Here is a 47326-nt window from a genome sequence, read left to right on the forward strand (position 1 = left end):
GCGACTGCAGCGCGGCCGCCCGCCGCGCGGGGTCGGGGTCGCTCAGCGCGCCCGCGGCCAGCGCCGCCTCGATCACGCCGCGCACGCCGGAATTGGGGCGCAGCATGCGCGGATCGGCCCCCGCGACCGCATCGCCGGTCACAGCGTCCGTGGCCGTGTCGTCGTCCATGATCAGAACCTGGCCGGTTTCCGTCAGGCCCAGGCTGCGGTCGGCCCAGGCCTGCAGCATCGCCAGCCCCTCGGGGCCGGTCGCCGCGATCTGGTCGACCAGCGGCCCGACCGTCTGGCGCGAGGGGCGTTCGATCTGGTCCAGGTTCGCGTCGATGACGGCCTGCAGGGCCGGGTTGGCCTGGGCCGACCCCGGCAGGATCAGCGCAAGCGCGCAGGCAAGAAGACGATGGCGGATCACGGGGGCTTCCTTCGCACGAAGGGCCGGGCGGCGCGGGGCCGCCCGACCGTCACGTCAGTAGTTCGACTGGACCTGGACGCAGCTGTCCGTTTCCGTGTTGAACATGCCGCAGTCCTTGCCCGGCCAGTCGGCGTCCAGCACCGCCGATTCCGGCAGGAAGTCGGTCCAGGCATCGCCCGGCACGGGGTCGGTCTGGCTGACGATGTCGAACTGGCCGTCCTCGCGGATCTCTCCGATCAGGACGGGCTTGGTGATGTGGTGGTTGGGCAGGACGGTGGCCGTGCCGCCGGTCAGGTTCGGCACTTCGACGCCGACGATCGCGTCAAGAACCGGGTCCACGTCGGTGGTGCCCGCAGCCTCGACCGCAGCGACCCAGGCGTTGAAGCCGATGACGGTGGCCTCCATCGGGTCGTTGGTCACGCGGTCCGCATCGCCGGTGAAGGCCTTCCACTCCTCGATGAAGGCGGTGTTCGCGTCCGATTCGGCGGTCTGGAAATAATTCCAGGCCGCCAGGTGGCCGACCAGGTTGGCGGTATCCAGGCCCGACAGCTCCTCCTCGCCCACGGAAAACGCCATGACCGGGATGTCGTCCGCCGACACGCCCGCCGCCGCCAACTCCTTGTAGAAGCCCACGTTCGCGTCGCCGTTGATGGTGGACACGACGCCGACCTTCTTGCCGCCCGCGCCAAGCGCCACGACATCGGCCACGATCTTGGACCAGTCGGAATGCCCGAAGGGGGTGTAGTTGACGAAGATGTCCTCGGGTGCGGTGCCGTTGTCCTTCAGATAGGCATCCAGGATGTTGTTCGTGGTGCGCGGATAGACATAGTCGGTGCCGAGCAGAGCCCAGCTTTCCACGCCCAGCTCGTCGCGCATGTAGTCGACGGCGGGGATCGCCTGCTGGTTCGGGGCGGCGCCGGTATAGATCACGTTCTTGGACGATTCCTCGCCCTCGTACTGGACGGGATAGAACAGAAGGCCGTTCAGCTCCTCGATCACCGGCAGGACCGACTTGCGGCTGACCGAGGTCCAGCAGCCGAAGATCGCGTCCACGTCGCTGACGGTCAGCAACTCGCGCGCCTTTTCCGCGAACAGCGGCCAGTCGGATGCCGGATCGACGACCACCGCCTCCAGCGGGCGGCCCAGCACGCCGCCCTTGGCGTTCTGCTGTTCGACCAGCATCAGGACCGTGTCCTTCAGCGTGGTCTCCGAGATCGCCATGGTGCCCGACAGCGAATGCAGCACGCCGATCTTGATCGGCTCGCCCTCCTGCGCATGGGCGGCGTGGGCCAGCGTCAGGGCGCTGGTCAGCATCAGGATCTTGGTCAGCTTGGTCATCGTTACCCTTTTCCCCCCGGCGCGTCGGCCGGTGTCCCTGTTGTCCTTGGGAAGGCGCGCGGCCTTCGCATGTGCAGAAAGAGGGGAAAATCGGGCAGTTGGACAGGATTTCAGCAGTCCCTGCGCGCCCCGCGCAGGCAGTGGCGCGGACTTCGGCAGTGGGTGGGGCAAATGCCCGCCCGCCGGGCAAAGTTACGCCGCGCGCGGCGTCAGGCCGCCCTGTTCGACCAGGAAATCGACGATCTGCTGCACGCCGCGGCCGTGACGCAGCTGGGCCATGACCACGGGACGGGGTCCCCGTGCCTCATGTGCATCCTTTTCCAGCAGTGCGGCATCGACGCCGACATGCGGGGCCAGGTCTGTCTTGTTCACCACCAAGAGGTCGGACCGCGCAAGGCCCGGGCCGCGCTTGCGGGGAATGTCCTGCCCCGCGGCCGTGTCGATCACATAGATCGTCAGGTCGGCCAGTTCCGGGCTGAAGGTCGCGGCCAGGTTGTCGCCACCCGATTCGATCAGGATCAGCTCCAGATCCGGGAAGGCCGCGTTCAGATCGGCGATGGCGGCCAGGTTGATGCTGGCATCCTCGCGGATGGCGGTGTGGGGGCAGCCGCCGGTTTCCACGCCGCGGATGCGTTCGACAGGCAGGACCTGGGCGCGCATCAGCGCCTCGGCATCCTCGCGGGTATAGATGTCGTTGGTGATCACCGCCATCGACAGGCGCGGCGCCAGCGCGCGGGCCAGCTGTTCGGTCAGCGTCGTCTTGCCGGCGCCGACGGGACCGCCGATGCCGACGCGGAGAGGGCCATTCAAGCTCATGAGCGGAAGATCCTTGTGGTCATGGTTTCGTGGGCCATCGCGGCGATGTCGGCGCCCCAGGTGGCGCTGGTCAGATCGTCGGGCGTGGCCGTGACGGCGCAGGCGGCGCGTTCCAGGATGCGCGGCTGCACCGCGGCCAGCATCCGCTGTCCCTCGACCGGGCCCAGGGGCAGGAACCGCACCGCCGCGCTGATCAGCGCCGCCGCCTGCGCCTGCAGGAAGGCCGCGATGATCTCTGCCGGAGGCAGGGGCAGGGCGGCGCAGGTGCGGCCCATGGCGACGGGCAGGGCCACGGGCGGCTGCGGCGACCCGGTCAGCGCGGCCATGTTGGCGGCGAAGGCCGCGCCCTGCTCAGTGGTCTCGGCCAGGCGTTGGCTGCTCATGCAGGCCGCGCGGGCCAGGTCGTCCAGGTCGGCGTGGTCGGCATCGTGACGCAGGGCCAGCGACAGCAGCACCGCATCGGACCAGCCCGCGCCGTGATCCAGCCAATCGGCCAGCCATTGCGGCAGCGTCGCGCGCGTTACCCAGCCCGCGTCCATTGCGTATTCCAATCCCTGCGACCAGGCAAAGCCGCCCACCGGAAAGGCGGGCGACAGCAGTTGCGACAGCTGCAGGCGGGCGGCCTCAGGCGTGGTCATGCGCGTGGCTGTGGCTTTCGGCATGCGCATGGCTGTGGCTTTCGGCGTGGGAATGCGTGTGTTCGCCCGCGCCATGGGGGTGGTTCGTTGCGGGGCCGTGGTCATGGCCGAAGGTGCGGCCGTGGCCATAGGCGCCGCCTTCGGGACGGAAGGGCATGTCCTTGCGGCACATGTCCGCGCCCAGCTGCTTCAGCATCGCCTCCAGCACGTGATCCTGGCGGATGACCAGGCGGTCGGCCTCGATCCGGCAGGGGGTGTGGCGGTTGCCGATGTGCCAGGCCAGCCGGGGCAGGTTGCCGCGGATGACCAGCACCGGTTCCGGCGCCGCGCGCACGACGACCTGGCGGCCGTCGGACAGCTCGAACGCGTCGCCGTCGTCCAGGCTGGTGACCTCGGGCAGGTCGACCATGAAGTCGCCCCCCTCGCAGGACAGGCGCTTGCGGCGCAGCAGGCGGCCTTCATAGTCCAGGCTGACCTCTGCGTCGAAGGGCGCGGGGGCGTTGCGGATGATGGAATGTGCGGTTGCGATCATTGTAGGGTCCTCCCTCTCAGAAGAGGAAATAGCGCTGTGCCAGCGGCAGTTCCGTCGCGGGCTCGCAGGTTAACAATTGTCCATCGGCCCGGACCTCGTAGGTCTCGGGATCGACCTCGATTGCGGGCATGGCGTCGTTCATCGCCATGTCGCGCTTGCCGATGTCGCGGGTGTTCTCGACCGCGATCAGGGTCTTGGACAGCGCCTCTCCGGCCCCGGCCTCCAGACCGGCACGCGACAGGAACAGCGCCGAAGCGCGGCGGTTGTGCCCCCACATGGGTCGCGAAAAGATCGGCTGCACCGGGATCGAGCCGTTCGGATCGCCCATCTGCGCCACGCTGATCTGCCCGCCGACCAGCACCATCTCGGGTTTGGCCGCAAAGAAGGCGGGCGACCACAGGACCAGATCGGCGCGCTTGCCCGGGGTGATCGACCCGATATGGGCGCTGACCCCATGCGCGATGGCCGGATTGATCGTGTATTTGGCGATGTATCGCCGGGCGCGGATGTTGTCGTTCTGGCCCTGTTCGTCAGGAAGGCGTCCGCGCTGCTGGCGCATCTTGGACGCGGTCTGCCAGGTGCGGATGATCACCTCTCCGATCCGGCCCATCGCCTGGCTGTCGGATGAGATTACCGAAAACGCGCCCAGATCGTGCAGGATATCCTCGGCCGCGATGGTCTCCTTGCGGATGCGGGATTCGGCAAAGGCCACGTCCTCAGGGACGCGGCGGTCCAGGTGGTGACACACCATCAGCATGTCCAGATGCTCCTCGACCGTGTTGGCGGTATAGGGGCGCGTGGGGTTGGTCGATGACGGCAGCACGTTCGCCATGCCGACCATGCGGATGATGTCGGGGGCATGCCCGCCGCCCGCGCCTTCGGTGTGATAGGCGTGGATGGTGCGCCCACCGATGGCGGCCATCGTGTCCTCGACAAAGCCCGATTCGTTCAGCGTGTCGGTGTGGATCATCACCTGCACGTCCATCGCGTCGGCGACGCTCAGGCAGGTGTCGATGGCCTTGGGCGTGGTGCCCCAATCCTCGTGCAGCTTCAGCGCGCAGGCCCCCGCGCGGATTTGCTCCTCCAGCGGCGCCGCGATCGACGCATTCCCCTTGCCCGCGATGCCGATGTTGACCGGCAGGTCGGCGCAGGCCTCCAGCATGCGGGCGATGTGCCACGGGCCCGGCGTGCAGGTCGTAGCCAGCGTGCCATGCGCGGGCCCGGTGCCGCCACCCAGAAGCGTCGTGACGCCCGAATGCAGCGCGTGGTCCACCTGCTGCGGGCAGATGTAGTGGATGTGGCAGTCGAAGCCGCCGGGGGTCAGGATGCGTCCCTCTCCGGCGATGATCTCGGTCCCGGGGCCGATGATCAGGGTCACGCCGGGTTGCGTGTCGGGGTTGCCGGCCTTGCCGATGCCCGCGATCATGCCGTCGCGGATGCCCACGTCCGCCTTGACGATGCCCTGGTGATCAAAGACCACGACGCCGGTGATGACCGTGTCCATCGCGCCGCCCGCGCGGGTGATCTGGCTTTGGCCCATGCCGTCGCGGACGACCTTGCCGCCGCCGAACTTGACCTCCTCTCCGGGGATGGTCAGGTCGCGCTCGACCTCGATGATGATTTCGGTATCGGCCAGGCGGATGCGGTCGCCGGTGGTGGGACCGTAAAGCGCCGCGTAATCGGCGCGGGACAGCGTCGTCACAGCGCACCCCCGATCTGGCCGCGAAAGCCGTGCACGATGCGGTCGCCCGCATAGCCCACCAACGTGACCTGACGCGACTGGCCCGGCTCGAACCGAACGGCGGTGCCTGCGGGGATGGCCAGGCGCATGCCGCGCGCCGCCGCGCGGTCAAAGTCCAGCGCAGCGTTGGTTTCCGCGAAATGGTAATGGCTGCCGACCTGGATGGGCCGGTCGCCGGTATTGGCGATCATCAGCGTGATCGTCGCGCGTCCGTCGTTCAGCGCGATAGTGCCCTCGGCGGGTAGGATCTCACCCGGAATCATGTCATGCCACCGTCAGCGCCAGGCCCGCCAGCGCGGTGCCGCCACCCAGCACGCGCAGCTCCAGCCCCCGCGACAACAGGCGGCCAAAGGCGATGCCGCCCAGATGCAGCGCCATGGTGGCCAGCGCAAAGCCCGCCGCATAGAGGGGCAGGCCGGTCGCCGGACCCTCAGCCCCATGCGCCCAGCCATGGGCCGCGCCAAACAGCGCGACCATCGGGACCAGCGCCGCCATCGGCAGGCGCGCGGCCATCGCAACCAGCACGCCCAGGATCACGACAGAGGCCAGGATCATCGGCTCGACCACTGGCAAGCCCATGCCGCCCGCGCCCATCGCGCCCCCGGCCAGCATCGCGCCCACGAAGGTCACGGGCAGCGCCCAGACCGCGCGCCCGCCCAGCTGCGCCGCCAGAAGGCCAAGCGCCACCATCGCCAGCAGATGATCGGCCCCGCCGACGGGGTGGACCAGCCCGTGCATGAACTGCGCCTCATCGTGGACATGGCCGGGATGGGCCAGCGCGGACGAGGGCAGCAGGGTGGCGGCAAGCGTCAGGCGTTTCATCAGGGCGTTCATTCTGCGGCCTCGCGGATGGGGTGGTGGACGGTGACCAGCTTGGTCCCGTCGGGAAAGGTCGCCTCGACCTGGACGGATTCGATCATGGCGGGGATGCCGGGCATGCACTGATCGGCGGTGATCACATGCGCGCCCGCCTGCATCAGGTCGGCTACCGTGCGGCCGTCACGCGCGCCCTCGACCACGTAATCGGTGATCAGGGCGATCGCCTCCGGGTGGTTCAGCTTGACGCCACGCGACAGGCGGCCGCGCGCCACCATGGCGGCCACCGAGACCAGCAGTTTCTCGCGTTCGCGGGGGGAAAGGTTCATCGTCAGACCTGCCAGATGCGGGGAAGGGGATCGGGGCGCAAGGCGCGCAGCACTCGGTTGATCTGCCGCCGCAGGGGCCAGCCATCGGTGGCCAGCAGGCGGATGACCAGACGGCCGGGGGGCGCGCTGGCGGCGGCCGTCACGCCGGGCTCGTCCAGAACGGCGCGGGCGGCGGCCAGCCGGTCGGGCGCGTCATCCGCGATCATCGCCAGCGTGGCCAGCGCCGGGGCACCCGCGGTCATGGCCGGGTTCGCCAGCCGCGCAAGCGCGTCGTCGTCCAGCGACAGCGCATCGTGGTGGATCACGCGACCCGCGCGGCGCACCACGCGGCGGTCGCGCAGATGCAGCCGCGTTGGGCGTTCGCCCATGGCCAGGCGGCCCAGGACCAGCATCTCCAGCAGCAGGCAGCCCGCGCCGGGGGCCAGATCGACGGTCGTGTCCCGCTCCAGCCGCGCATCGTCATAAAGGATCGTCTCCTGCGGCAGCCAGTCCAGCCAGCCGCCGGCGCCGACCGTTATTGCGACCGAGGCCCGCGCAGGCGCGCCCGTCGCGCGATAGGCGCGTTCGGCGGTCTGGGTCGTGGCCAGGGCGCGCGTACCCGCCCGCAGGTCCACGCCAAAGGACAGCCCGTCGCCCGATGCCAACCCGCCCGCGGTGTTCAGGAACACGATCTCGGGCAGGCCCGCGGTCATGCGGGGCAGCATCGCCTTGGCCGACCCGCGCTGGGCCAGGTCGATCAGGCCGCGCGGCTCCATGACCACATGCGCCGCCCCGTGGCTGCGCTGCATGCGGATGGATGGGGCACCGGTGTCGAACATGGGGGCAAGGGGCGCCGGACATCGGGCAAGGTCAATCACCGCCCCCGGCCATCCTGCACCCGCCAAGGGCAGATCGCCCGCATGTGCCCACGGTTTGGGCAGCGTGCCCGTTTTCGGGGCGGATGTCAGGCGGGCTGCTGGGCCAGCGCGTGCAGCAGGCGGCGGCGGGCGGGAGGGATGGTGCGGATCTCGACCCCGGTGAAGACATGCATGGTCATCAGCGCCGGATCGACGACGGCATGGTCGCTGACCCAGCCCCCCATTGCCAGATAGCTGCGCAGCAAGGGCGGCATCGTCTCTGCCGCGCGGCGGGGGTCGGGCTGGCGCAGGCGCAGGGCGCGGGCAAAGCGGAACACGGTCGGCGCCTTGACGCGCGGCCACCAGCGGCGTGGCGCCAGGTGGCGGTCCTTGAGCATGGCAAAGGCCTCGGCATGGGTCTCGGGGTCAAGGCCGCTGAAGCTGGAACAGCCGAACAGCATCTCGATCCCGGTCTCCTCGATGAAACGGGTCAGCGCGCCCCAGGCCAGGCGGATCACGTCCGGGTCGTGGCAGTCGGGATGCAGGCAGAACCGCCCCATCTCGACCATCGGACCGTCGAATCGGCCAAGCGCCGCCAGATCATAGAACTGCGCCGAATAGCTGCGCGCGATCTGGGAACCGTCGGCCAGTGGCAGAAATCGGAAGCTGCAGACCAGCCGGTCGTCCCGCAGGTCGTGGATCAGCATGTGGCGGCAGTCGTCGTCCAGGTGGTCCGCGTCCAGTGACTGTCCGTCGTCGGACCGGCCCGTGCGCGCGACGAAGGCCAGCCAGCGCAGCCGCTGTGATTCGCGCAGATCGCCCGGCGTTTCGGCCAGGCGGGCACGATAGCGGCCCTTGCAGAACGGTTGCATCGCGTGACCCCCGGTCAATGTCACCCGCAGCATAGGCCGATCATGTGTCGAAATCACGACCGGGCGTGCATCCGCGCACGTAAAAGTTGCATGCCCTGCCGCGCGATGCGGCAGGGGTTCAGTCCATGCGGTCGCCCAGCACGTCCTCGACATAGATGCGGCGGACAAGATGCATGACCACGATCAGCAGCGGCGTGGCCAGGATCACCGCGACCAGCCCGAACAGCGCACCGACCGCGACGATGGCCAGCACGGTCAGGGCCGGGGGCAGCTGGACCGCGTATTTCTGGATCATCGGCATCAGCACCTCGCCCTCGAAGACCTGGATGACGGTGAACAGCAGCGCGACGTAGATGGCCGTATCCAGCCCCTGCGGCGCCGCCACGACCACCGCGATCGCGCCCGAAAAGAACGGCCCGATGATCGGCACGATGTTGGTCAGGCCCGCGATCACCGCCAGAATGAAGGCCAGCGGCACGTCCAGCAGGTAAAGGCCGATCCCGGCCAGCACCGCGACGATGCCCATGTCCAGCGCCTGGCCCGCCATCCAGCGGCCCAGCTGTTCGCCCAGCTCGTCCATGATCTGCGCCGCCCGCGCGCGGCGGGGCAGGGGCACCAGGCGCAGGGCGCCGCCGCGATACAGGTCCGCCTCCATCGCGATGTAGAGCGACAGGATCAGCAGCAGGAAGGCCGAGGACAGGCTGCCCAGGACCGAATTCAGGCCGCCCAGGACCATGCCGAACACGTCGGGCAGGCGCTGCGCCAGCTGCATGGCGTTGTCCTCTCCGGCGGCGGCCTCTCCGCGCTGGATCACGGTGTCGGCGACGGGCCACGATGACGCCCAGTCCTGGATGGCCTGCCACGAGCCGGGCAGGGCGTCGGCCAGTTGACCGAACTGGTCCCCGACGGACGGTCCGGCCAGCCGCACCAGCAGGGCCAGCACCGCCACCACTCCCAGCAGCACCACCAGCACGCCCAGCTTGACGTTCAGGCCCAGAAGCCGGTTCAGCCCCCGTGCGCCGGCGCGCAGCGCGATGGCGATCAGGATCGCCGCAAAGGACATCAGCAGCAGGTTCGACCAGAACCAGGCCGCCGCCAGCAGCACGGCCAGCGCCAGCGTGGCCACGATGGTGCCGGTGGTCAGGGATCGCCGGGCCGTCGGCGGGGTGGGCGCGGGGGCCGGGGAAAGCTGCGTCATTGGGTCTCCTGCAGGGTGCACCGGGACAAGGCGCCGATGCGGCCGGGGGTTCCGCCCTGCGCGCGCGCCTTGCCGGGGGCGGACAAGCCTGCTAACCGGGCGCGGATTTCCTTTCATGCGGGCCCGGCCCGCGCATCAGACAAGGTGAAGACCATGGCCATCGAACGCACCCTCTCGATCATCAAGCCCGACGCGACCCGCCGCAACCTGACCGGCAAGATCGCCGCCAAGTTCGAGGAGGCCGGCCTGCGCATCGTCGCGTCCAAGCGCATCCACCTGTCGCCCGCCCAGGCCGGCAAGTTCTACGAGGTCCACAAGGACCGTCCCTTCTATGGCGAGCTGGTCGAGTTCATGGCCTCCGAGCCGGTCGTCGTGCAGGTCCTGGAAGGCGAGAACGCCATTGCCAAGAACCGCGAAGTGATGGGCGCCACCAACCCGGCCAACGCCGACGAGGGCACCATCCGCAAGGAATTCGCGCTGTCCATGGGCGAGAACTCGGTCCACGGTTCGGACGCCGCCGACACCGCCAAGGAAGAGATCGCGTTCTTCTTCTCGGGCCTGGAACTGGTCGGCTGATCGGGTCCACCGACCCTGACGTTTGAAAAGGGGCCCCCGGTGGCCCCTTTTTCTTTGCGCCGCCAACGGCTATGCCCGTCTGCAACGCAATGATCACAGGGGGGACCGCCATGCGGGCATTCGTGTTTCCGGGGCAAGGCGCCCAGACCATCGGCATGGGCCGCGAACTGGCCGAGGCCTATCCGGCGGCGCGCGCCGTCTTCGACGAGGTGGACGAGGCCCTGGGCGAGAGCCTGTCCGCGCTGATCTGGGAGGGGGACGCCGACACGCTGACCCTGACGCAGAACGCCCAGCCCGCGCTGATGGCCACGTCGATCGCGGCGTTCCGCGCGATGGAGGCCGAGGGCCTGACCATCGCGAATGCCGATTTCGTCGCGGGCCATTCACTGGGCGAGTATTCGGCGCTGTGCGCGGCCGGGTCGCTGACGCTGGCCGACACCGCGCATCTGCTGCGCCTGCGCGGTCAGGCCATGCAGGAGGCCGTGCCGGTGGGCGTCGGCGCGATGGCCGCGATCCTGGGCCTGGACTTCGAGACCGTCGACCGCATCTGCCGCGAGATCGGGGGCGACGGGGTCGTGCAGGCCGCCAATGACAACGATCCTGCGCAGGTCGTGATCTCGGGGCACAAGGGGGCGGTCGAAGCCGCGGCCGAGGCGATGAAGGCCGCGGGCGCCAAGCGGGCGCTGATGCTGCCGGTGTCCGCGCCGTTCCATTCGGTGCTGATGCAGCCCGCCGCGGCGGTCATGGCCGATGCGCTGGCGGGCGTGGACATCCAGCCCCCCGCTGTGCCCTTGATCGCCAACGTGCGCGCCGAGGCCGTGACCGAGCCCGGCGCCATCCGCCGCCTGCTGGTCGAGCAGGTGACCGGGACCGTGCGCTGGCGCGAGTCGATCGCCACGATGGCCGAGGGCGGCGTCACCGAGTTCTGGGAGATCGGCGCGGGCAAGGCCCTGTCGGGAATGATCAAGCGGATCGCCAAGGACGTGACGGTGCGCAACGTGGGCACTCCTGCCGATGTGGCGGCGCTGAAGGGCTGACCGGCGGACCGGGGCGCCGCCCCGGACCCCGGGGGTATTTGGACAAAGAAGAAGAGGCTTGGGATGTTCGATCTGACGGGAAAGACCGCGCTGGTGACGGGCGCGTCGGGCGGGATCGGCGGCGCGATCGCCGAGGCGCTGCATGGGGCGGGGGCCACGGTGGCGCTGTCCGGGACGCGCGAGGCGCCGCTGCGCGCGCTGGCCGACCGACTGGGCGAGCGGGCGCATGTCGTGACCGCGAACCTGGGCGATGCGGAATCGGTCCTGGCGCTGCCGAAGGCCGCGGCCGAGGCGATGGGGTCGATCGACATCCTAGTCAACAATGCCGGAATCACGCGCGACAACCTGTTCATGCGCATGTCGGACGACGAATGGGCGCAGGTGCTGGACGTGAACCTGACCAGCACCTTCAAGCTGTCGCGCGCGGTGCTGCGCGGCATGATGAAGGCGCGGTGGGGGCGGATCGTCAACATCACCTCGGTCGTGGGGGCCACGGGCAATCCGGGGCAGGGCAACTATGCCGCCGCCAAGGCGGGCGTGGTCGGCATGTCGAAATCGCTGGCCTACGAGGTCGCCAGCCGCGGGATCACGGTGAACTGCGTGGCGCCCGGTTTCATCGAGACGCCGATGACCGAAAAGCTGACCGACGACCAGAAGGGCAAGATCCTGACCCAGATCCCCGCCGGCCGCATGGGCAGCGCCGAGGAGATCGCCGCCGCGGTCCTGTACCTGTCCAGCCCCGAGGCCAGCTATGTCACCGGGGCCACGCTGCACGTCAATGGCGGCATGGCGATGGTCTGACCCGGCGTCCGCGGCCGGGATTGCGCGCACGAAACCGTGCGAAATCGGTTGCATGAGGGTTCATGGGTGCTATATCCCCGCCTTTAGCAGCAGGGGAACCGCCCTGTGCTGAACCGGACCGCGTGTCCGTGCAAAACTTGGGCGGATGCCCGCGAGAATGAGGATATGACATGAGCGATATCGCTGATCGCGTGAAGAAGATCGTGGTCGAGCATCTGGGTGTCGACGAGGACAAGGTGGTCGAATCCGCTTCGTTCATCGACGACCTGGGTGCCGACAGCCTCGACACCGTCGAGCTGGTCATGGCGTTCGAGGAAGAGTTCGGGATCGAGATCCCCGACGATGCCGCCGAAACCATCCAGACCGTCGGCGACGCGGTGACCTTCATCAAGGGCGCGGTCTGATCCACGCTTTTGGCCGCGCCCCGGTGCGGCAGGATTTGCGGCGCCCCCGAAAGGGAGGCGCCGCTTTTCATGGCCGGGTGGGGGATCAGCGGCCGAGCTTGGCGTGCACCTCGTCCAGGTCGACCTCGCCCAGGGGCATCTTGTTGTCCGGATCGTCGAAGTCGTAGCGGAACAGCCGGAAGTCGTCCTTGTAGATCTCCCAGATCAGGTGCCGCGACAGGTCGTCGAAATAATCGCTGACCTTGTGCGCGCGCTTGGGGCCGTGGCCTTCGGATTCGTTGAACCGGGGCACCTGGTCCAGGTCGATCGCGACCTTGGTGTCGGCGGCGGCCAGCACCTTGGCCATGCCCTCGTTGAATGCCTCGGTGAAGAAGATCTGGTCGTAGCGCCCGCCGTTCACGATGAAGGTCGAGATGTGGCCCGACATGGCCGACCAGTGGATGTCTGGCTCCATCGGCTTGCGGAACCGGACGGTGTCGCGCGCGAACAGCAGAAAGCGGCGAAAGCTGGCGATCTGGTCGAATTCGAAGCCGTTGTCGGGGCTGCCCACGTCGATGCCGTAACGTTGCACCAGCTGCGGGACCAGGTTGCCGCGATAGCGGCGGCCGTTGCGCTGGATGCCCGCGATCTTGTCGAAGAACGACGACAGCAGCCGGGCATAGGGGTTGCGCACGCAGGTGAAGGTCACGCCCGAACGCGCCCGGACCGCGCGTTCGATCGGATCGTGGCTGTGGTCCTGGGCCCATTTGTGCAGCCCGTCGGTCGAATCGTGGATGTCCCCGTCGAAGAAGCGGCCGTGGTCGGAATGGAACATGATCTGGCCGATCGTCGAGCAGGCGCATTTCGGCACCACCCGATAGATCAGGCTTTCGCTTTCCGTCATCCAGACACCGGGGAAACCCATCGTGACATCCACTTCGCTTGCGATCAACGGGTCAGAGGCCCTGGCGTCGGGCCGTCCTGCTTGTCCCACCGACAAAAAAGGTTACACATTCAAACCAAAACCCGCAGACATATTCAACGCCTTACGTCAAACTGCACCTATTTGGCCCCGGGGGACCGTCCAGCGCATGGCACGCATCGCCTTCATCCTGCTGATGCACAAGGACCCGCAGGGTGTGATCGATCAGGCGCGGCGTCTGACGGCGACGGGGGATTACGTGTCGATCCATTTCGACAAGCGTGCCCCGCGGGCGATGTTCCAGCAGATCCGCGATGCGCTGGACGACCATCCCCGCGTGACCTTTGCGGCGCGTCGGCGCAGATGCGGATGGGGGGAATGGTCGCTGGTCGCCGCCACCCTGGAGGCTCTGCGCGCGGCCGAGACGGCGTTTCCGCAGGCCACGCATTTCTACATGCTGTCGGGCGACTGCATGCCGATCAAGTCGGCGGAATTCGCGTACAATTATCTGGATGCCGAAGATTGCGACTACATCGAAAGCTTTGACTTCTTCAACAGCGACTGGATCAAGACCGGCCTGCGCAAGGAGCGGCTGATCTATCGCCACTGGTTCAACGAACGCAGCCACAAGGCGCTGTTCTATGCCAGCCTGCAGCTGCAGCAACGGCTTGGGCTGACGCGGCGGGTGCCCGACGACCTGCAGGTGATGATCGGGTCGCAATGGTGGTGCCTGCGCCGCCAGACGGTCGAGGCGATCCTGGATCTGATCCGCGCGCGCCCCGAGATCGTGCGCTTCTTCAGCACCACCTGGATCCCGGACGAGACGTTCTTTCAGACCCTGGTGGCCCATGTCGTGCCGCGCCAGCAGATCCGCACCCGCACGCTGACCTTCCTGATCTTCAGCGATTACGGGATGCCGATCAATTTCCACAACGACCATTACGACCTGCTGCTGCGCCAGGACTACCTGTTCGCCCGCAAGATAAGCCCCGAGGCGCAGGAACTGCGCGCCCGGCTTGGCGCGCTGTGGCAGGCCACGGGGCAGGATTTCACCATCTCGGCCGAGGGGCGGCGGCTGTTCAGCTTTCTGACCGGCCGCGGGCGCATCGGGCGCCGCTTTGCCCCGCGGTTCTGGGAGACGGACGGCAGTCTGGGCGCCGAACGCGTGGTCCAGATCGTGGTGGCCAAGAAATGGCACGTCGCCAAGCGGCTGACGGCGGCCATCCGCGCCGCTACGGACATTCCTGCGGTCGATTACGTGTTCAACGAACAGGACGCGCACCTGCCGGACATGGGCGGCGTGGCATCGACCGTGGACAAGCGCGAGCGTCACCGCCGCGCGCTGGTCAAGCTGATGTTCGAGCAGTTCGGCAGCGACCGGCTGGTGTTCTGCGTCGATCCGTCGGCGGTCAGCCTGATCGCCGATTTCGACGCCGACCGGGCGCAGACGCGGGTGCTGTTCGTGGACAGCCGGTTCGACGACGATTACGTCCGCGGTCATATGGGCAGGGTCGGCCTGGTCAGCCCGGACGCCCCGTCCGACATCGTCCACCGCCTGCTGCCCATCGTGCGCAACGACCTGCAGCACGAGGCGGACCGCCTTAGGGAGGCGGGGTTCCGCCATCTGGCGACCATTTCGGAATCCGCGGGGCCCGATCGCAACGCCGCGGCGCTGGCCGCGTTCCTTGGGGTGCCCGAGCCGCAGGCCCGCGCCCTGGCGGAGACGCCGCATCTTTTTGCCGACTGAAGGAAGACATTCATGGCCTATGACGACAGCAACATCTTTGCCCGCATCCTGCGCGGAGAGATCCCCAACGACACCGTGGCCGAGAATGATCACGCCCTGGCGTTCCGTGACATCGCGCCCAAGGCGCCCAGCCATGTCCTGGTGATCCCCAAGGGCCGCTATGTCGCCTTCGACGATTTCGCGGCCAACGCGTCCGAGGCCGAGATCGCGGGCTTCATGCGGCTGTGCGCCCAGGTCTGCGCGCTGGAGGGGGTGGGCCTGGATCGGGGCAACGGGTTCCGCGCCATCACCAATGCAGGCCATGACGGCGTGCAGGAGGTGCCCCATTTCCACCTGCACATCATGGGCGGGTCGATCATGGGGCCGATGATCGGGGCGCGCGGCTGATCTAGTCGCGGGTCAGTTCGACGAAGACGTCCTCCAGGTCGGGCTGTTCGGCAGCGACGTCCAGGATGGGCACGCCCGCGGCGCGCACCGCGTCCAGGATCTGGTCGGCGCGCAGCCGCGACGGAGGATAGGTGATCGCCAGCCGCCCGTCGGGCCGCGTCTCTGGGCGCGCGCCCGCGGGCAGGGGCGGGTGCGGGACCGCGCCGCCCGTGTCCAGCACCAGCGTCTTGCCGTCAGTGCGCGACAGCAGGTCCTGGGTCGATTGACGCACCACCACCTGGCCGTGGTTGATGATGGCGATCTCGTCGCACATCTGTTCGGCCTCCTCCAGGTAATGGGTGGTCAGGATGATGGTCATGCCCTGTTCGTTCAGGCGGCGGACATTCTTCCACAGCATCTCGCGCAGGGTGATGTCGACGCCCGCGGTGGGTTCGTCCAGGACCAGGATGTGCGGGCGATGGACCAGCGCCTTGGCCAGCAGCAGCCGCCGCTTCATGCCGCCCGACAGGTTCCTGGCATAGGCGTTGGCCTGGTCGGTCAGCCCGACCAGGGCAAGCAGCTCATCGGTCCAGCGTTCGGATTTCGGCACGCCGTAAAGGCCCGCCTGGACCTCCAGGCTGGCGCGGGGGGAAAAGAACGGGTCCATGTTCAGTTCCTGGGGCATGACCCCGATGGCGGCGCGCGACTGGCGCGGGTTCACGTCCTGGTCGAACCCCCAGATGGAAACCTTTCCGGCGGTCTTGTTCACCAGCCCCGCCAGGATGTTGATCATCGTCGACTTGCCCGCGCCGTTGGGGCCCAGAAGGCCGAAGATGCTGCCGGCGCGGATGGTCAGGTCGACACCCTTGAGCGCGTCCTTGGCCGGGGCGTTGCCTTGGGCGGCATAGGTCTTGCGAAGACCGGTGATCTGGATGGCGTCGGGCATGGGATGATCCTTGCAGAGCTTGCGAAGGCAGGCGGCGCTGCGCTAATGGGGTTAGACCAGATGATGCACGCCGCCACAAGAAGGCCAGCCATGACGCAGCACGTGACGCCCGAGACCCCCCTGTCGACCGAAACCGGGCCAGAGGCCACGACCCGCCCCGCCCCCGTGACCGAGGTGGTGACCCGCTGGCGCGTCAGCTGCGACGGCGATGATGCGGCAGGCCTTGGCCATCCGCGCGTCTGGCTGGCGATCAGCCCGGACATGGGGTTTGTCGATTGCGGTTATTGCGACAAGCGCTTCGTGATCGACCGCGATCACGCCCACGACGACCACTGACCCGCCTGGGATCGTCCCGACCCGCGTCGGTTTGCCGCCCCCCATCGAGGGGGCCGTCAAACCGGGGCGGCCTTGCCGCCCGGCGCGTCCCCGCGGGTCTTGCCCTTGCCCCGGCAGCGGTCCGAGCAGTAGCGGACATTGTCCCAATCGCGTTCCCATTTCTTGCGCCACGCGAAGGGCAGGCCGCAGGCCGCGCAGATCTTGGTCGGCAGGTCGGATTTGCGGCGCATCTTGGGCATGACGGTTTCCTGGGGGCATCGCGCTGGAAGATCGGTCCCGGTCGTGGCACAAGGCGGCCCTGACCAGCAAGGATAGGTGATCATGGGCGAGCGTTTCGGCAAGGGCTGTCATCTGCATCTGATCGACGGATCGGCCTTCATCTTCCGCGCCTATCACGCGCTGCCGCCCCTGACGCGCAAGTCGGACGGGCTGCCGGTGGGCGCGGTCGCGGGGTTCTGCAACATGCTGTGGCGCTATGTGCAGACCGATGACGGGCATACCGCGCCGACCCATGCGGCGGTGATCTTCGATCATTCCTCCAAGACCTTCCGCAACGAGATCTATCCCGCCTACAAGGCGCAGCGCCCCGAACCGCCCGAGGACCTGCGCCCGCAATTCCCGCTGACCCGCGACGCGACCCGCGCCTTCAACATCGCCTGCATCGAGACCGAGGGCTATGAGGCCGACGACATCATCGCGGCCATGGCCTGCGCGGCGCGCAATGCCGGCGGCACGGCCACGATCATCAGCAGCGACAAGGACCTGATGCAGCTGATCGGCGATGGCGTCGACATGCTGGACCCGATCAAGAACAAGCTGATCGGCCCCGACGAGGTCTTCGAGAAGTTCGGCGTCGGTCCCGACCGCGTCGTGGACGTGCAGGCGCTGGCGGGCGACGCCGTCGACAACGTGCCGGGCGCGCCGGGCATCGGCATCAAGACCGCGGCCCTCTTGATCCAGGAATACGGCGATCTGGAGACGCTGCTGTCGCGCGCCGAGGAGATCAAGCAGCCCAAGCGCCGCCAAACCCTGATCGAGCATGCAGACCAGATCCGCGTCAGCAAGCGTCTGGTGCAGCTGGATTGCGACACGCCGCTGGACGTGACGCTGGAGTCCCTTGAGGTGAAGGCCCCCGATGCCGACCGCCTGCTGGCCTTCCTGTCCGAGATGGAGTTCCGCACGCTGACGAACCGCGTGGCGGAATCCCTGGGCGCCGAGGCCCCGGCCGTGCAGGCGGCCCCCGCCAGCGAGGCGCCCGCGGCCCCCGATCAACCCGCCATCGACATGGGCCTCTATGAGACCGTGACCACGCCCGAGGCGCTGGACGCCTGGATCGCCGCGATCCGCGAGGCGGGGCAGGTCGCAATCGACACGGAAACCACGAGCCTGGACGAGATGCAGGCCGATCTGGTCGGCATCAGCCTGGCGGTCGCGCCGGGGCGGGCGTGTTACATCCCCCTGGGCCATGTCGCGGGGGGCGACGATCTGTTCGGCCAGTCCGCGCGGGTGGCGGGGCAGCTGGACCCGGCCGCCGTCCTGGCCGCGCTGAAGCCGGTGCTGGAGGATGCCGCGATCCTGAAGATCGGGCAGAACCTGAAATACGACTGGAAGATGCTGGCCCGCCACGGGGTCCGGATGGCCCCGATATCCGACACGATGCTGATGTCCTATGCGCTGAACGCGGGCACGCACAATCACGGCATGGACGAGCTGGCCGAACGCTATCTGGGCCACAAGTGCATCCCCATCAAGGAGCTGATCGGTTCGGGCAAGAGCCAGATCCATTTCGGCCAGGTCGCCATCGACAAGGCCGCGCCCTATGCGGCGGAGGATGCCGACGTGACGCTGCGCCTGTTCCAGCATTTCGCGCCGATGCTGCCGGTGGAGAAGGTCTCGACCGTCTATCACACGCTGGAACGGCCGATGATCCCGGTCCTGGCCCAGATGGAGATGGCGGGCATCCGCATCGACACGGATGTGCTGAAGCGCATGTCGAACGCCTTCGCGCAGAAGATGGCCGGGCTGGAGGATGAGATCCACGGGCTGGCGGGGCAGAGCTTCAACATCGGCAGCCCCAAGCAGCTGGGCGAGATCCTGTTCGACAAGATGGGACTGAGCGGCGGCAAGCAGGGCAAGACCGGGGCGTTTTCCACCAGCGCCGACGTGCTGGAGGATCTGGCCGCCGAAGGCCACGATCTGCCCGCGCGGGTGCTGGACTGGCGCCAGATCAGCAAGCTGAAATCGACCTATACCGACGCGCTGCCCACCTATGTGAATGCCGAGACGGGGCGGGTCCATACCAGCTATTCGATCACCGGGGCGCAGACGGGCCGGCTGTCCTCGACAGAGCCGAACCTGCAGAACATCCCGATCCGGACCGAGGAGGGCCGCCGCATCCGCCAGGCCTTCATCGCGCCCGAGGGGTTCAGGCTGGTCGCGCTGGACTACAGCCAGATCGAGCTGCGGATCCTGGCGCATGTGGCCGACATCCCGGCGCTGAAGCAAGCCTTCCGCGAGGGGATCGACATCCACGCCATGACCGCCAGCCAGATGTTCGGCGTCCCCGTCGAGGGGATGGACCCGATGATCCGCAGGCGGGCCAAGGCGATCAATTTCGGCGTGATCTACGGCATCTCGGGGTTCGGGCTGTCCAGGAACCTGCGCATCCCGCGGGCCGAGGCGCAGAGCTTCATCGACACCTATTTCGAACGCTTCCCCGAGATCCGCGCCTATATGGACAAGACCGTCGCCGACGCGAAGCAGGACGGTTACGTCACCACGCTGTTCGGGCGGCGGATCAACACGCCGGGCATCAACACCTCGGGACCTGCCGCCGGGGGCGCGCGTCGCGCGGCGATCAACGCGCCGATCCAGGGGGCTGCGGCCGACATCATCCGCCGCGCGATGATCCGCATGCCCGACGCGATCCGCGACCTGCCCGCGCGGATGCTGCTGCAGGTGCATGACGAACTGGTCTTCGAGGTGCGCGAGGATGCGGTGGACGACCTGATCGCCCGCGCCCGGACCATCATGGAGGCCGCGCCCGAACCGTCGGTGCGGCTGTCGGTGCCCCTGGTCGTGGATGCGGGGCAGGGAATGAACTGGGCCGAGGCGCACTGACCGCAAGCGTCGCTCCGGCCGGCGCTTCGTGACAGGCGAACGATTCGGTTCGCCTGTCGTTGCGCCGCGCACCCCATGGGCCTATCCTAGGATCACCATGCGCGCCCCCGTTCCGACCCAGGTCCAACCGTCAAGCCCCCTGCAAGGCGGTGCGCGCTGCGGCGACTGCCCCATCCGCTATCGCGCCGTCTGTGCGCAATGCGAGGGCGACGAGCTGGCCCTGCTGGAACGGATGAAGTTCTATCGCAGCTTCGAGGCCGGCCAGCCGATCGTCTGGGAAGGCGACCGGATGGATTTCGTGGCCTCGGTCGTCAGCGGGGTGGCGACGCTGACCCGGACGCTGGAGGACGGGCGCGCCCAGATGGTGGGCCTGCTGCTGCCCAGCGATTTCCTGGGCCGGCCGGGGCGCGACACGGCCGCGTACAACGCCACCGCCGCGACGGGGGTGGTGCTGTGCTGTTTCCGGCGCGGGCCGTTCGACCAGCTGATGCAGCGCATCCCGCATCTGGCACACCGCCTGCTGGAGATGACCCTGGACGAGCTGGACGCGGCGCGCGAATGGATGCTGCTTCTGGGTCGCAAGACGGCACGTGAGAAGATCGCCTCGTTCATCGCCATCATCGCGCGGCGGCAGGCGGCCTCGCAGAAGCGCCGCCCGGCGGGCCGCATCGTGCTGGAGTTGCCTTTGACGCGCGAGGCGATGGCCGCCTATCTGGGCCTGACCATCGAGACGGTCAGCCGCCAGATGACCGCCCTGCGCCGCGACGGCATCATCGAGATCGTGGGAAAGCGCGGCGTCACCCTGACGGATTACGCCCGCCTGATCGCCGAATCGGGCGGGACGGGCGACGACGGGGCGACCGCCTGAGGGCGGTGCTTTTCATCATGTGTTCGCTCTGCTAAGCGGCAGCTTCCCGGTCGCAGCCTACCCGGGTCACAAAAACAAGGGTTCAAACATGCACACTGTACTTGTCTGCTCGGGCGGGCTGGATTCCGTCTCGCTTGCCCATGTCCTTGCGTCCCAGGGGCGCCTGTCGCGCATCGTCAGCTTTGATTACGGCCAGCGCCATCGCAAGGAGCTGGAATTTGCCCGCGCCTGCGCCCTGCGGCTGGGCGTGCCGTTCCACCTGGTCGACCTGTCGGGCCTGGGCGCGGCGCTGTCGGGATCGGCGCTGACCGACGATCTGGCCGTGCCCGACGGCCATTACGCCGAAGAGACGATGCGCGTGACGGTGGTTCCCAACCGCAACGCGATCATGCTGACCGTGGCCTTCGGCATCGCTGCCGCCAATGGCGATGCGGCGGTGGCAGCCGCGGTCCACGGGGGCGATCACTTCATCTATCCCGATTGCCGGCCCGGTTTCACGGACGCCTTCGCCGCCATGCAGCGTGCGGCGTTGGAGGGGTATGCCGATGTCGCGCTGGACGTGCCCTTCGTTCACCGCACCAAGGCCGACATCGTGACCGCGGGCGCGGCCGCGGGCACGCCCTTTGCGCAGACCTGGTCCTGCTACAAGGGCGGGGCGCGCCATTGCGGACGCTGCGGCACCTGCGTGGAGCGGCGCGAGGCGTTCCACCTGGCGGGCGTGGCCGATCCGACCGAATACGACGATGCCGATTTCTGGCAGGCGGCGGTGGCCGCCCATGCCGCGGGGGGCGCGTGATGTTCCGCATCAGCAAGGAGTTCCATTTCAGCGCGTCGCACCGCCTGGACCATCTGGCGCCCGACCATCAATGCGCGCGGCTGCACGGGCACAACTATATCGTCGTGGTCGAATTGGCGGCGCCGGATCTGAATGCCGACGGCTTCGTGCGCGATTACCACGAATTGGCGCCGCTGAAGGCCTATGTCGACGGGACGTTCGACCACCGGCACCTAAACGACGTGCTGGACGTGCCCTCGACCGCCGAGAACCTGGCGCGGCATTTCTTCGACTGGTGCCGGGCACGCTGGCCCGAGACCAGCGCCGTCAAGGTCAGCGAGACGCCCAAGACCTGGGCCGAGTACCGGCCATGAAACCCCTGCGCATCGCGGAAATCTTTGGCCCCACCATCCAGGGGGAGGGCGCCCTGATTGGACAGCCCACGGTCTTTGTCCGGGCAGGGGGGTGCGATTACCGCTGTTCGTGGTGCGATTCGATGCATGCGGTGGACAGCGCCTTTCGCGACACTTGGGCCGCGATGCAGACCGCCGAGGTCTGGGCGCAGGTGCGCGCGCTGTCGGGCGGGCGGCCGCTGACGGTGTCCATTTCCGGCGGCAATCCGGCCATCCAGGACTTTGGGCCGCTGATCGCGACGGGCCGGGCCGAGGGCTACGGCTTCGCGCTGGAGACGCAGGGATCGGTGGCGCGCGACTGGTTCGCGGACCTGACGCTGCTGGTGCTGAGCCCCAAGCCGCCCTCCAGCGGCGAGACGCCCGACCCGGCAGCCTTCGAGGCCTGTCTGGCGGCGGCGCAGGGCACGCGGACGGTGCTGAAGATCGTCGTCTTCGACGATGCCGATTATGCCTGGGCGCGCAATTGGGCGGGGCGGTATCCGGACCTGGACTTGGTCCTGCAGCCGGGGAACCCGGAGGTCGACCCGGACGTGCCCGTCGCGGCGCAGGATGTCGCGGACCGGCTGCTGTGGCTGGTCGACAAGGTGATGGCGGACGGCTGGTTCCGACCCCGTCTGCTGCCGCAGCTGCATGTCCTGTTGTGGGGCAACCGGCGGGGCGTCTGAGTTGCGTCCCGCGACGGCGGGGGGACTGGCCGTCCCCCCGCACCCCCCTGCGCGCATCCCCGCAAGCCGGCGTACGCCTTCAACGCGCCAGGAAGACCGGCACGCGCGCCTGTTCCAGCATGTTGCGCGTCGCACCGCCCAGGATCGCCTCGCGCAGGCGGGAATGGCCATAGGCGCCCATCACCACCATGTCGGCATCGACCTCTATCGCGCGGCGGTTGATCTCGTCGCTGATGCGGGGGGCGGTGCGGGCCAGCACCGCGATCTGGGCATGGACGCCGTGCCGCGTCAGCATCTGCGTCAGCGCCCCCCCCGGATCGGAGCGTTCCGGCCCGCTGCTGCGCGGATCGATGCAGGTCACCTCGACCATCTCGGCGGCGCGCAGCAGTGGCAGGGCGCGGCGGATGGCGGCCAGGGCCTCGGCGGACTGGTTCCAGGCGACCAGGATGCGGCGCGGCGCGGCAACCGGCTCGCAGCCCTGCGGCAGGACCAGGACGGGGCAGGCCCCCTCGAACAGCGCGGCCTCGGTGATCAGTTCGGCGTCGCCGGGCTGGCCCTTGGCATAGGGGCTTGCCAGGATCGCCAGGTCCGAGAACCGCGCCCGCAGGCCCACCAGCGATGCGATGCCCAGGGACTGGGTCACCGCGGCCTCGCAGGACCAGCGCAGGTCGTGGGACGCGGCTATGCGGTCGCGCACCTTGCGGTCCAGCGCATTGGCATCGGTCAGCGCGCTGTCGATCGCCTCCTGCCATCCATAGGACGTGCCGCCGGGAAAGAAGTACCCGGCCTGGCTGTGGTCTATGCCCAGGCAGAGGATATCCAGATGCGCGTCATGCGCCGCGGCAAGCGCCGCGGCATCGTCCAGCTGCGGCACCTGGGACGGGTGGCTGAGGACTGTCAGGATCGTCTTGTAGGCCATGATCGCCTCCTGTTGCGGATAAGCCATCGTAGCGGTGCGGAGCGGGCGGCGCCTTGATCCTGATCAAACCCCGCGCGATGCGCAGCAGCGAAGGGACGCCGTCAATCGTGCCGCGGGGATCCATCAGGGCGCTGGTCACGGCCGCGCGTTGGCCCTGGTAGCGCGCCGGCCCTGGTCGCGGGCGGTGCGGGGCGCAGCGCTGGCAGCAATGAAGGAGCGATGCAGGAGTGCCGCCTTATCACGGATCCTGCCGTTCCGACGACGGTGGCGGCATGGGCACAGACCTGCCGCCTGGTTCATGACCTTGGTCCGGGGCCGTTCCGCATGTCGCATGTGGCGGCAGGCCGGTCCGGACCCGGCGGATGACCCGGTCACAGACCCGAACGGGCCGCCCCGTCGCCGGGCTATGCGACCAGTTCGCCGTGCAGCGAGTTGCGCTGGCTGCCGATGATGCGCACGGGGCGCAGATCACCGACCTGGGCGCGGTCGGTGTCGACGAAGACGGAATGCAGATAGTCGGACTTGCCGATCATCTGGCCCGCCTCGCGGCCCGCCTTCTCGAACAGCACGTTGACGGTGCGACCGATCATGCCGTCCTGGACCGCATGCTGCTGACGGGTCAGCAGGGCCTGCAACTCCTGCAGGCGGGCGTCGGCCACGGCGGCGTCGACCTCGGGGCGGTCATAGGCGGGGGTGCCCGGACGCGGCGAATACTTGAAGCTGTAGGCCATGCCGAAGCCCACCTGTTCGATCAGGCTCAGGGTGTCGGCGTGATCCTGGTCCGTCTCTCCGGGAAAGCCGACGATGAAGTCGCTGGTCAGCAGGATGTCGGGACGCGCCGCGCGGATGCGGTCGATCAGGCGCAGGTACTGGTCCGCGGTGTGCTTGCGGTTCATCGCCTTGAGGATGCGGTCGCTGCCCGACTGCACGGGCAGGTGCAGATAGGGCATCAGCTGGGGCACGTCGCGATGCGCCTCGATCAGATCGTCGGCCATGTCGTTGGGATGGCTGGTGGTATAGCGGATCCGCAGCAGCCCGTCGATCTCGCCCAGGGCGCGGATCAGGGCGCCGAAACCGCCCGGGCCCCCATGCCAGCCGTTGACGTTCTGGCCCAGCAGGGTGATCTCGCGCACGCCGCGTCCGACCAGGTCACGGGCCTCGGCCAAGATGCGTTCGGCGGGGCGGCTGACCTCCGCGCCGCGGGTATAGGGCACCACGCAGAAGGCGCAGAACTTGTCGCAGCCCTCCTGCACGGTCAGGAAGGCCGCGGGCGCGCGCCGCGTTGCGCGGGGGGCGGGCAGGTGGTCGAACTTGTCTTCTTCGGGGAAATCGGTGTCGATGGCGGGCGCCTCGCCGCGCACCATGGCGGGCAGGCGGTGATAGGTCTGCGGCCCGACGACCAGATCAACCAGCGGCATCCGGCGGATGATCTCGGCCCCCTCGGCCTGGGCCACGCAGCCCGCGACACCGACCTTCAGGTCGGGGCGCGCGGCCTTCAGGGGCTTCAGCCGGCCCAGGTCGCTATACAGCTTCTCGGCCGCCTTCTCGCGGATGTGGCAGGTGTTCAGCAGGACCATGTCGGCGTCCGACTGATCCTCGGTCAGGACATAGCCCTCGGCGCCCATCGCCTCGGCCATGCGCTGGCTGTCATAGACGTTCATCTGGCACCCGTAGGTCTTGATGAACAGTTTCTTCGCGGCCGGGTTATGGGCGGTCATGTCATGCCTGTTCCTGAAGGTCGCGCAGCGATACAGGAAATGCAGGCTTTTGGAAAGGCACGGGATGGAGAGCGACCTGACCACCATCCGCAACATCGGCCCCGCCACCGCGCAGGCGCTGATCGCGGCCGGCGTGCCGGACGCGGCGGCGCTGCGGGCGATGGGGGCGGACGCGGCCTATCGCGCCTTGATGGACGCCGGAGAGCGTCCGCATTTCATCGGATATTACGTGCTGCACATGGCGCTGCAGGGGCGGCCCTGGAACGACTGCAAGGGCGCCGAAAAGGCCGCCCTGCGCGCGCGGTTCGACGCGCTGGTAGCCGAGCGTCGCCCGATGACGGCGCTGGAGGCGGCGCTGGACCAGATCGGCCTGCGCCGCCCCTGACGGCCTACTGACCGGCGTTCTTGGTTTCGAACATCAGCCCCTTGGCGCTGCGCTCGGGAAAGCCCGGCCAATAGCTGTGGGTCGCATCTGGCGTGCCCGCGTCATCGACCGACCAGACCCCGTCCTCGGCATCGGGCACCAGGTCCAGGAAGGCGCCGCGATCCTCGCCCTTCAGGTGCTGGTCCAGGAAGGCCGTGGTGAAATGCTGCAGGACGTTGTTCATTCGCACGCTGTCCCAGACCGGATCGGCGTAATGGTCGAAGGGCGCGCGGCCCAGGGATTCCGAGAAGGCCCAGGCCTCGACCGGGGCGGGGATCGGGGCAGCGGCGTTGTGGTTGGCATGATCGAAGGTCAGAAGGTGCCGTGTCGCCGCGGTCGTCTGGTCGAAGATCTGCCGGATCGCGTCATAGATCGACACGTCGTCATCGCTGCCCGCGACCAGCAGCAGCGGCTTGGTCATGCCGGCCAGCCCGTCCGCGTCCCAGAACTCGTGCTGGCGGCCCCAGGGGGCGATGGCCACGATGGCCTTGACGCGCGGATCGACCAGGGCGGCGTGATCCTCGCTGCCCGCGGCCAGCCGGGACAGCAGCTTCTGCGGCGGGATGAAGCGTTCGGGCTCGGTCCGGTCGATGGCGGTCTGCGACAGGCCCGCGCCGCCAAAGATCATCGCGCCGTATCCGCCCATGGAATAGCCCACGACGGCCGCCGTGTCGGCATCGGTGATCGCGCCGATCTCGTCCTCCAGCCCGGCCATGCTGTCCAGCAGGAACCGCTGGTCCACCGCCCGGTTCACCAGGGTCGAGGCAAACGCCCCCATGTCGTCGTACGTGCTGTCGGGATGGTCTGCGGCGACCACGACGTATCCCTTGGAGGCCAAGTTCTCGGCCAGGTGGCTCATCAGATAGCGGTTGCCGGGATAGCCGTGCGACAGGATGACCAGCGGGAACGACCCCTCGGCCGGCGCTGCGTCGCGGGCGGCGCTGCCAGTTAGGGTGGTGGGCGTGACACCATCGCGCAGGATCGTGTCATAGGTGGTGCCGGGTTCGGTGCCGTCGGCCGCAGGATACCAGATCTCTGCCTGCAGGGTGCGTTCCGCGGTGGGGGGCGTGCCCGTGGCGGTGGTCGCGATCACGTCGATGCGGTCCGGGTCGGTGAAGCTGGCGGCGCGCACGCCGACCGGATGCGCGCCGCGCGCGGCCAGCTCCGGCGCGTCGGGGCGGATCAGGTCGATGCGGTTTTCGGACAGGGCGGGGGCGGCGCAGGCCAGGGTGGCGGCAGCGGCCAGCATCAGGTGTCTCATGGGAACTCCTCCGGCGGTTCGGGCGAACTGTGCCCCGGTTGCACGATCTGCACAAGCGTCCCCCATTGAACGCCGCCCGGCGCCCGGCTAGCCTGCCCCCAAGATCCGGCAAGGAGACCGACCATGACCACCCCGCAAAGCTGGGAAGCACGCGCCGACGAATACTCGCTGTACGGCTTCACCGACCTGCCAAGCGTCCACAAGCGCGGCGCCGTCGTCCTGACCCATGGCGAGGGCCCCTATGTCGTCGACGTGAACGGCAATCGCTATCTGGACGCCAATTCGGGCCTGTGGAACATGGTCGCGGGCTTTGACCACAAGGGCCTGGCCCAGGCCGCCAAGGATCAGTACGATCGCTTTCCGGGCTATCACGCGTTCTTCGGGCGGATGTCCGACCAGACCGTGATGCTGTCCGAGAAGCTGGTCGAGGTGTCGCCGTTTTCGCGCGGCAAGGTGTTCTACACGAACTCGGGCTCCGAGGCGAACGACACCATGGTCAAGATGCTGTGGTTCATGCATGCCAGCGAGGGCAATCCGCAAAAGCGCAAGATCCTGACGCGCTGGAACGCCTATCACGGCGTGACCGCCGTGTCGGCCAGCATGACCGGCAAGCCCTATAACGAGGTGTTCGGCCTGCCTCTGCCAGGCTTCATCCATCTGACCTGCCCGCATTACTGGCGTTTCGGAGAGGAAGGGGAGACCGAGGCGGCGTTCACGCAGCGCTTGGCGCGCGAGCTGGACGAGACGATCCAGCGCGAGGGCGCGGACACCATCGCGGGCTTTTTCGCGGAACCCGTGCAGGGCGCGGGCGGGGTCATTCCGCCGTCCGAGGGGTATTTCCAGGCGATCCTGCCCGTGCTGAAAAAGCACGGCATCCCGATGATCGCGGACGAGGTGATCACCGGGTTCGGACGGACGGGGAACACCTGGGGGTCGGTGACCTACGATTTCGTCCCCGACGCGATCATCAGCTCCAAGAACCTAACGGCGGGGCTGTTCCCGATGGGCGCGGTGATCCTGGGGCCGGAACTGACCGACCGCCTGCAGGCCGCCATCGACAAGATCGAGGAGTTCCCGCACGGTTTCACCGCGTCGGGCCACCCGGTGGGCTGCGCGATCGCGCTGAAGGCCATCGACGTGGTGATGAACGAGGGGCTGGCGCAGAACGTCATTGACCTGGCTCCGCGCTTCGAGGACGGGCTGCGGCAGCTGGCGCAGAACCCGAATATCGGTGAATATCGCGGCGTGGGCTTCATGTGGGCGCTGGAGGCGGTGCGCGACAAGGCGACCAAGACGCCCTTCGAGGGGCATCTGTCGGTCAGCGAGCGGATTGCCAACACGTGCACCGACATGGGCCTGATCTGTCGTCCCCTGGGGCAGTCGATCGTGCTGTGCCCGCCCTTCATCCTGACGCCCGCGCAGATGGACGAGATGTTCGAGAAGCTGGACAAGGCCTTGGGCAAGGTCTTTGCCGAGCTGGCCTGAGCGAGGGGCGGGGATGGGTTTCGGAACGATCGCCAGATGATACCCGCACGCTATGCCCCGATCGTGTTCGGCTTCTTCCTGTCGGGGCTGATGTCGTCGCTGGTGTCGGGGATCGCCACGGTCCGGGCGGTGGGTCTGTCCGAGGGGTCGCGGGGCTGTGGCTGGGGAACTGGCTGTCCAGCTGGGCGGTGGCCTTTCCGGCGGTGCTGGTGGTGGCCCCGGTGACGCGGCATCTGGTCGCGCGACTGACGCGGGCCTGACGACGACCCTGTCAGCGGTTGCGCATGGCGCGGGGGCGCCTGCGGGTCGTAAGAACCTGTCTGGCGGACCATGCGCCGCGATCGCGCCCCGGGCCACGGGCCCGTGCTATCGCGACAGCCGCATCGGTTGACCCGTGGTGACCTGCGGTCCATCCGCGGTCATGCGGATCGCGACGGCGCCGCTGCGGCGGAGGCGTGTCGGGTCCAGCAGCAGGCAGCGCGGCTTGCCGTCGACGTCGACGGGTTCGGTCGCGACCACGATGCGGTCGGGACGACAGGCGGCGGCGGCGCGGGCCCCCGACCCCTTTCCGGTCAGGTGCCAGACCTGCCAGCCGCCGGACAGCGCCGCCTGCCGGTCGCGGCGGTCGCCGGTCCAGGCCGGGCGGGCGGCGGCGGTTTCCTGGTCGGCCATGTCGCCGTCCTCCTGCAGCCAGGTCGAGACGACGAAGGCGCCGCCCGAGGGTTTCGAGATGGCGCGGCCCTCGGGGGTCATCAGGCCCACGGCCTCGCCCTCCGGCGCGATCAGCAGCAGCGGGCGGCGGGCAGTCATCCACAGCGCGGCGGCGGCGATCAGCAGCATCATCGCCAGCACGAAGCCTGCCTGCGTCAGCACCCCACGCCGCGCCGCGGGGCGCCAGCAGAGGATGCCCAGCACCGCGCCAAAGCCAATCAGCGGCACCACGGCGGCGGGCGGCTTGGCCACACCGGTCACCGCCCCGCCCAGATCGGCCACGAATCGCGCGACCCACAGCATCCATTCCGTGCCGATGCCCATGACCCACAGGGCCGGCGCCTCCATGCCGACCAGGGCCAGGACGGCGCCGATGACGCCAGCGGGCATCACCAGCGTGCCCATGACCGGCACCGCCAGCAGGTTCGCCAGCAGACCGTATTGCGCCATGCGGTTGAAATGCGCCGCGGCAATGGGCGATGTCGCCACGGCGGCGATCAGCGACGACACGATCAGCATCGCCACCGGGCGCAGCCACCATGGCAGGCGCGGGGACACCCGCGCCCAGGGGCCATAGACCAGGATCAGGGCCACGGTGGCGGCAAAGCTCATCTGGAAGCCGGCGCTGACGACGGCCTCGGGCGAGTAGATCAGCACGATGGTCGCGGCCAGGGCGACCGTGCGCAGGGAAATTGCCCGCCTGTCGGCGATGATCGCGCCCAGCATGACGGCGACCATGATGAACGACCGTTCGGTCGCGACCCCGCCGCCGGACAGCCACAGATAGGCCGCCGCCGCCGCCAGCGCGATGCCGGCCGCCCATTTGTGCATCGGTCGCGCCAAGCCGATCCCCGCGCCCTGCACCCCCACCAGGACCATGCGCACCGCGCCATAGACGAAGGCCGCCAGCATTCCCATGTGCAGCCCCGAGATCGAGATGATGTGGTAGAGGTTCGAGGCGCGCATCACTTCGTTCGTCTCCTCGGCGATGCCGGAGCGGTCGCCGGTCATCAGGGCCGAGGCCACCGCGCCGGCCTGTCCGCCGATGCGGTCCTGGATCGCGGCGCTGATCGACATGCGCGCCCGGTGCGCCCACCACACGCCCCCCTGCGGCGGCGCCACGGCCATGATCGGCGTGCGCGAATAGCCGACGGCGCCCAGGCCGTCGAACCATGCGAACAGCCGAAAATCGAAGCTGCCCGGGGACGACGGCGCCGGGGGCGGGCCCAGATGCCCGGTCAGCATCACGCGCTGGCCCAAGGGCGGCAACGCGTCGTCGCCCATCAGCGACAGGCGCACCCGCGCGGGCGTGCGGTCGGGCGACAGGTCATGCAGCACGACCCCGTCCAGCGTCAGGCGCATCCGGTCGCGCCCCGACCGGTCGATCTGGATCACCCGCCCCTCGACCGGGCCGTAATAGCGCCATTCCAAAACCGGGGCCGCGACATGCGCGGCGCGGAACGCGACCAGGCCGGTGCCGGCGATCACGAAGGACAGCGCCAGCGCGGCCAGATGGACGGCATCGGCCTGCGGCCAGTCGATCCGGCCTCGGTCGGCCCAGAGGGGCGCGTGGCGTGCTATGGTCAGCGACAGCGCCAGCAGGCAGGCCATCACCGTCCAATGGGCCGCGTCGAACAGCGTCGGATGCAGGAACCACAGCCCGATCCCGGCGGACAGGCAGACCGGCACCCAGGGAAACAGTCCCGCGCGCAGCGCCGCGGCGGGGCGCGGGGCGGCCACAGGGCGGGTTGCGGTCTGGGGCAGGGGGGGCGCGACCGCCCCCGATTGGGGCAACATCCTTGTCCTTTCGCGACCCGGTGACTATCACTTGGCCGCAAGATGGCACGGGGATGCTTACCAAAGCGTTAACGCCGTGCCGCGCCAGACCCTGCCCGAAGGCCGCCATGACCCAGATCGTTACCCGTTTCGCCCCCTCTCCCACCGGATACCTGCATGTGGGCGGCGCCCGGACGGCGCTGTTCAACTGGCTGTTCGCGCGGGGGCGGGGCGGCAAGTTCCTGTTGCGGATCGAGGATACCGACCGCGCCCGGTCAACCCCCGAGGCCACCGCGGCGATCCTGAAGGGCCTGACCTGGCTGGGCCTGGACTGGGACGGCGAACCCGTCAGCCAGTTCGGACGCAAGGACCGCCACGCCGAGGTCGCCCGCCAGATGCTGGACCAGGGCACGGCCTACAAGTGCTTCTCCACCACCGACGAGATCGCAGCCTGGCGCGAGGCGAAACCGCGCCAGCCCTTCCTCAGCCCGTGGCGCGATGCGACCGACCTGCCCGACGCGCCCTATGCGATCCGCCTGAAGGCGCCGCGCGACGGCGAGACGGTGATCGACGATCAGGTGCAGGGCGCGGTGCGCGTGGCCAACGACCAGCTGGACGACATGGTGCTGCTGCGCAGCGACGGGACGCCCACCTATATGCTGGCCGTGGTGGTGGACGATCACGACATGGGCGTGACCCACGTCATCCGGGGCGACGACCACCTGACCAACACCGCGCGCCAGATCCAGATCATCGACGCGATGGGCTGGCCGCGCCCGACCTATGCCCATATCCCGCTGATCCACGGAGAGGACGGAAAGAAGCTGTCCAAGCGTCACGGCGCGGTGGGGCTGCACGAATTCGCGGCGCTTGGCTATCCGCCGGCGGCCATGCGCAACTATCTGGCGCGGCTTGGCTGGAGCCATGGCGACGACGAGCTGTTCGACGATGCCCAGGCCCGCGAGTGGTTCGGGCTGGAGGGGATCGGACGCGCGCCCGCACGCCTCGACTTCAAGAAGCTGGAGCATGTCAGCGGCCATCATATCGGGCGGATGCCGGACGATCAGGTGCTGGCCGCGCTGCAGGATTACCTTTCGGAAACCGACGCGCCTGCGCTGACCGACACGCAGCGCAGCCGCATCCTGGCGGCGATGGGCGCATTGAAGGAAAAGGCGAAAACGCTGCCCGGACTGCTGGACCAGGCGCGGTTCGCGATGATCGAACGCCCCGTCACGGTCGAGGAGAAGGCGGCGCGCAATCTGGATACGGTATCCCGTGGTATGCTGAAATCATTGACTGCTGCGGTGCAGAATGCTAGCTGGACCCGAGACGATCTGGAGGAGGCGGCCCAGCAGGTTGCCACGGAAAACGGTGTCGGACTGGGCAAGATCGCGGCACCGCTGCGCGCCGCCCTGGCCGGAACGAGCGCCACCCCCAGTGTGTTCGACATGATGACTGCGCTTGGCCGCGACGAAACGCTGGCCCGGCTGCAGGACCAGACCGATTTGGCAGGCTGAAGCCTGCCCTCACATGCCAGGGCTGTCTGACGGGTTTACGCGACGGACCGCCCGGCCTTAGCCGGAAGGACGCCTTTGCATGGCCGACAAGACCGCTAAACTGCACCTGAACGGGCAGGACTATGACCTGCCCATCCTGTCGCCCACCAAGGGCCCGGACGTTCTGGACATCCGCAAGCTGTATGGCCAGGCGGACGTGTTCACCTATGACCCCGGCTTCACCTCGACCGCCAGCTGCGATTCGACGATCACCTTCATCGACGGGGACAAGGGCGAGCTGTGGTATCGCGGCTATCCGATCGAGCAGCTGGCCGCCAAGTCCTGCTATCTGGAGGTCTGCTATCTGCTGCTGTACGGCGAGCTGCCGACCGAGGCGCAGATGGACGATTTCCGCGCCCGCGTCACGCGCCACACGATGGTGCACGAGCAGATGCACAACTTCTTCCGCGGCTTCCGTCGCGACGCGCATCCGATGGCGACCATGGTCGGCGTCGTGGGCGCCATGTCGGCTTTCTATCACGACTCGACCGACGTGAACGACGAGTGGCAGCGCGAGGTCGCGGCGATCCGCCTGATCGCCAAACTGCCCACGATCGCGGCGATGGCCTATAAATACTCGATCGGCCAGCCCTTCGTCTATCCGCAGAACGACCTGGATTACGCGTCGAACTTCCTGAACATGTGCTTCTCGGTCCCGGCCGAGAAATACGAGGTGAACCCGGCCCTGGCCCGCGCCATGGACCGCATCTTCACCCTGCATGCCGATCACGAGCAGAACGCGTCGACCTCGACCGTGCGCTTGGCGGGATCGTCGGGGGCGAACCCGTTTGCCTGCATCGCGGCGGGCATCGCCTGCCTGTGGGGGCCCGCCCATGGCGGTGCGAACCAGGCCTGCCTGGAGATGCTGCGCGAGATCGGCACCGTCGACCGGATCCCGGAATACATCGCCAAGGCGAAGGACAAGTCCGACCCGTTCAAGCTGATGGGGTTCGGCCACCGGGTCTACAAGAACTTCGACCCGCGCGCGACGGTCATGAAGGAATCGGCCGACGAGGTCCTGGACCTGCTGGGCGTGGGCGACAACCCGACGCTGCAGGTCGCCAAGGAGCTGGAGAAGATCGCGCTGGAGGACGAGTACTTCATCGAGAAGAAGCTGTACCCCAACGTCGATTTCTATTCGGGCATCATCCTGGAGGCGATGGGCTTCCCCACGTCGATGTTCACGCCGATCTTCGCGCTGTCGCGCACGGTGGGCTGGATCGCGCAGTGGAAAGAGATGATCGGCGATCCGCAGAACAAGATCGGCCGTCCGCGCCAGCTGTATGTCGGCAGCGACCGCCGCGACTATGTAGACCTGAAGGCGCGCTGAGCGTCCTGGCAGGTCAGGCAAGGGGGTCCCTTCGGGGGCCCCTTTTTCGTGGTTGCGCGGGGGGACGCGCGGTGGCAAGGGACCGGACATGAGCGAGATAGAACAGACAGGCGCCACCCGGCTGGCGCTGGTGACGGGGGCCTCTCGGGGGCTTGGGGCGGCGCTGGCCGAGGGGCTGGCGGCGCAGGGCTATCACGTGCTGGCGGTCGCGCGGACCGTGGGCGCGCTGGAGGAGCTGGACGACCGCATCCGTGCGGCCGGTGGCCAAGCGACACTGGCGCCGATGGACGTGACCGAACCAGAGGCGATGAAGCAGATGACCCAGGCCATCGCCGGCCGGTGGGGCGGGCTGGACCTGTGGGCGCATTGCGCGGTTCATGCGGCGCCGATGTCGCCGGCGCCCCATATCGAGGGGCGCGACTGGTCCAAGTCGATGCTGGTCAATGTCGAGGTCGCCCGCGGCCTGATCGCCATGCTGGAGCCGCTGCTGCGCCAGCGCCGGGGAACGGCGCTGTTCTTTGACGATGCGCGGGGCGGGCAGAAGTTCTTTGGCGCCTACGGCGCGTCCAAGGCCGCGCAGATCGCGTTGGCGCGCAGCTGGCAGGCCGAGACGGTGCAGACCGGCCCGCGGGTGCTGATCGATTCGCCGGCGCCCATGCCGACCGCCGTCCGCGCGCGGTTCCATCCAGGCGAGGATCGCGGCGCGCTGGCACCGTGCAGGGACGAGGCGGCGCGCATCCTGTCGCTGTTGTGAGGTTTGCGTCCCGCGGCGGCGCGGGGGGCTGCCTGCCCCCCGCACCCCCCGGATGTCACACTTGGCCGAGCGGTTCGGTCGCCGCCGTCAGCCAGTCCAGTTCCTGTCCCTGAAGATCGGGCGACAGGCTGATCCGAACGTGGGCGTGATAGGCGTCCAGCCAGGCGACATCGTCGGCCGACAGCGCGGCGCGGTCGATCAGGCGGCGGTCGATGGGGCACAGCGTCAGCGTGTCGAAGCCCAGCATCTGGCGGCCCGGTTCGGCATCGGCCTGGGTCACGACGATCAGATTCTCGATCCGGATGCCGAAGCTGCCTTCGCGGTAGTAGCCGGGCTCGTTCGACAGGATCATGCCGGGTTCCAGCGGCACGTCGCTGACGCGGCTGATCCGCGCCGGGCCTTCATGCACGCAAAGTGCCGCGCCGACGCCGTGGCCGGTGCCGTGATCGTAGTCCAGACCCTGCGACCACAGGAACTGACGCGCCAGGGCGTCCAGATGCCCTCCGGTCACGCCGGTCGGAAAGCGCGCCCGCGACAGGGCGATCATGCCGCGCAGCACCGCGGTGAAGGGCCCGACCGCGTCCGGGCGCGGATCGCCCAGGGGCACGGTGCGGGTGATGTCGGTGGTGCCGTCGGCGTATTGGCCGCCGGAATCGATCAGCAGCAGGTCGCCCGCGGCCAACCGACGGTTGGTCGCCTCGGTCACGCGGTAATGGACGATGGCGCCGTTCGGACCGGCGCCCATGATCGTGTCGAAGCTGATGTCGAGGATGCCCTGATCACGGCGCAGCCCCTCCAGTTGGCGCACCACATCGATCTCGGACAGGGCGGCGGGATCCTGACGGTCTAGCCATGCCAGCAGGCGCACCATGGCCACCCCGTCACGGTGATGGGCGCTGCGCATGCCCGAAAGCTCTGCCGCGTTCTTGCGAGCCTTGGGCAGGACGGCGGGGTCGGGGCCTGCGACGACGGTGGTGCCCGCGGCCTCTAGGATGCGGAACGCGGCCTCGGGTGCGGAGCCGGGGTCCAGGCGAACGGGGCCTTCGAGGTCGGTCAGCGCCGCAGCCAGCGCGTCATGCGGCAGGATGTGGACATGATTGCCCAGATGCGCGCGCAGGTCGGCGTCGAACTTGGCCGGGTCCGCGAACAGCGCAAGATCGCCGCTGTCCGACAGCACCGCAAAGGATTGCACCACTGGGTTCTTGGGCAGGTCGCTGCCGCGGATGTTCAGCAGCCAGGATATCGAGTCGGGCAGCGTCAGCAGCGCCGCCGCCTGGCCCTGTGCCTTGAGGTCGGTAGCCAGGCGGGCGCGTTTCTGCGCCGCGCTCTCTCCGGCGATGGCGTCGGGGTGGATGCGGGCAGGGCCCACGGGCGGGGCGGGGCGATCGGGCCAGATCGCGTCGACCGGATTGTGGTCCAGCGCGATCAGGGCGATGCCGGTGTCGGTCAGCGCGCCCTCCATCCCGGCGATCTCCTTGCGGGTGTGCAGCCAAGGGTCGAAACCCACGCGCCCGCCTTGGGGCAAGGCCTCGGCCAGCCAGGCGGAGGGACGCGTCTCGGGCCAGGGCACCGGGGTGAAATGACCAAGGTCGATCTGGCTGCGCACCTGCACGCGATAGCGGCCGTCGATGAAGACGCCCGCCTGGTCAGCCGTCACGATCGCGAATCCTGCGCTGCCGGTGAACCCGGTCAGCCAGGCCAGTCGGGCGTCGGCATCGGCCACGTATTCGCCCTGATGCACGTCAGCGCGCGGCACGATGACCGCGTCCAGCTGTTCCCGGGCCATCAACTGGCGGAGGGCGGTCAGGCGGGCGGCATGATCGCCGCCACCCGCCGGGTCGTCGAAGGTCTGAAAGGTCACAGCGCTATGGCCTCCATCACCTTGGGTTCGATCACGTCCACGTCGGGCAGGGCGTCGATCAGCACCTGCGCCGACTGTTCCAGCAGGGGGAAGGTCTTGTAATGGCAGGGGATCACGGTCTTGAAGTCGAAATAGCGCTTGGCCGCATAGGCCGCGCGCGACATGTCCATGGTGAAATGCCCACCTGCGCACAGGATGCCGATGTCTGGCTTGTGCAGATCGCCCATCCATTCCATGTCGGCCATGATGTCGGTGTCGCCCGAGACATAGATCACATGCCCGTCGCCCGCGATCATGTAGCCCGATTCGTGACCCGCATAGACCGGTCCGTCCGGTCCGCTGATCGAGCTGGAATGCGTCGCGTTGACCATCGTCACCTGCGCGCCGCCCAGATCGACCGTGCCGCCCCTGTTGAAGCCGATGCCCTCGATCTTGTCGGTCTTTTCCCAATGGCCGATCAGGTCGAAGATGCCCACGACGGGGATCTTCAGCTCCTTGGCCAGGGCCAGCGTGTCGCCGGTATGATCGCCATGGCCGTGGGTGATCAGGATATGCGTGGCGCCGTCGATGGCCTCGGCGCGCCGGTCGTCGGGAAAGACGGGGTTTCCGCTGAACCAAGGGTCGATCAGGATCACGGCCTGTTCGATCTGCAGACGAAAGCCGGAATGGCCAAGCCAGGTCAGTTTCATGGGGTCTCCTTCGCGCTGTCGCGGCAGGTTAGCGGCCGCGTCCGGTCGTGACCAGAACCCCCGGCGGGGTCAAAGGTTGCCGGTCGCGGGTGCCGCATCGTCCAGGCGAAGGCGCAGGCGTTCCCGCCCGCCCCAGGTCGACAGCTCCAGCTTGCCGGCCAGGTGGAACCGCCGCCCCTTGGCGCCGATCAGGCCGGGACCAAGCGGGCCGTCCATCGCGCCCCAGGCCACGGCCTCCATCGGGGGGTTGCCGGGGCTGCGGAACTGCAGGCGCAGGTGGCGGTCGCCCATGGTCGCGGCGCTGTCGATCAGCTGGTCGGAAAACGCAAAGCGCGGCGCGGGGGCGGCCTGCCCGAAGGGACCGGCATCCTCCAGCATGCGGTACATGGGCGCGGTGGCACCCGACGGCTCCAAGAGGCCCGAAATGCGCAGGTCGCCCGACCCGGTGCGGCCCGCCAGATCGCGGGCGATCAGTTCGGCCAAGCGGTCCATCGCGGCGGGGATCTTTGCCTCCTCGACGGTCAGGCCTGCGGCCATGGTGTGCCCGCCGCCCTTCAGCAGCAGACCCTCATGCGCCAGACGCTGGATCGCGCGGCCCAGATCGACGCCGGGGACCGACCGGGCGCTGCCCTTGCCGATGCCGTGATCGACACCGATCACCACGGATGGCAGATCGGTCGCCTCCTTGACGCGGGCGGCGACGATGCCGACCACGCCCGGGTGCCAGCCCGCGCCCGCGGCCCAGGACAGGCGCGCATCGCCCCGCGCCTCGACCTGGGACAGGGCCTCGAGGCGGACGGCGGCCTCGATCGCGCGGCGGTCGCTGTTCAGCGCGTCCAGCTGACGGGCCAGCTGATCGGCCTGCGACGCGTCGCGGCAGGACAGGCACAGCGCGCCCAGATCGGCGCGACCCACGCGCCCGCCCGCATTGATGCGCGGCCCCAGCAGGAAGCCCAGGTGGAACGCGCTTGGCGTGCCGTCCAGGCGGGCGATGTCGGACAGCGCGACCAGACCCGCCCGCTGTCTGCGCGCCATCACGGCCAGACCCTGGCGGACAAAGGCGCGGTTGACGCCGACCAGCGGCGCGACATCGGCGACCGTGGCCAGCGCGACCAGATCCAGCATCGCCATCAGGTCGGGCTGCGGCAGGCCCCGCTGGCGCAGCACGCGACCAGCCTGAACCAGCGTCAGGAACACCACGCCCGCGGCGCACAGATGGCCCAGGGCGCCGTCCTCGTCCATGCGGTTGGGGTTCACGACGGCCAGCGCGGGGGGCAGGGTCTCTCCGCCCAGGTGGTGGTCCAGGACGATCACGGCGCAGCCCGCGGCGGCGGCCAGCGCGTCATGCGACAACGTCCCGCAGTCGACGCAGACGATCAGGTCATGCGCCGCCGCCAGCGCGGTCATGGCGGGGACGTTGGGGCCGTAACCCTCATCGATCCGGTCGGGGATATAAAGCGTCGCCTGGCGCCCGTGCTGGTGCAGCCAGTCGATCAGCAGGGCGGCCGACGATCCGCCGTCGACGTCGTAATCGGCAAAGATCGCGATGCGCTGGCCGTTGACGGCGGCATCGACCAGCCGTTCGGCGGCGACGTCCATGTCGCGCAGGGTCAGCGGGTCGGGCAGCAGGTCGCGCAGCTTGGGCGCCAGGAACCCGGCCGCCTCGGCGGGCGGCACGCCGCGTTCGGCCAGCACGCGGGCCACCGGCAGGGGCAGGGCCGCCTGCTGGGCCAGCCCTTCGGCCAGCCGTTCCAGATCGGCGGGCGGGCCGATCCACCGCCGCCCGGTCAGCGAGCTGTCGATGCCCAGAAATGCCGTCATGTGTCTTCTTTGTCCAAGGGCCCCGGGGTCGTCCCGGGACGGGACAGGGGGGCGCGGGGCCCCCCCTTACCTCACTTCACCGGGTTGCGATAGGTCATGCGCCGCACCGATCCGGTCTTGGACCGCATCAGGATGGTCTCGGTCGTCAGGTATCCCGGCTCGCGCTTGACGCCGGCGACGATCGAGCCGTCGGTGACGCCGGTCGCGGCAAAGATCACGTCGTCGGTGACCAGGTCGTCGCGGGCATAGATGCGGTCCAGGTCAGTGATCCCGGCCTTTTTCGCGCGGCCGCGCTCGTCGTCGTTGCGGAACATCAGCCGGCCCCACATCTGCCCGCCCATGCATTTCAGCGCCGCCGCGGCCAGGACGCCCTCGGGTGCGCCGCCCGAACCCATGTACATGTCGATGCCGGTCAGTTCGGCCTCGGCGCAGTGGATCACGCCGGCCACGTCGCCGTCGGTGATCAGGCGGATCGCGGCGCCGGTCTGGCGAACCTCGGCGATCATCTCCTCATGGCGCGGACGCTCCAGGATGCAGACGGTGATGTCTCCGTCCTCGCAGCCGCGGGCGCGGGCCAGGGCGCGCACGCGTTCGGACGGGCTCATGTCCAGGCTGACGACGTCCTTGGGGTAACCCGGCCCCACGGCCAGCTTGTCCATATAGACGTCGGGCGCGTGCAGCAGCGTGCCGCGCGGCGCCATCGCGATGACGGTCAGCGCGTTCGGCATGTCCTTGGCGGTCAGGGTGGTGCCTTCCAGCGGGTCCAGTGCGATGTCCACTTCGGGGCCCTCGCCGGTGCCGACCTCCTCGCCGATGAACAGCATCGGCGCCTCGTCGCGCTCGCCCTCGCCGATGACGACGACGCCCTTGATGTCCAGCATGTTCAGCTGGTCGCGCATCGCGTTCACCGCGGCCTGGTCGGCGGCCTTCTCGTCGCCGCGGCCGATCAGCCGGGCCGAGGCATGGGCCGCCGCCTCGCTGACGCGGGCCAGGCCCAGGGACAGCATCCTGTCGTTGAAATCCTTCGGCGCGGTCATGTCCCTCATCCCTTCGTGCTGCAGGTTGGGGGCTTTCTAGGGGGCGGGGCAGGGGGCAGCAAGCCTGACGGCGCTAACGGTCCGGGCTTTCCGACAGTTCCAGCGCCAGCGCGTGGATACGCGGCACGATGTCGCCCAGGGTCGCATGGACCAGGCGGTGCTGCTGGATCCGCGTCAGCCCGGCAAAGGCCGGGCTGGCCATGCGGATGCGGAAATGGCTTTCGCCCCCGTCGCGAAAGCCTGCATGGCCGCGATGATCCTCGCTTTCGTCCAGCACCTGCAGGGTCGTGGGCTGCAGGGCTGCCAGCCGTTCGGTCATCTGGTCCGCGATCATCCGCATATCCTTTCCGTCAAGGGGTTTCATGTCCCGTCAGATAGCCTAAACTGCCCGCCTTGAGTCGCAAAGGTGCCCCAGGATGAGCAAGAACGACCCGTTCGGTTTCGACATTTCCGCCGCCAAGGACAAGAAGCGCAAGACCAAGGGGCGGCGCGGCATGTCGGGGGCGTTCGAAACCTCGACCCGCATCTGCGAACGCGAAGGCTGTGACGAGCCGGGCCAGTATCGCGCGCCCAAGAACCCGCGCAACCTTGATGACTATTTCTGGTTCTGCAAGGAGCATGTCCGCGAATACAACGCGAACTGGAACTATTTCCAGGGCCAATCCGAGGAGGAGTTCCAGCAGTTCATCGACAATGCAACGGTCTGGGAGCGTCCGACCAAGCCCTTTGGCCGCGCGGCGGCCGAGGACAAATGGGCCCGCCATGGCGTCAGCGACCCGCTGGAGATCCTGGGCGCGAACGGCACCGCGCCGGAATCGCGCGCCCAGTCCAGCGCCCGCAAGCTGCCGCCCACCGAGCGCCGCGCGCTGGACATCCTGGAGGCCAAGGACCACTGGACCCGCGCCGAGATCCGCAAGCAGTACAAGTCGCTGGTCAAGGACCTGCATCCCGACATGAACGGCGGCGACCGTTCCGACGAGGATCGCCTGTCCGAGGTGGTCTGGGCCTGGGATCAGATCAAGGAAAGCCGGTTCATCCGAGACTAGGGTCGCCAGGCGGACAGCGTCAGGCCGCGCGCGCCCGGCGGCGCGGCCACAGGGCCAGGCCCAGAACCAGCAGCAGCAGCGTCAAGACCGGCACGTTCCCGACCGCCAGCCACGGCGTCGCGGACAGCGCACCGGGCAGCGCCGCGTCGATCTTGCCCGGCTGGTTCAGCGGCAGGCTGTCCAGGATGCGCCCGCGGGCGTCTATCACCGCGCTGACCCCTGTATTCGCGGCGCGCACCAGCGGCAGCCCCGTCTCGATCGCGCGCAGGCGGGCTTGGTCCAGATGCTGGTACGGGCCCGACAGGGTGCCGAACCATGCGTCATTGGTGGCCTGCAGCAGCCAGCCGGGGCGCTGGTCCAGATGGCGCAGGTGCTGGGAAAAGATCGCCTCATAGCAGATCAGCGGCTGAAAGTCGGGGACGCCCGGCGCGGACATGATCTGCGGTCCGGGACCGGCGGAATAGCCGTTGCCCTGCCGCGCGGCAAAGGCGCCGATGCCCAGATGGGCCAGCGCGTCGCCCCAGGGGACGTATTCGCCGAACGGCACCAGATGGAACTTGTCATAGACCTGGGTGACCTCTCCGCCCGGCACGACGGTCGCAAGACTGTTGAAGAAGCGGCTGCCCTCGCGGCGCTGGATGCCCATGACCAAAGGCGCGCCCGCGGCCTGGGACATCATCGGCAGGACCGCGTCGGCATCCTCCAGCAGGAAGTTCACGGCCGTCTCGGGCCAGATGACCAGATCGCGGGGGCCGGGTTCGGCGGACAGGTCCAGCAGGCGCTGGAAGAAAACCGTGGACCATTCGGGGTCCCACTTCAGGTGCTGCGCCGCATCGGGCTGCACGATCCGCAGGGTCACGGGCCGGTCGGCGGGCATCGGTGCGGCCAGCCGCATCGTCCCCGCGATCCACGGGCCTGCCAGCAGGGCCGCGGCCAGGGCTGTCGCCATCACCGCGCGCCCGCGCAACAGGACCGGCACTGCGGCCAGCGCCATCGTCAGCGTGCCAAGGCCCAGGGCCCCGGTCCACGCGGCCATCTGGGCGACGGGCGTGTCGATCCATGCGTGGCCGATCTGGGCCCAGGGGAAGCCGGTGAAGATCCAGCCCCGCAGCCAGTCCGACAGGACCAGTGCCGCAGCGATCGCCGTGGCCTGCGCAGCGGGACCACGGGCCAGACGCGCGGCCGCGCCGGCCGGCACCGCCCAGAACAGGGCACCCCCAAGCGCCATCAGGATCAGCGCAAAGGGCGCCATCCAGCCGTGGCGGGCAATGTCGACCAGGAAGGGTTCGGTGATCCAGGACAGCGACAGGGCGAACCAGCCAAAGCCCGCGGCCAGCACGTGCCAGAACACGGCGGCGGCGGGCAGGGGGGACAGCCGCCAGATCAGCGCGGCCATCGCCAGCGGCGTCGCGGCCCAGATGCCCAGGGGTGCAAGGCCCAGGGCGGCGATCAGGCCCAGGGCCAGATCGGGCAGAAGACTGCGCAGGGGCGGACGGCCCCCGCGCAGTCGGGATAGCGGGCGAGGCGTGCCGCGCATCAGGCCTGCGCGTCAGCGTCCTTGGGCTGCGCGTCGGCGTCGGCCTTCTTGCGGCGGGTGCGCTTGGGCTTTTCCGGCGCGTCCGTCGCGGCATCGGCGGCGGGCGCATCGGCGGTCGCGGCCTTGCGGCGACGGGTGGGCTTGGGCGCATCGACCGAGGCTTCGGCGGGCGCCTCTGCCACATCGGTGGCGGGTTTGCGGCTGCGCGTCCGCTTGGGCTTGGGCGCTGTCTCCTCGACCGGCTCGGCGGCGGGGGCGTCGGTTTCGGCCGTCTCGGCCTTCTTGCGGCCGCGGGTGCGCTTGGGCTTGGGTTCCGCGGCGGGTTCGACCGCCGGTGCCTCTGCCTGAACGGGCGCTTCAGCCACGGGCTGCGCGTCCTGCACGGCATCGGCCGGTACGGTCTCGGGCTGCAGGGCCTCGGGCTGGGCTTCGACGGGGGCTTCGGTCGCCGTCTCGGCCTGCGCCTTGCCGCGACCGCGGCCGCGCGACCGGCGTGCGGGCTTGGGGGCGGGATCGGCGGCGGGGGCCTCTGCCACGGTCTCGGTCGGGGTGTCGTCCGACAGGCCGACGCTGCGCAGTTCGACCAGCATGAACTGGGGGATGTGATCGCCCATGCCCATCACCTGTGACCCGCGGTTGTCCTGATCGCGACCACGGCGTCCGTCGCGACGGTCATCCCGGCGGTCGTCACGACGATCCTCGCGGCGTTCGTCCTTGCGGGTCTCCTCGCGGCGCGGCTGCTCGGCGCGGGCTTCGGGTTCGGGGCGGGGTTCAGGCTGCACTTTGGGCTCCATGCGGGCCTCCGGTTCGGCTGCGGTCGCGACGGGTGCGGGGGGCGCTGCGGCTTCCGCCTCGGGGCGGGGTTCGTCGCGACGGCGGCGACGGCCGCGTTCGCGCGATCCGCCCTTGCGATCCTCCGTGGCGTTGCCTTCGGCCTTGCGGTCGTCGCGCGCAGGTGCGTCGCCACCGGCAAATCCTGCCGGCGCCTCGACCCGCGGCAGCGAGGATTTCAGCAACTGCTCGATCGCGGCCAGATACTTGTCGTCGGACGGCACGGCGATGCTGATCGAGGTGCCAAGACGGCCCGCGCGGCCGGTGCGCCCGATGCGGTGGACATAGTCCTCGGCGTGGCTGGGCAGGTCATAGTTGAAGACGTGGCTGACCGCCGGGATGTCCAGGCCGCGCGCCGCGACGTCGGACGCGATCAGCAGGCGCAGCTTGCCGTCGCGGAACGATTCCAGCGTGCGGGTCCGCTGGCTCTGGTCCAGGTCACCGTGAATCGGGGCCGCGTCGTATCCGTATTTCGCCAGCGACTTGGCGACGATGTCGACGTCCGTCTTGCGGTTGCAGAAGACGATGGCGTTGGTCAGCCCCTCGCCCTCGGCGTCGATCAGGGCGCGCAGCAGGTCGCGCTTCTGCTTGGCGGCCATGTCGCGGCGGGTGGGGGTTAGCTGGATCAGGCGCTGCGTGATCGTCTCGCTGGCCGAGGCCTGGCGCGCGACCTCGACCCGTTCGGGCGAGTGCAGGAAGGTGTTGGTGATCCGCTCGATCTCGGGGGCCATGGTGGCGCTGAAGAACAGCGTCTGGCGGGTGAAGGGCGTCAGCTGGAAGATGCGCTCGATATCGGGGATGAAGCCCATGTCCAGCATGCGGTCGGCCTCGTCGACGACCATGATCTGAACGCCGGTCAGCAGCAGCTTGCCACGCTCGACATGGTCCAGCAGGCGGCCCGGGGTGGCGATCAGCACGTCCACGCCGCGGTCGATCAGCTTGTCCTGTTCGCCGAAGCTGACGCCGCCGATCAGCAGCGCCTTGGTCAGGCGGGTGTGCTTGGCATAGGTGTCGAAATTCTCGGCCACCTGGGCGGCCAGTTCACGCGTGGGGCACAGCACAAGGCTGCGCGGCATGCGCGCGCGGGCCCGGCCACGGCCGAGCAGCGTGATCATCGGCAGGGTGAAGCTGGCGGTCTTGCCGGTTCCGGTCTGCGCGATCCCCAGCACGTCGCGGCCTTCCAGGGCGGGCGGGATCGCCCCCTGCTGGATGGGCGTCGGCGTCTCGTAGCCGGCTTCCAGCACGGCCTGCAGCACTTTGGGGTCCAGCTTCAGATCAGAGAACTTGGTCATTCGGGGCTTTCCATTAAGCCGCGCCCGTTCTGGCGCGATGCGTTCCAAGCCGCGCGCCCGTCTGGCGCAGTGGCGGCTAAGTTGGGACGCAAACACGGACGCCCCGCCTTGATGCCTGCCGGATGCAGGCCCGCATCGCGTAGACCAAAGGCGCTGCCGCGTCAATCTTTTGCGTCGTCCGTCCCGCCGGCGGGGCGGTGGCGCGGGGCTTTCGGTTGACCTCTCCCCGTCCGAAAGGGTAACCCCCGGGGGTCAATCAGGAAGCCCATGATGAACCTTTTCACCGATTTGCGCGGCGTCGTCGTCGAGGCGCTGGACCAGATGGCCGCCGCAGGAGAGCTGCCCGCAGGCCTGGATACCGCCAATGTCACGGTCGAACCGCCCCGCGACCCGGCGCATGGCGACATGGCAACCAATGCCGCGATGGTGCTGGCCAAGCCCGCTGGCATGAAGCCGCGCGAGATCGCCGACCGCCTGGCCGCGCGCCTGACCGACCCCCGCATCAGCGCGGCCGAGGTCGCGGGCCCCGGTTTCCTGAACCTGCGCCTGTCGCCGGTGGTCTGGCAGGGCGTGATCCGGTCGGCTCTGCAGGCCGGCACCGAATTCGGGCGATCCGACCTTGGGGCGAATGCCAAGGTCAACGTCGAGTTCGTCAGCGCCAACCCCACCGGTCCGATGCATGTGGGCCATGTCCGCGGCGCGGTCTTCGGCGACGCGCTGGCGCGGCTGCTGGCATTCTCCGGCCATGACGTCACGCGCGAATACTATATCAATGACGGCGGCGCGCAGGTCGACGTGCTGGCCCGGTCGGCATACGAGCGCTATCGCGAGGCGAACGGGCTGGAGCCCGAGATCCGCGAGGGGCTGTATCCCGGCGACTATTTGATCCCCGTCGGAGAGGCGCTGAAGGCCAAGTACGGCGACAGCCTGCTGGACCGCCCCGAGGCCGAATGGCTGGAGGAGATCCGCGAATTCGCGACGCAGGCGATGATGGAGCAGATCCGCGGCGACCTGGCGATCCTGGGCGTCGAGATGGACGTCTATTCCAGCGAGAAGGCGCTGTACGGCACCGGGCGGATCGAGGATGCGATCGCGCGCCTGGACACGCAGGGCCTGATCTATCGCGGCGTGCTGGAGCCGCCGAAAGGCAAGCTGCCCGAGGACTGGGAGGCGCGCGAGCAGCTGCTGTTCCGCTCCAGCGCGCATGGCGACGATGTGGACCGGCCGATCCAGAAGTCGGACGGGGCATGGACCTATTTCGCGCCCGACATCGCCTATCACTGGGACAAGATCGACCGCGGCTTCGATCAGCTGATCGACGTCTTCGGCGCCGATCACGGCGGCTATGTCAAGCGGATGAACGCGGCGGTCAAGGCGCTGTCGAACGGCCGCGTGCCGCTGGACGTCAAGCTGATCCAGCTGGTCAAGCTGTACAAGAACGGCGAGCCGTTCAAGATGTCCAAGCGCGCGGGTACCTTCGTGACCTTGCGCGACGTGGTCGAGGAAGCGGGGGCCGACGTCACCCGCTTCATCATGCTGACGCGCAAGAACGACGCGGCGCTGGATTTCGACTTTGCCCGCGTGCTGGAACAGTCCAAGGACAACCCGGTCTGGTACGTCCAGTATGCCAGCGCGCGCGTCCATTCAGTGCTGCGCCGCGCGACCGAGGCCGGGATCGCGGTCGACGATTCGACCCTGGCGGATGCCGATCTGTCCGTCCTGTCCCACCCGGCCGAGCTGGAACTGGCCCGCAAGGTCGCCGAATGGCCGCGCCTGGTCGAGAACGCGGCCCGCGCGCACGAGCCCCATCGCGTGGCGTTCTTCCTGTATGAACTGGCATCCGACCTGCATTCGCTGTGGAATCGCGGCAATGACGACATGTCGCTGCGATTCATCCAGGATGGCGACGCGGTCACAAGCCAAGGAAAAATTGCGCTGGTCCGGGCGGTTGGCGTTGTTATTTCATCTGGTCTCGCTATTCTTGGCGTCACTCCGGCGGAAGAAATGCGCTGACCGAATGCGTCGCCGCCGGGGAAGGCTGAGAGCAGGCAAAAGTTAATCCGGGACAACCGGCGGGCAGGCGAACATGGCAGTGATGGACTTCCGCGAAGGCGGCTACGTTTTCTCGCGTCACAAGGTGAAGCGCGAATTCTCTTACGATCAGAACGGACAGCCGGCGGCGGCTGCCGGTCAGGCACAGCACCCCGGGCAGGCCGACGGCCTGCCGGCGCGGCTGGCGCGGGTGACCCATTACATGGGCGCGGTCGCATCGGTGGCGCTGATGGTCGGGTTGATGGCCTGGGGCTGGCAACTGGTGTCGCGCGACGTGTCGGGCGTGCCCGTCATCCGCGCCGTCCAGGGCGAGGCCCGCACCACCGCCGAGGATCCGGGCGGTCAGCTGACCAACCACACCGGACTGGCCGTGAATTCGGTCGCCGGCGGGCAGGTCCTGTCGCCGACCGAGCAGGTCGCGATCGCGCCGGCACCGGTGGACCTGTCCGCCGATGACGTCGCCATGGGAGAGTTGGGCGCCACCGCCCGCGAACCCTCGAACCCGTCGGAGACGCCGCTGACCTTCGCGGGCGAGCCCATCGTGCCGCTGTCCGACAGCGAGGCCCGCGCCCTGGCCGAGGCCGAGGCGGCCGCCGCCGCCGAACGCGCCCTGGCCGATCACGCCGTCAACCAGGCCGCGATCATCGACGCCCCCGCCAGCGAGGGTGCGGTGACCGAGGTCGTCACCGACGAGAACGGCCTTCCAGCACAGTCCGCAGCCATCGCCGAGGCGCTGGCCCAGGCCC

Annotated in this window: 43 protein-coding genes and 4 pseudogenes; 21 read left to right on the forward strand and 26 right to left on the reverse strand. The window is 68.8% G+C overall.

Annotated features, from left to right (window positions below; all coding sequences use genetic code 11):
• The 12 genes and pseudogenes from TW83_RS05370 to TW83_RS05425 form a co-directional block, all read right to left on the reverse strand.
• Positions 1–409, reverse strand: a pseudogene (locus TW83_RS05370) (urea ABC transporter permease subunit UrtB); the annotation flags it as partial.
• Positions 410–463: 54 nt separating this feature from the next.
• Entirely contained in the window at positions 464–1723 is a 1260-nt protein-coding gene (gene urtA / locus TW83_RS05375) for an urea ABC transporter substrate-binding protein (protein ID WP_198143142.1), read from the reverse strand.
• Positions 1724–1939: 216 nt separating this feature from the next.
• Positions 1940–2563 (reverse strand): urease accessory protein UreG, encoded by a 624-nt coding sequence (ureG, locus tag TW83_RS05380; protein ID WP_045981752.1) that lies wholly within the window; start codon positions 2561–2563, stop codon positions 1940–1942.
• Positions 2560–3201 (reverse strand): urease accessory UreF family protein, encoded by a 642-nt coding sequence (locus tag TW83_RS05385; RefSeq protein WP_045981753.1) that lies wholly within the window; start codon positions 3199–3201, stop codon positions 2560–2562. Before TW83_RS05385 ends, ureG begins: the two co-directional genes overlap by 4 nt.
• A complete protein-coding gene (locus TW83_RS05390) occupies positions 3188–3733 on the reverse strand; it encodes an urease accessory protein UreE (protein WP_045981754.1) in 546 nt (181 codons plus the stop codon). The genes TW83_RS05385 and TW83_RS05390 overlap by 14 nt, the downstream gene beginning before the upstream one ends.
• A gap of 16 nt (positions 3734–3749) precedes the next feature.
• Positions 3750–5435 carry an urease subunit alpha gene (gene ureC, locus TW83_RS05395; RefSeq protein WP_045981755.1) on the reverse strand — a complete coding sequence of 562 codons (1686 nt, stop codon included), beginning with the start codon at positions 5433–5435 and terminating at the stop codon, positions 3750–3752.
• Positions 5432–5737, reverse strand: a complete 306-nt coding sequence (locus tag TW83_RS05400; protein WP_045981756.1) for an urease subunit beta — start codon at positions 5735–5737, stop codon at positions 5432–5434. The genes ureC and TW83_RS05400 overlap by 4 nt, the downstream gene beginning before the upstream one ends.
• A gap of 1 nt (position 5738) precedes the next feature.
• Positions 5739–6296 carry a HupE/UreJ family protein gene (locus tag TW83_RS05405; RefSeq protein ID WP_157001359.1) on the reverse strand — a complete coding sequence of 186 codons (558 nt, stop codon included), beginning with the start codon at positions 6294–6296 and terminating at the stop codon, positions 5739–5741.
• Positions 6297–6304: 8 nt separating this feature from the next.
• The gene (locus TW83_RS05410; protein ID WP_045981758.1) at positions 6305–6619 is read right to left on the reverse strand and encodes an urease subunit gamma; all 315 of its coding nucleotides are present in this window, start codon (positions 6617–6619) and stop codon (positions 6305–6307) included.
• A gap of 2 nt (positions 6620–6621) precedes the next feature.
• On the reverse strand, positions 6622–7437 hold the full coding sequence (locus TW83_RS05415) for an urease accessory protein UreD (RefSeq protein WP_045981759.1): 816 nt from the start codon (positions 7435–7437) through the stop codon (positions 6622–6624).
• A 125-nt stretch (positions 7438–7562) separates the two neighbouring features.
• Positions 7563–8327: a GNAT family N-acetyltransferase gene (locus tag TW83_RS05420; protein WP_045981787.1), complete on the reverse strand. Its 765-nt coding sequence runs from the start codon at positions 8325–8327 to the stop codon at positions 7563–7565.
• Between the two features lie 118 nt (positions 8328–8445).
• Positions 8446–9525, reverse strand: a complete 1080-nt coding sequence (locus TW83_RS05425) for an AI-2E family transporter (RefSeq protein ID WP_045981760.1) — start codon at positions 9523–9525, stop codon at positions 8446–8448.
• 153 nt (positions 9526–9678) lie between these two features.
• Here TW83_RS05425 and ndk point away from each other — a divergent pair, with 153 nt between their 5' ends.
• The 4 genes from ndk to TW83_RS05445 all read left to right on the forward strand — a co-directional run bounded on the left by ndk (position 9679) and on the right by TW83_RS05445 (position 12343).
• Positions 9679–10101 (forward strand): nucleoside-diphosphate kinase, encoded by a 423-nt coding sequence (ndk, locus tag TW83_RS05430; RefSeq protein WP_045981761.1) that lies wholly within the window; start codon positions 9679–9681, stop codon positions 10099–10101.
• 110 nt (positions 10102–10211) lie between these two features.
• Positions 10212–11138 (forward strand): ACP S-malonyltransferase, encoded by a 927-nt coding sequence (fabD, locus tag TW83_RS05435; RefSeq protein ID WP_045981762.1) that lies wholly within the window; start codon positions 10212–10214, stop codon positions 11136–11138.
• Positions 11139–11201: 63 nt separating this feature from the next.
• Positions 11202–11939 (forward strand): 3-oxoacyl-ACP reductase FabG, encoded by a 738-nt coding sequence (gene fabG, locus TW83_RS05440; protein ID WP_045981763.1) that lies wholly within the window; start codon positions 11202–11204, stop codon positions 11937–11939.
• 170 nt (positions 11940–12109) lie between these two features.
• Positions 12110–12343, forward strand: coding sequence for an acyl carrier protein (locus tag TW83_RS05445; RefSeq protein ID WP_042251881.1), 234 nt, complete (start codon positions 12110–12112; stop codon positions 12341–12343).
• 85 nt (positions 12344–12428) lie between these two features.
• Here TW83_RS05445 and TW83_RS05450 read toward each other — a convergent pair whose 3' ends face one another.
• On the reverse strand, positions 12429–13247 hold the full coding sequence (locus TW83_RS05450; protein WP_045981788.1) for a sulfotransferase family protein: 819 nt from the start codon (positions 13245–13247) through the stop codon (positions 12429–12431).
• 166 nt (positions 13248–13413) lie between these two features.
• Here TW83_RS05450 and TW83_RS05455 point away from each other — a divergent pair, with 166 nt between their 5' ends.
• Positions 13414–14991 carry a DUF5928 domain-containing protein gene (locus tag TW83_RS05455; RefSeq protein WP_045981764.1) on the forward strand — a complete coding sequence of 526 codons (1578 nt, stop codon included), beginning with the start codon at positions 13414–13416 and terminating at the stop codon, positions 14989–14991.
• 12 nt (positions 14992–15003) lie between these two features.
• Positions 15004–15378: an HIT domain-containing protein gene (locus TW83_RS05460; protein WP_045981765.1), complete on the forward strand. Its 375-nt coding sequence runs from the start codon at positions 15004–15006 to the stop codon at positions 15376–15378.
• Between the two features lies 1 nt (position 15379).
• On the opposite strand, the gene TW83_RS05465 is transcribed toward TW83_RS05460, so the two are convergent.
• Positions 15380–16303: an ABC transporter ATP-binding protein gene (locus tag TW83_RS05465; protein ID WP_045981766.1), complete on the reverse strand. Its 924-nt coding sequence runs from the start codon at positions 16301–16303 to the stop codon at positions 15380–15382.
• A gap of 120 nt (positions 16304–16423) precedes the next feature.
• Here TW83_RS05465 and TW83_RS05470 point away from each other — a divergent pair, with 120 nt between their 5' ends.
• Positions 16424–16639, forward strand: a complete 216-nt coding sequence (locus TW83_RS05470; protein WP_232303309.1) for a zinc-finger domain-containing protein — start codon at positions 16424–16426, stop codon at positions 16637–16639.
• A gap of 56 nt (positions 16640–16695) precedes the next feature.
• Here the strand turns inward: TW83_RS05470 and TW83_RS05475 are convergent, their stop codons facing one another.
• Positions 16696–16878 carry a DUF2256 domain-containing protein gene (locus tag TW83_RS05475; protein WP_045981768.1) on the reverse strand — a complete coding sequence of 61 codons (183 nt, stop codon included), beginning with the start codon at positions 16876–16878 and terminating at the stop codon, positions 16696–16698.
• An 82-nt stretch (positions 16879–16960) separates the two neighbouring features.
• Between TW83_RS05475 and polA the strand changes: the two genes are divergently transcribed.
• The 5 genes from polA to queE all read left to right on the forward strand — a co-directional run bounded on the left by polA (position 16961) and on the right by queE (position 22480).
• On the forward strand, positions 16961–19759 hold the full coding sequence (polA, locus tag TW83_RS05480) for a DNA polymerase I (protein ID WP_045981769.1): 2799 nt from the start codon (positions 16961–16963) through the stop codon (positions 19757–19759).
• Positions 19760–19856: 97 nt separating this feature from the next.
• Positions 19857–20627: a Crp/Fnr family transcriptional regulator gene (locus TW83_RS05485; RefSeq protein ID WP_045981770.1), complete on the forward strand. Its 771-nt coding sequence runs from the start codon at positions 19857–19859 to the stop codon at positions 20625–20627.
• Positions 20628–20715: 88 nt separating this feature from the next.
• Positions 20716–21423: a 7-cyano-7-deazaguanine synthase QueC gene (queC, locus tag TW83_RS05490; RefSeq protein WP_045981771.1), complete on the forward strand. Its 708-nt coding sequence runs from the start codon at positions 20716–20718 to the stop codon at positions 21421–21423.
• A complete protein-coding gene (gene queD / locus TW83_RS05495) occupies positions 21423–21776 on the forward strand; it encodes a 6-carboxytetrahydropterin synthase QueD (protein ID WP_045981772.1) in 354 nt (117 codons plus the stop codon). Before queC ends, queD begins: the two co-directional genes overlap by 1 nt.
• Complete coding sequence (gene queE, locus TW83_RS05500) at positions 21773–22480, forward strand: 7-carboxy-7-deazaguanine synthase QueE (RefSeq protein ID WP_045981773.1); 708 nt, start codon at positions 21773–21775, stop codon at positions 22478–22480. Before queD ends, queE begins: the two co-directional genes overlap by 4 nt.
• A 79-nt stretch (positions 22481–22559) precedes the next feature.
• Here queE and TW83_RS05505 read toward each other — a convergent pair whose 3' ends face one another.
• The gene (locus tag TW83_RS05505; protein WP_045981789.1) at positions 22560–23399 is read right to left on the reverse strand and encodes a universal stress protein; all 840 of its coding nucleotides are present in this window, start codon (positions 23397–23399) and stop codon (positions 22560–22562) included.
• A 404-nt stretch (positions 23400–23803) separates the two neighbouring features.
• Positions 23804–25117 (reverse strand): tRNA (N6-isopentenyl adenosine(37)-C2)-methylthiotransferase MiaB, encoded by a 1314-nt coding sequence (gene miaB / locus TW83_RS05510; protein ID WP_045981774.1) that lies wholly within the window; start codon positions 25115–25117, stop codon positions 23804–23806.
• 64 nt (positions 25118–25181) lie between these two features.
• On the opposite strand from miaB, the gene TW83_RS05515 reads away from it, so the two are divergent.
• Positions 25182–25502: a TfoX/Sxy family protein gene (locus TW83_RS05515; protein WP_045981775.1), complete on the forward strand. Its 321-nt coding sequence runs from the start codon at positions 25182–25184 to the stop codon at positions 25500–25502.
• Between the two features lie 4 nt (positions 25503–25506).
• Here the strand turns inward: TW83_RS05515 and TW83_RS05520 are convergent, their stop codons facing one another.
• Entirely contained in the window at positions 25507–26802 is a 1296-nt protein-coding gene (locus TW83_RS05520; protein ID WP_045981776.1) for an alpha/beta fold hydrolase, read from the reverse strand.
• A gap of 123 nt (positions 26803–26925) precedes the next feature.
• On the opposite strand from TW83_RS05520, the gene TW83_RS05525 reads away from it, so the two are divergent.
• Together TW83_RS05525 and TW83_RS19745 are read left to right on the forward strand one after the other, a co-directional pair.
• Complete coding sequence (locus TW83_RS05525) at positions 26926–28287, forward strand: aminotransferase (protein ID WP_045981777.1); 1362 nt, start codon at positions 26926–26928, stop codon at positions 28285–28287.
• A gap of 36 nt (positions 28288–28323) precedes the next feature.
• A pseudogene (locus tag TW83_RS19745) lies at positions 28324–28547 on the forward strand (DUF2798 domain-containing protein).
• 106 nt (positions 28548–28653) lie between these two features.
• On the opposite strand, the gene TW83_RS05530 reads toward TW83_RS19745, so the two are convergent.
• Positions 28654–30795, reverse strand: coding sequence for a ComEC/Rec2 family competence protein (locus tag TW83_RS05530; RefSeq protein ID WP_052714648.1), 2142 nt, complete (start codon positions 30793–30795; stop codon positions 28654–28656).
• A 107-nt stretch (positions 30796–30902) separates the two neighbouring features.
• Here TW83_RS05530 and gltX point away from each other — a divergent pair, with 107 nt between their 5' ends.
• From gltX to TW83_RS05545, 3 genes are all read left to right on the forward strand, one after another.
• Positions 30903–32291, forward strand: coding sequence for a glutamate--tRNA ligase (gene gltX, locus TW83_RS05535; RefSeq protein ID WP_045981778.1), 1389 nt, complete (start codon positions 30903–30905; stop codon positions 32289–32291).
• Positions 32292–32370: 79 nt separating this feature from the next.
• Entirely contained in the window at positions 32371–33660 is a 1290-nt protein-coding gene (locus TW83_RS05540; RefSeq protein WP_045981779.1) for a citrate synthase, read from the forward strand.
• An 88-nt stretch (positions 33661–33748) separates the two neighbouring features.
• Complete coding sequence (locus TW83_RS05545; RefSeq protein WP_045981780.1) at positions 33749–34414, forward strand: SDR family NAD(P)-dependent oxidoreductase; 666 nt, start codon at positions 33749–33751, stop codon at positions 34412–34414.
• 55 nt (positions 34415–34469) lie between these two features.
• Here the strand turns inward: TW83_RS05545 and TW83_RS05550 are convergent, their stop codons facing one another.
• The 5 genes from TW83_RS05550 to TW83_RS05570 all read right to left on the reverse strand — a co-directional run bounded on the left by TW83_RS05550 (position 34470) and on the right by TW83_RS05570 (position 40156).
• A complete protein-coding gene (locus TW83_RS05550) occupies positions 34470–36275 on the reverse strand; it encodes an aminopeptidase P family protein (RefSeq protein ID WP_045981781.1) in 1806 nt (601 codons plus the stop codon).
• Complete coding sequence (locus TW83_RS05555; protein ID WP_045981782.1) at positions 36272–36964, reverse strand: metal-dependent hydrolase; 693 nt, start codon at positions 36962–36964, stop codon at positions 36272–36274. Before TW83_RS05555 ends, TW83_RS05550 begins: the two co-directional genes overlap by 4 nt.
• Before the next feature lie 69 nt (positions 36965–37033).
• Positions 37034–38785, reverse strand: a complete 1752-nt coding sequence (recJ, locus tag TW83_RS05560) for a single-stranded-DNA-specific exonuclease RecJ (protein ID WP_045981783.1) — start codon at positions 38783–38785, stop codon at positions 37034–37036.
• A gap of 71 nt (positions 38786–38856) precedes the next feature.
• Positions 38857–39822 (reverse strand): class II fructose-bisphosphatase, encoded by a 966-nt coding sequence (glpX, locus tag TW83_RS05565; protein WP_045981784.1) that lies wholly within the window; start codon positions 39820–39822, stop codon positions 38857–38859.
• Between the two features lie 73 nt (positions 39823–39895).
• The gene (locus TW83_RS05570) at positions 39896–40156 is read right to left on the reverse strand and encodes a BolA family protein (protein WP_045981785.1); all 261 of its coding nucleotides are present in this window, start codon (positions 40154–40156) and stop codon (positions 39896–39898) included.
• Between the two features lie 82 nt (positions 40157–40238).
• Between TW83_RS05570 and TW83_RS05575 the strand changes: the two genes are divergently transcribed.
• Positions 40239–40868 carry a J domain-containing protein gene (locus TW83_RS05575; protein WP_045981786.1) on the forward strand — a complete coding sequence of 210 codons (630 nt, stop codon included), beginning with the start codon at positions 40239–40241 and terminating at the stop codon, positions 40866–40868.
• Between the two features lie 19 nt (positions 40869–40887).
• Here the strand turns inward: TW83_RS05575 and lnt are convergent, their stop codons facing one another.
• On the reverse strand, positions 40888–42405 hold the full coding sequence (gene lnt / locus TW83_RS05580; RefSeq protein WP_084697275.1) for an apolipoprotein N-acyltransferase: 1518 nt from the start codon (positions 42403–42405) through the stop codon (positions 40888–40890).
• 584 nt (positions 42406–42989) lie between these two features.
• Positions 42990–44528, reverse strand: a pseudogene (locus TW83_RS05585) (DEAD/DEAH box helicase); the annotation flags it as partial.
• A 270-nt stretch (positions 44529–44798) separates the two neighbouring features.
• Here TW83_RS05585 and argS point away from each other — a divergent pair.
• Complete coding sequence (gene argS / locus TW83_RS05590; protein ID WP_045981793.1) at positions 44799–46541, forward strand: arginine--tRNA ligase; 1743 nt, start codon at positions 44799–44801, stop codon at positions 46539–46541.
• Positions 46542–46614: 73 nt separating this feature from the next.
• Positions 46615–47326 (forward strand): annotated as a pseudogene (locus tag TW83_RS05595) (SPOR domain-containing protein); the annotation flags it as partial.

This window comes from Paracoccus sp. S4493, from assembly GCF_000967735.1.
In the GTDB taxonomy this organism is placed as follows: domain Bacteria; phylum Pseudomonadota; class Alphaproteobacteria; order Rhodobacterales; family Rhodobacteraceae; genus Paracoccus; species Paracoccus marcusii.

Coding starts and splice junctions, on each gene's coding strand:
- urtA (WP_198143142.1), bottom strand. CDS start 1,723: ATGCTGACCAGCGCCCTGACGCTGGCCCACGCCGCCCATGCGCAGGAG.
- ureG (WP_045981752.1), bottom strand. CDS start 2,563: ATGAGCTTGAATGGCCCTCTCCGCGTCGGCATCGGCGGTCCCGTCGGC.
- TW83_RS05385 (WP_045981753.1), bottom strand. CDS start 3,201: ATGACCACGCCTGAGGCCGCCCGCCTGCAGCTGTCGCAACTGCTGTCG.
- TW83_RS05390 (WP_045981754.1), bottom strand. CDS start 3,733: ATGATCGCAACCGCACATTCCATCATCCGCAACGCCCCCGCGCCCTTC.
- TW83_RS05400 (WP_045981756.1), bottom strand. CDS start 5,737: ATGATTCCGGGTGAGATCCTACCCGCCGAGGGCACTATCGCGCTGAAC.
- TW83_RS05405 (WP_157001359.1), bottom strand. CDS start 6,296: ATGAAACGCCTGACGCTTGCCGCCACCCTGCTGCCCTCGTCCGCGCTG.
- TW83_RS05410 (WP_045981758.1), bottom strand. CDS start 6,619: ATGAACCTTTCCCCCCGCGAACGCGAGAAACTGCTGGTCTCGGTGGCC.
- TW83_RS05415 (WP_045981759.1), bottom strand. CDS start 7,437: ATGTTCGACACCGGTGCCCCATCCATCCGCATGCAGCGCAGCCACGGG.
- TW83_RS05420 (WP_045981787.1), bottom strand. CDS start 8,327: ATGCAACCGTTCTGCAAGGGCCGCTATCGTGCCCGCCTGGCCGAAACG.
- TW83_RS05425 (WP_045981760.1), bottom strand. CDS start 9,525: ATGACGCAGCTTTCCCCGGCCCCCGCGCCCACCCCGCCGACGGCCCGG.
- ndk (WP_045981761.1), top strand. CDS start 9,679: ATGGCCATCGAACGCACCCTCTCGATCATCAAGCCCGACGCGACCCGC.
- fabD (WP_045981762.1), top strand. CDS start 10,212: ATGCGGGCATTCGTGTTTCCGGGGCAAGGCGCCCAGACCATCGGCATG.
- fabG (WP_045981763.1), top strand. CDS start 11,202: ATGTTCGATCTGACGGGAAAGACCGCGCTGGTGACGGGCGCGTCGGGC.
- TW83_RS05445 (WP_042251881.1), top strand. CDS start 12,110: ATGAGCGATATCGCTGATCGCGTGAAGAAGATCGTGGTCGAGCATCTG.
- TW83_RS05450 (WP_045981788.1), bottom strand. CDS start 13,247: ATGGGTTTCCCCGGTGTCTGGATGACGGAAAGCGAAAGCCTGATCTAT.
- TW83_RS05455 (WP_045981764.1), top strand. CDS start 13,414: ATGGCACGCATCGCCTTCATCCTGCTGATGCACAAGGACCCGCAGGGT.
- TW83_RS05460 (WP_045981765.1), top strand. CDS start 15,004: ATGGCCTATGACGACAGCAACATCTTTGCCCGCATCCTGCGCGGAGAG.
- TW83_RS05465 (WP_045981766.1), bottom strand. CDS start 16,303: ATGCCCGACGCCATCCAGATCACCGGTCTTCGCAAGACCTATGCCGCC.
- TW83_RS05475 (WP_045981768.1), bottom strand. CDS start 16,878: ATGCCCAAGATGCGCCGCAAATCCGACCTGCCGACCAAGATCTGCGCG.
- polA (WP_045981769.1), top strand. CDS start 16,961: ATGGGCGAGCGTTTCGGCAAGGGCTGTCATCTGCATCTGATCGACGGA.
- TW83_RS05485 (WP_045981770.1), top strand. CDS start 19,857: ATGCGCGCCCCCGTTCCGACCCAGGTCCAACCGTCAAGCCCCCTGCAA.
- queC (WP_045981771.1), top strand. CDS start 20,716: ATGCACACTGTACTTGTCTGCTCGGGCGGGCTGGATTCCGTCTCGCTT.
- queD (WP_045981772.1), top strand. CDS start 21,423: ATGTTCCGCATCAGCAAGGAGTTCCATTTCAGCGCGTCGCACCGCCTG.
- queE (WP_045981773.1), top strand. CDS start 21,773: ATGAAACCCCTGCGCATCGCGGAAATCTTTGGCCCCACCATCCAGGGG.
- TW83_RS05505 (WP_045981789.1), bottom strand. CDS start 23,399: ATGGCCTACAAGACGATCCTGACAGTCCTCAGCCACCCGTCCCAGGTG.
- miaB (WP_045981774.1), bottom strand. CDS start 25,117: ATGACCGCCCATAACCCGGCCGCGAAGAAACTGTTCATCAAGACCTAC.
- TW83_RS05515 (WP_045981775.1), top strand. CDS start 25,182: ATGGAGAGCGACCTGACCACCATCCGCAACATCGGCCCCGCCACCGCG.
- TW83_RS05520 (WP_045981776.1), bottom strand. CDS start 26,802: ATGAGACACCTGATGCTGGCCGCTGCCGCCACCCTGGCCTGCGCCGCC.
- TW83_RS05525 (WP_045981777.1), top strand. CDS start 26,926: ATGACCACCCCGCAAAGCTGGGAAGCACGCGCCGACGAATACTCGCTG.
- TW83_RS05530 (WP_052714648.1), bottom strand. CDS start 30,795: ATGTTGCCCCAATCGGGGGCGGTCGCGCCCCCCCTGCCCCAGACCGCA.
- gltX (WP_045981778.1), top strand. CDS start 30,903: ATGACCCAGATCGTTACCCGTTTCGCCCCCTCTCCCACCGGATACCTG.
- TW83_RS05540 (WP_045981779.1), top strand. CDS start 32,371: ATGGCCGACAAGACCGCTAAACTGCACCTGAACGGGCAGGACTATGAC.
- TW83_RS05545 (WP_045981780.1), top strand. CDS start 33,749: ATGAGCGAGATAGAACAGACAGGCGCCACCCGGCTGGCGCTGGTGACG.
- TW83_RS05555 (WP_045981782.1), bottom strand. CDS start 36,964: ATGAAACTGACCTGGCTTGGCCATTCCGGCTTTCGTCTGCAGATCGAA.
- recJ (WP_045981783.1), bottom strand. CDS start 38,785: ATGACGGCATTTCTGGGCATCGACAGCTCGCTGACCGGGCGGCGGTGG.
- glpX (WP_045981784.1), bottom strand. CDS start 39,822: ATGACCGCGCCGAAGGATTTCAACGACAGGATGCTGTCCCTGGGCCTG.
- TW83_RS05570 (WP_045981785.1), bottom strand. CDS start 40,156: ATGATCGCGGACCAGATGACCGAACGGCTGGCAGCCCTGCAGCCCACG.
- TW83_RS05575 (WP_045981786.1), top strand. CDS start 40,239: ATGAGCAAGAACGACCCGTTCGGTTTCGACATTTCCGCCGCCAAGGAC.
- lnt (WP_084697275.1), bottom strand. CDS start 42,405: ATGCGCGGCACGCCTCGCCCGCTATCCCGACTGCGCGGGGGCCGTCCG.
- argS (WP_045981793.1), top strand. CDS start 44,799: ATGAACCTTTTCACCGATTTGCGCGGCGTCGTCGTCGAGGCGCTGGAC.